The sequence below is a fragment of the Candidatus Arsenophonus nilaparvatae genome (assembly GCF_045346035.1).
Taxonomy (GTDB): Bacteria; Pseudomonadota; Gammaproteobacteria; order Enterobacterales; family Enterobacteriaceae; genus Arsenophonus; species Arsenophonus nilaparvatae.
This window is the reverse complement of sequence record NZ_CP158507.1, coordinates 57672-115342: the sequence shown is the minus strand read 5'-3', so window position 1 is coordinate 115342 and position 57671 is coordinate 57672. Positions and strand designations below refer to the sequence as shown.

Annotated in this window: 41 protein-coding genes and 7 pseudogenes (2 of these 48 cut by a window edge); 17 read left to right on the top strand and 31 right to left on the bottom strand. The window is 37.0% G+C overall.

The annotated features are described in order from the left end of the window. Together pgi and WH390_RS00530 are read right to left on the bottom strand one after the other, a co-directional pair. Positions 1–659 carry the 5' portion of a glucose-6-phosphate isomerase gene (gene pgi, locus WH390_RS00535; protein WP_032116450.1) on the bottom strand. 988 nt of this gene lie to the left of the window's left edge, so only the first 659 of its 1647 coding nucleotides appear in the window; the start codon lies at positions 657–659; its stop codon lies beyond the left edge, outside the window. A gap of 173 nt (positions 660–832) precedes the next feature. Next, positions 833–1870 carry an IS5 family transposase gene (locus WH390_RS00530; RefSeq protein WP_032114985.1) on the bottom strand — a complete coding sequence of 346 codons (1038 nt, stop codon included), beginning with the start codon at positions 1868–1870 and terminating at the stop codon, positions 833–835. 71 nt (positions 1871–1941) lie between these two features. Between WH390_RS00530 and WH390_RS00525 the strand changes: the two genes are divergently transcribed. The 5 genes from WH390_RS00525 to WH390_RS00505 all read left to right on the top strand — a co-directional run bounded on the left by WH390_RS00525 (position 1942) and on the right by WH390_RS00505 (position 17557). Next, a complete protein-coding gene (locus WH390_RS00525; protein ID WP_032116451.1) occupies positions 1942–2265 on the top strand; it encodes a hypothetical protein in 324 nt (107 codons plus the stop codon). A 116-nt stretch (positions 2266–2381) separates the two neighbouring features. Then, entirely contained in the window at positions 2382–4730 is a 2349-nt protein-coding gene (locus WH390_RS00520) for a hypothetical protein (RefSeq protein ID WP_032116452.1), read from the top strand. 56 nt (positions 4731–4786) lie between these two features. Further along, positions 4787–7894 carry a calcium-binding protein gene (locus WH390_RS00515; protein WP_148305603.1) on the top strand — a complete coding sequence of 1036 codons (3108 nt, stop codon included), beginning with the start codon at positions 4787–4789 and terminating at the stop codon, positions 7892–7894. A gap of 37 nt (positions 7895–7931) precedes the next feature. Further along, positions 7932–15995 (top strand): C80 family cysteine peptidase, encoded by an 8064-nt coding sequence (locus WH390_RS00510; RefSeq protein WP_032116454.1) that lies wholly within the window; start codon positions 7932–7934, stop codon positions 15993–15995. A 257-nt stretch (positions 15996–16252) separates the two neighbouring features. Further along, on the top strand, positions 16253–17557 hold the full coding sequence (locus WH390_RS00505) for an NAD(P)/FAD-dependent oxidoreductase (RefSeq protein WP_032116455.1): 1305 nt from the start codon (positions 16253–16255) through the stop codon (positions 17555–17557). 85 nt (positions 17558–17642) lie between these two features. On the opposite strand, the gene mfd is transcribed toward WH390_RS00505, so the two are convergent. After that, positions 17643–21083 carry a transcription-repair coupling factor gene (gene mfd, locus WH390_RS00500; RefSeq protein ID WP_032116456.1) on the bottom strand — a complete coding sequence of 1147 codons (3441 nt, stop codon included), beginning with the start codon at positions 21081–21083 and terminating at the stop codon, positions 17643–17645. Positions 21084–21278: 195 nt separating this feature from the next. Here mfd and lolC point away from each other — a divergent pair, with 195 nt between their 5' ends. The 5 genes and pseudogenes from lolC to pepT all read left to right on the top strand — a co-directional run bounded on the left by lolC (position 21279) and on the right by pepT (position 26704). After that, complete coding sequence (lolC, locus tag WH390_RS00495) at positions 21279–22481, top strand: lipoprotein-releasing ABC transporter permease subunit LolC (protein WP_032116457.1); 1203 nt, start codon at positions 21279–21281, stop codon at positions 22479–22481. Continuing rightward, complete coding sequence (lolD, locus tag WH390_RS00490; RefSeq protein ID WP_032116458.1) at positions 22474–23178, top strand: lipoprotein-releasing ABC transporter ATP-binding protein LolD; 705 nt, start codon at positions 22474–22476, stop codon at positions 23176–23178. Before lolC ends, lolD begins: the two co-directional genes overlap by 8 nt. Positions 23179–23180: 2 nt before the next feature. Beyond that, positions 23181–24428 (top strand): lipoprotein-releasing ABC transporter permease subunit LolE, encoded by a 1248-nt coding sequence (gene lolE / locus WH390_RS00485; protein ID WP_032116479.1) that lies wholly within the window; start codon positions 23181–23183, stop codon positions 24426–24428. A gap of 89 nt (positions 24429–24517) precedes the next feature. Next, a pseudogene (cobB, locus tag WH390_RS00480) lies at positions 24518–25342 on the top strand (Sir2 family NAD+-dependent deacetylase). A 108-nt stretch (positions 25343–25450) separates the two neighbouring features. Further along, positions 25451–26704 carry a peptidase T gene (gene pepT / locus WH390_RS00475; protein ID WP_032116459.1) on the top strand — a complete coding sequence of 418 codons (1254 nt, stop codon included), beginning with the start codon at positions 25451–25453 and terminating at the stop codon, positions 26702–26704. A gap of 71 nt (positions 26705–26775) precedes the next feature. Here pepT and WH390_RS00470 read toward each other — a convergent pair whose 3' ends face one another. The 8 genes and pseudogenes from WH390_RS00470 to rluE all read right to left on the bottom strand — a co-directional run bounded on the left by WH390_RS00470 (position 26776) and on the right by rluE (position 34569). Next, positions 26776–27903, bottom strand: a complete 1128-nt coding sequence (locus tag WH390_RS00470; protein WP_032116480.1) for a cupin domain-containing protein — start codon at positions 27901–27903, stop codon at positions 26776–26778. A gap of 58 nt (positions 27904–27961) precedes the next feature. Beyond that, the gene (gene phoQ, locus WH390_RS00465) at positions 27962–29434 is read right to left on the bottom strand and encodes a two-component system sensor histidine kinase PhoQ (protein ID WP_032116460.1); all 1473 of its coding nucleotides are present in this window, start codon (positions 29432–29434) and stop codon (positions 27962–27964) included. Further along, a pseudogene (gene phoP, locus WH390_RS00460) lies at positions 29421–30109 on the bottom strand (two-component system response regulator PhoP). Before phoP ends, phoQ begins: the two are co-directional and overlap by 14 nt. Positions 30110–30283: 174 nt before the next feature. Then, on the bottom strand, positions 30284–31654 hold the full coding sequence (purB, locus tag WH390_RS00455; protein WP_032116461.1) for an adenylosuccinate lyase: 1371 nt from the start codon (positions 31652–31654) through the stop codon (positions 30284–30286). Positions 31655–31675: 21 nt separating this feature from the next. Further along, a complete protein-coding gene (gene hflD / locus WH390_RS00450) occupies positions 31676–32302 on the bottom strand; it encodes a high frequency lysogenization protein HflD (RefSeq protein WP_032116462.1) in 627 nt (208 codons plus the stop codon). After that, positions 32299–33408 (bottom strand): tRNA 2-thiouridine(34) synthase MnmA, encoded by a 1110-nt coding sequence (mnmA, locus tag WH390_RS00445; RefSeq protein WP_032116463.1) that lies wholly within the window; start codon positions 33406–33408, stop codon positions 32299–32301. Before mnmA ends, hflD begins: the two co-directional genes overlap by 4 nt. Positions 33409–33497: 89 nt before the next feature. Continuing rightward, positions 33498–33947 (bottom strand): NUDIX domain-containing protein, encoded by a 450-nt coding sequence (locus tag WH390_RS00440; RefSeq protein WP_032116464.1) that lies wholly within the window; start codon positions 33945–33947, stop codon positions 33498–33500. Next, positions 33940–34569: a 23S rRNA pseudouridine(2457) synthase RluE gene (gene rluE / locus WH390_RS00435; RefSeq protein WP_032116465.1), complete on the bottom strand. Its 630-nt coding sequence runs from the start codon at positions 34567–34569 to the stop codon at positions 33940–33942. The genes WH390_RS00440 and rluE overlap by 8 nt, the downstream gene beginning before the upstream one ends. 139 nt (positions 34570–34708) lie before the next feature. On the opposite strand from rluE, the gene icd reads away from it, so the two are divergent. After that, positions 34709–35959, top strand: a complete 1251-nt coding sequence (icd, locus tag WH390_RS00430; RefSeq protein ID WP_032116466.1) for an NADP-dependent isocitrate dehydrogenase — start codon at positions 34709–34711, stop codon at positions 35957–35959. Between the two features lie 110 nt (positions 35960–36069). Here the strand turns inward: icd and WH390_RS00425 are convergent, their stop codons facing one another. From WH390_RS00425 to WH390_RS00365, 13 genes and pseudogenes are all read right to left on the bottom strand, one after another. Then, positions 36070–37203: a phage integrase Arm DNA-binding domain-containing protein gene (locus tag WH390_RS00425; RefSeq protein ID WP_032116467.1), complete on the bottom strand. Its 1134-nt coding sequence runs from the start codon at positions 37201–37203 to the stop codon at positions 36070–36072. Beyond that, positions 37178–37429 carry an excisionase gene (locus WH390_RS00420; RefSeq protein WP_032116468.1) on the bottom strand — a complete coding sequence of 84 codons (252 nt, stop codon included), beginning with the start codon at positions 37427–37429 and terminating at the stop codon, positions 37178–37180. Before WH390_RS00420 ends, WH390_RS00425 begins: the two co-directional genes overlap by 26 nt. A 258-nt stretch (positions 37430–37687) precedes the next feature. Continuing rightward, positions 37688–37930 carry a hypothetical protein gene (locus WH390_RS00415; protein WP_032116469.1) on the bottom strand — a complete coding sequence of 81 codons (243 nt, stop codon included), beginning with the start codon at positions 37928–37930 and terminating at the stop codon, positions 37688–37690. Positions 37931–38114: 184 nt separating this feature from the next. Then, a complete protein-coding gene (locus tag WH390_RS00410) occupies positions 38115–38900 on the bottom strand; it encodes an ORF6N domain-containing protein (RefSeq protein WP_032116470.1) in 786 nt (261 codons plus the stop codon). A gap of 13 nt (positions 38901–38913) precedes the next feature. Continuing rightward, complete coding sequence (locus WH390_RS00405) at positions 38914–39129, bottom strand: KilA-N domain-containing protein (protein WP_032116471.1); 216 nt, start codon at positions 39127–39129, stop codon at positions 38914–38916. Positions 39130–39212: 83 nt separating this feature from the next. After that, positions 39213–39458: a hypothetical protein gene (locus WH390_RS00400; RefSeq protein ID WP_032116472.1), complete on the bottom strand. Its 246-nt coding sequence runs from the start codon at positions 39456–39458 to the stop codon at positions 39213–39215. A 26-nt stretch (positions 39459–39484) separates the two neighbouring features. Beyond that, complete coding sequence (locus tag WH390_RS00395) at positions 39485–39919, bottom strand: single-stranded DNA-binding protein (protein WP_032116473.1); 435 nt, start codon at positions 39917–39919, stop codon at positions 39485–39487. After that, positions 39871–40527: a lambda exonuclease family protein gene (locus tag WH390_RS00390; protein ID WP_052044958.1), complete on the bottom strand. Its 657-nt coding sequence runs from the start codon at positions 40525–40527 to the stop codon at positions 39871–39873. Before WH390_RS00390 ends, WH390_RS00395 begins: the two co-directional genes overlap by 49 nt. A gap of 145 nt (positions 40528–40672) precedes the next feature. Beyond that, positions 40673–41131, bottom strand: a pseudogene (locus WH390_RS00385) (DUF1071 domain-containing protein); the annotation flags it as partial. Further along, positions 41128–41376 (bottom strand): hypothetical protein, encoded by a 249-nt coding sequence (locus WH390_RS00380; RefSeq protein WP_032116474.1) that lies wholly within the window; start codon positions 41374–41376, stop codon positions 41128–41130. The gene WH390_RS00380 and the pseudogene WH390_RS00385, both read right to left, overlap by 4 nt. Next, positions 41373–41534, bottom strand: coding sequence for a hypothetical protein (locus WH390_RS00375; RefSeq protein WP_187290968.1), 162 nt, complete (start codon positions 41532–41534; stop codon positions 41373–41375). Before WH390_RS00375 ends, WH390_RS00380 begins: the two co-directional genes overlap by 4 nt. Next, positions 41524–41661: a hypothetical protein gene (locus WH390_RS00370; protein ID WP_155847019.1), complete on the bottom strand. Its 138-nt coding sequence runs from the start codon at positions 41659–41661 to the stop codon at positions 41524–41526. Before WH390_RS00370 ends, WH390_RS00375 begins: the two co-directional genes overlap by 11 nt. Before the next feature lie 9 nt (positions 41662–41670). Then, on the bottom strand, positions 41671–42486 hold the full coding sequence (locus WH390_RS00365) for an antA/AntB antirepressor family protein (RefSeq protein ID WP_081932924.1): 816 nt from the start codon (positions 42484–42486) through the stop codon (positions 41671–41673). A gap of 101 nt (positions 42487–42587) precedes the next feature. On the opposite strand from WH390_RS00365, the gene WH390_RS00360 reads away from it, so the two are divergent. Next, a complete protein-coding gene (locus WH390_RS00360) occupies positions 42588–42980 on the top strand; it encodes a hypothetical protein (RefSeq protein WP_032116475.1) in 393 nt (130 codons plus the stop codon). Here the strand turns inward: WH390_RS00360 and WH390_RS00355 are convergent. The 4 genes and pseudogenes from WH390_RS00355 to WH390_RS00340 form a co-directional block, all read right to left on the bottom strand. Beyond that, positions 42977–43249 carry a hypothetical protein gene (locus tag WH390_RS00355; protein ID WP_052044960.1) on the bottom strand — a complete coding sequence of 91 codons (273 nt, stop codon included), beginning with the start codon at positions 43247–43249 and terminating at the stop codon, positions 42977–42979. The two genes, WH390_RS00360 and WH390_RS00355, sit on opposite strands and share 4 nt — an antisense overlap. 41 nt (positions 43250–43290) lie before the next feature. After that, complete coding sequence (locus WH390_RS00350; RefSeq protein WP_032116476.1) at positions 43291–43560, bottom strand: hypothetical protein; 270 nt, start codon at positions 43558–43560, stop codon at positions 43291–43293. Between the two features lie 516 nt (positions 43561–44076). Continuing rightward, positions 44077–45293: pseudogene (locus WH390_RS00345) on the bottom strand (IS91 family transposase). Positions 45294–45587: 294 nt separating this feature from the next. Continuing rightward, positions 45588–48310: pseudogene (locus WH390_RS00340) on the bottom strand (Tn3 family transposase); the annotation flags it as partial. Between the two features lie 171 nt (positions 48311–48481). Between WH390_RS00340 and WH390_RS00335 the strand changes: the two are divergent. The 5 genes and pseudogenes from WH390_RS00335 to WH390_RS00315 all read left to right on the top strand — a co-directional run bounded on the left by WH390_RS00335 (position 48482) and on the right by WH390_RS00315 (position 53546). Further along, positions 48482–49502 (top strand): annotated as a pseudogene (locus tag WH390_RS00335) (tetratricopeptide repeat protein). Next, positions 49499–50056 (top strand): recombinase family protein, encoded by a 558-nt coding sequence (locus WH390_RS00330; protein ID WP_032116350.1) that lies wholly within the window; start codon positions 49499–49501, stop codon positions 50054–50056. The pseudogene WH390_RS00335 and the gene WH390_RS00330 overlap by 4 nt, the downstream one beginning before the upstream one ends. 152 nt (positions 50057–50208) lie before the next feature. Next, positions 50209–51731, top strand: a pseudogene (istA, locus tag WH390_RS00325) (IS21 family transposase). A gap of 14 nt (positions 51732–51745) precedes the next feature. Further along, complete coding sequence (gene istB, locus WH390_RS00320; RefSeq protein WP_032116571.1) at positions 51746–52492, top strand: IS21-like element helper ATPase IstB; 747 nt, start codon at positions 51746–51748, stop codon at positions 52490–52492. 421 nt (positions 52493–52913) lie between these two features. Beyond that, positions 52914–53546, top strand: coding sequence for an acyl-homoserine-lactone synthase (locus WH390_RS00315; RefSeq protein ID WP_032116572.1), 633 nt, complete (start codon positions 52914–52916; stop codon positions 53544–53546). On the opposite strand, the gene WH390_RS00310 is transcribed toward WH390_RS00315, so the two are convergent. The 3 genes in view from WH390_RS00310 to WH390_RS00300 are tightly spaced (at most 42 nt apart) and all read right to left on the bottom strand, a layout consistent with a single transcriptional unit that may run on beyond the window. After that, positions 53528–54250 carry a LuxR family transcriptional regulator gene (locus WH390_RS00310; protein ID WP_032116573.1) on the bottom strand — a complete coding sequence of 241 codons (723 nt, stop codon included), beginning with the start codon at positions 54248–54250 and terminating at the stop codon, positions 53528–53530. The two genes, WH390_RS00315 and WH390_RS00310, sit on opposite strands and share 19 nt — an antisense overlap. 42 nt (positions 54251–54292) lie before the next feature. Beyond that, positions 54293–55105, bottom strand: a complete 813-nt coding sequence (locus WH390_RS00305; RefSeq protein ID WP_081932930.1) for a conjugative transfer relaxase/helicase TraI domain-containing protein — start codon at positions 55103–55105, stop codon at positions 54293–54295. After that, positions 55065–57671 carry the 3' portion of an AAA family ATPase gene (locus WH390_RS00300; RefSeq protein WP_032116575.1) on the bottom strand. Its footprint extends 429 nt past the window's final position, so the window shows 2607 of its 3036 coding nt (coding positions 430–3036); its start codon lies off the right edge, out of view; it ends in the stop codon at positions 55065–55067. Before WH390_RS00300 ends, WH390_RS00305 begins: the two co-directional genes overlap by 41 nt.

Sequence of the window (57671 nt, the reverse complement as noted above, 5' to 3'; positions counted from 1 at the left end):
TGAGCATTAGTCATTGTCTCCTGGGTGGTAAAAGTTTTAGAGGCAATCAAAAATAATGTTGTTTCAGGTTTAATTTTTTGCAATGTTTCAGCAATATGGCTGCCATCTATATTGGAAACAAAATGCATATTTAAATGGTTTTTGTAAGGCCTGAGTGCTTCGGTTACCATATATGGCCCAAGATCAGAGCCTCCAATACCAATATTAACAACATCTGTTATTGCCTGGCCGGTATAACCTTTCCAATCACCATTAATGACTCGTTCACTGAAACAACGCATTTTGTCTAGCACAGCATTAACTTGTGGCATAATATCAACACCATCAAGCTTTATCGGACTATTGCTACGATTACGTAAAGCAATATGCAAAACAGCTCTATCTTCTGTTCTATTAATTTTCTCTCCAGAAAACATGCTGTTAATTGCGGCGCTTAGCTTTGTCTCTTTTGCTAAATCTAGTAATTTAAGCAAGGTATTTTCAGTTATTCGATTTTTAGAAAAATCAACCAAGATCTGTTCATTAAAAGTGAGTGAAAAATTAGCAAAACGATCAGCATCATTAGCAAAAAGATCACGCAGATGGATATCTTTTACTGATTGATAATGTTGTTCTAATTCGTGCCATGCTGCTGTTAAACTTGGATTAATGTTTTCCATTGAAATACTCTCTATCTTTCTTCAACTATGATTTACAACTGGGCACCTCGAAAAACTCGAAATCTTCAATGGCTCTCCGGCTTGTCTCTAAATAATTAGATGTTTTTTGATCCCCCCGCTACTAATCCTACCGTCCATTGCCATGGACAGTGTCATTTTGTCCATTCTGGGCGTTAAAAAGCTAAGATGCCGGTACGCTGGAAGTACGCCAACCGCTTTAGGTTGTAACATGCTGCCATCATCGTCATGGCAAAATTAGCGCGCACTTGCCCAATGGTACGGATCAGTTTTCTACCCATTTGTTCCATCGCCGCGAATGCATGTTCAACCCGTGCCCTAATCTTTGCAATCCGGTGGTTGCGCCCTTGCTGAGTCTTGGACAACGGTTTATTTCGATGGCCTTTACGCTGAATCTGGCTCCTATAGCCGTTTGCCTTGAGCCAAGCTTCCCGTTCCGCAGAGGGATAGCCTCGGTCGGCGTAGATATTACGGTTGGTGTTGGCCTTGTCGATGACCCTCTCGAAATGCTGACTGTCGTGAGTGCTGGCCGTATCGGTGACGATTTTTCTGATGAACTTGTACTTCTTGTCCATGTTCACAGAAAGCTTATAGCCATAATGGCTCTTACCGTGTTTTTTAGTCCACGTGGCGTCTAAATCTTTTTGCCGCCGCTTGGTTGGTTTCCAATGAGCAGGTATCGCTTCCTGCTTGAGTTGCTCCTTTTCGTCCTTCGTGAACGACTGCTTCGGAGCAGGTACCAAGGTGGCATCGATGATTTGGCCTCCCCGAGCTATAAAGCCTTTCTTCAAAAGCTGTGAGGTTACACCATCGAAAATGGCTTTAGCACCAGCTTCACCGATCCTGTTCTCGAACGTCCACACAGTGGTACGGTCAGGTATATTGATGGCATGGAGCAACCCACAGAAACGCTTGAAGCTCATTCTGTCCAAAAGCTGGTACTCCATCTGCTCGTCAGACAGGTTGTAGATACGCTTTAGAACTAAAATGCGAACCATGGTCTCGGTTGGAAATGGTGGACGTCCTCCTTTTTTGCTGACAGGGCGTGGTACCACATGGTCGATTTCCGCTGCCAGATGCGCAAAGTCTATACAGGTTTCGATCTTGACCAGAGGGTCGACCAACTGGTCAATCGTCTGTAGGTGATACTGGTCTGCAAGGAGGTCATACTTAATGGCGTTTCTTTTCTGCATGGTGGTCAGGGCAATAGGTCAGTTTTCGATAATTTTATCTGCGAAATCAAACTCTGGTTAGGTTTTTCGAGGTGCCCGATTATGTAAAGCAATATTTTTATCTTCCAAATGGTAAATTAGATATTAAATTATTAAAATTAGTTGCTTTAGATAGTCGAGCATATCATTTATTCGTTGATTATATTTATGGAACAAGAGCTATTTATGGTAATTTTAATGTAAATGGTTTTCTAGAGAAATTATATGAAGAAAAAATTTTTGACACTCCGTTATGGAAAACAGTCAATAATGAAGCAATACAAAATAACTCATATCTAGTAGATAAAAATAATATAAAAAAAATTATTTTTCGTTTACTGATGAGAAAAAACATCGTCAACAAGCTGAGTTATTAGCTAGTGAAAACCCAAAAAATACATTTATTTTTCAAGTAGATAAAAATTCAAGTACGATTATTTTAGAATATGGTAAATTAGATAATTTACATACTACTAAAATTGATAAATGGATATTGTTAGGAGATGTTCTACTGCAAGATAATGTTTTTTTATTTGAAGGAATGACGACAGAAAATTTAGTCGATGTAATGGATGATATTCATAAACAACATTTATTGGCTATACCTGGTGAAATTAGTTTCTTTAATAAAAAAGCATTAGGCCGATTGTCAAACGTGTATGATACTTCAGCAATTGCCTGTCAGTTGGCAATAAAGTTAGCGCAGAAAAATATAACAACCAATATAACTAGTTACCAGGCAAACCTAGATCCTTTTCCATTACCATCATTAGATGGAGTGGCTGAATATTTTGATTTGATTAAAAATAATAAATTCAGTAAATTTAGTTATGATCAAGCCACAGAACAACTATTCTATAATGATTTTAATATTTCTTATGCTTTATTTATGGATATTACTAAAGGTAATATTGATCCTGATTTAGACTTTGCAAGTTATCCTTATTATTTAAATCAATACCTACTTGGTCATGATGGTAATTTAATTACTAATAGAATAAAAACCATTATCTATGATCCAATTATTAGTCGTAAAGTGAATAATTATTTTTTACGTAATATAAATCAATTACCAAATGCGCTTGAACAATGGCAAAGAATATTTTCAATTGATAATAATGAAGCATTAAATATAAAAATAAGAAATATTGATCTATTATTAGAAAATATCAGTTATCGACCAGAAATTATTTATTATCTTAGTGATTATTCAAAAAATTTACTCACAGAATTATATTCACGCTCCGATGGAGCACTTGATGTGGCTAGTTTAATGATCTTAATTAATGAACCACAACAGTTAAATAAGTTACATATGTCTTTGACAGAGCTTGCTGGGATTGATGAAAGAAGTGGACTTAGCGAATTGCCGTTACAAGAGTCATTATTTAGAAGTCAGCAATGGCATCAATATTATCTTAATAATATCATCTCATTAACAAGAAAAGTTAATCAAGATCCTAACTTAACCATAAAACCATTGTCACATGCTTTTTATTTTGAAAAAAATGTAAATTTAGCTAAGTATATAGGCCTCTTTTATGCGTTAACTTCTAATAATACTAATGATATAAATAGAATATGGCAATATCACCGTGATTTAATCGAAGTTTCCTCCAGGAGAAAGTTATCGACTAATGAGCAAAAGTTTTTAAATAACTTTAATGAAGTTGTTGATTGGATTGTCTATTTTGCTGATAGAGAATCGTTACTCTATGAACAGCAAAATTTAATTTTATCTGAAAGCTTGGCTAATGATCCTATTATCAAATATCAATTAAGTATTAATCATATTGTTTTCACTATTGTTATTGAAGATAAAGGATATGGTTATTATCAATGTAAAATATTTGATCCAGGCATGGGAGAAATAAAAATAAATCGGATAGCAAAAGAAAATCTAGATATAAAAGTTCTTTCATATATTAAAAATTATCTTGATAGTGATATTATTATTAATAATAATAGTTATAAACGCTATCAATTGATGGGATTAGAAAAGGATCCTATTGTAAATTATCAATTTAAGCTACAAAAAATTTCAGATAATTTGATAATTAAAACCAGAGGAAAAGATTTAATTGATAAAATACCAATTAATAAAAATATATTCGAAGCTAATGTAAATGTTAAGATAGGAGAACATAATATTTCATTATTAGCCTTACAGCAAGCTGGTGCTCATATAGAGGATATTCCTATTTCATCATTTGCTATTAGAAATATTGCTTCTTGGCAAACAAAAATAAAATTTGATGCTGAAAAACTTAATGATTATTTAACTTTATTTTCGGGTACTAGAGAAAATATTAATATTATTAAATTAATTAAAGAAAGAATAAAACTTTTACCTGATCATAAAAGTTTTTTATTGGAAAATGGCAATTTAAATGAATATTCTGTAGCGATGGAGCGTTTAACAGATATTAATAACTATGTTGAACCACATTTAATAAACAGAAAATTATGGAGAAATTTACAACTGAATATGGCACAATTACCACGTTACGCACATATTCTGAATAAGATTTCTAATATTACTCAGTTAACAAGTCTTATACAATTGGTTTCATCAACCCAATCAAGCTTAAACTATTTAAATAATACTGATATTTCAGTAAATGAACGACAGCAGATTGAAAAAAGTCTGGTTATAGCCTGGAGTGCTGGCATCGTAAATTGGGGCAATGAAATTTTACAACCGTTACTAGTAAAAGCTGCGTATCACATAACAGGAGCCAGATATAGTGCTAATTTTTTGCTGCCAGATTATCTATTGGCATTAATATCGCCACTAGTGGATTTGATCTTTATTATGCCTATGAAAACTTTAATCAACTAAACTATGAGACTGATCCGGTAATACGCCAGGATTTAATTGTTAATGGTACGTTATCTTTGCTAGGGGCTGGCGTAAGTATTACCAGTGCATTAACTATGTTAGCGGGTAGTTCGTATGCGGGTCCAGTAGGTATTGCGATCGGTACCGGTTTAATGGTAGTAGGTATGTTTTATAACGCCTATAGTACTGTTGAAAGAATTAAAAAAAATGTGCAATTAACAGCCATGGAAGAATTTCAAACAGGTTTCAATGCTGCATTAGGGCTAACAGCTGGTTATTCAGTACGCAATAAGTTATTAAAACAACAGACAGAAAATGCGGTTAAAGCTTATAGAATACAAAGCGAAAAAGATTTATTTACCAATTTCTTAAAATCAGCTGGCTATAATCTTAATATATTTGTTGTAGAAGAAGAAAAAATTGTCGAATTACCCCGTTATCATTTGTTTGATAAACATACAAATCTTTACTTATTGAAGAATAAAAATCTAACTATTCAATATGATTATGAATATTTAAAAAATGATTTAAATATTCTTACTTTATCTCTCGATTTATGGAAACAACAACAAATTAGCGAAGCAATTGAAGTGGCTAAACGAGAATTTACTGCTGAAGAGGTCAGAAAAATTATTGCACAATACCCAAAACGTTATCTGGTAGAACCGGCAAAAATTAAAACCTATATTCCGATTAATACTCAAGGTGAAAATGAAGTTATTATGTTCAGCCGAGAGCAGGATAATATAATTAAAGTATTAACAAATCAACCTTACCTGGATAATTATCGATTTTCTGATGCATACGCTATTTATTCATTAGCTGGAAAAAATCAGCCAGAATTTATTTATGAAAGCTTACATAATTATTTGATGAAAGGAAGTTTAAAACGACAAATTACTGGTATTAATTTTAATTTAGGCCATGGTGATGATGTTGCAGTTGGCTTAATTGCAGTAAAAAATCGTTTCCTGTCTTATAATGGCCATAAAATATTTATTGGTGGCGAACAGGATGATGTTTTTATTTTATCAAGTGAAATATTGGGTGCTACAGAATATAAATATTTTAATGGTGATAAAGGAAATGATACTTTGATTATTGCTCAATTGCCTCGTTATTATAGTAATGTATCGTTAAGTAGTGATGGAATTCTATCTGATAATATAACTCTTTCATTAACAGGAACTTTTATTAATTTAGAGCAAGGTTCATTAAGATTTCTTCACCAATCTATCTATGCTGGTTTTGAAAATATTGAATTGTTGGTTAATAGTAGTAATAAAACCGATATTCATGCTGATTTAGTTAGTTTTGAAAATATTATTGGAATAAAAAATAATCAAGATGTTATTTTAGCTAATGAAAAAGACAATATTTTAAACGGTAATGGAGGTTTAGATATTATTTATGGTAAGGGAGGAAAAGATACTATTATACTGAATAATGGTTATGCTAATGGTGGCGAAGAGCAAGATACTTATATTATAGAGCGTTATAGTTGGAATGAGTATGTTGCAAGTTTAGCTTGGCGCAGTATAGATTATATTTGGGATGCTGAAAATCAAATATGGATAAATATTGCTATAAATAGAGCAACAGATAATATTGATGCGAAGATTATTATTGATGAATATGAATTTCAAACGAAAAGTATCGTAAATCTTGATTATTATTTAGATGAAATTAAAGAATTAGCAATAACTGGTAATGATATTAGCATTAATATTTCTGCCTTTGATAATCAAAGGAATATTAGTGCTCAACGTAATCTAAATATAAATAATATTAATTTGGTTTTAAAGAACGCGTATAGAAATTTTGATAATAATAATGTAATGGTTAACCATGAATATATTTTACAAACAACAGATGGTTTTTTATTATCGATGGATTTAACTGACAAAATAAAAATATCAACACCACCAGAAAAAATATTTGAAGCTATATACATTAGTGAATTAGATAAAAATAAGAGTTCTATAATTAATAATCAGATTGAGATTGATTTAAACCATAATAGTATAAAAAATTACCGAAAAAATTATCTATTACCCCCTATGATAAAACCATTATTGGCTACTCATAATGCAGAAAATTCCTTATTTTATGGTAATAATGCTAATAATAAATTTATATCAATTAAAAATAATTCATATATTAATTTTTCTCATGGAATAGATACTTATATTATTGATGATCTTGAGATTAAAGACTTTAGTAATAATAAAAATATTATTTTTGATTTTAAAGAAATCATTACAGGCTATACACATGAAGATGTTATTATTATTGCTATAAAAAATTATAGTGGCCATGATTTTTTCTTTTATGAGAATAAGTTATTTTATAGTAAAAATGACAATACAGCTGAAATTATATTTATTAATAATACCAATGATTTTTTTGGCAAAATTTACCTTATCGATGGAAATAATGAAAGTTTTAATATTGAATATAAAAATGATATATATAGTATTAAGCCTACAGTTACAATGATTATTGCTACTGAAAATGATGATAATATTAATTATATCAAAAGTAATATACTACAAAGAAAAATTAATGCATTAGCTGGTAATGATATTATTACTGATATGACTGAGTTAGGAAACATTCTTATTGGTGGTAGTGGTAATGATATTATTACCGCTAAAGGAGGTCATAATATTATTATTGATGGTGATGGTGATGGTGATGGTGATGGTGATGATATTATCTCGGCAGGTGATGGTAATGATATTATTATATCAACAAATGGCAATAATATTATTTCAGCAGGAAAAGGTAATAATATCATAGTAATAAATTATAACAATAATGAGACAAAAGTTTTTCTTGCTGAAGGTAAAGTTAAAATTTATATACAAGGAATAGGAAATATCTATAAAAATGAGAGTGTTGATAATAATTTAATTATTTCATCGTTAGATAGCAGAAAAGAAATAACTATTTATGATTATGAAAAATATAAAAATAATGTGGAGATTAGTACTTCATTAAATAACGCAGTACTATTAAATAATGAAAATATAGATTTACTAATAAGTGCTGCATCAGCTTTTCAGCACAACAATTATGAGACAATGATTGCTAATTTAGATAATGATGACAGAGATTTTGTTAACCAAATATATCAATATAAGGAAATAAGTAATTTATAAAATTATTGAAAGGAAATGAAAATTAGAGGGAATGTTTATGCCTGATAATTATAATGCAGATATTAATTTTTCTCAACTTACTTACTTATATTTAATGTCAAAAAACAAACTTATTCATATCGCTGAAAAATTTATATTATATGGTAATAAGAATTTATTAAATAATATCCAAGGGAATATTTGTCTTGGATTATCTAGCTATTATATGGCTAATATTCGTCAAGGAGGAAGCCGACAAGGAGAAACCTTCTTAATTGAGCTAAAACAATTAATTCATACGATTGAAATACCAATTTCAGAAAGCTCTACCAATTTAGTAAAAGCCAAACTAATGGCAGAGAAAGTTCACGCTAAAGAAAAATTGAATCGTATTCTTACTATAATTATTGATATACAAAAAAGACATTTTAATTATGTAGATATTAATAATTATGTACCAGATCCCTATATGTGGTTTGATATGTTACCTAATGAAACAGCACATCATTATATTGATAGATTGAGAAGTAACGTATTGGAATTGAATAGTAATTTAAATGATTCAAGCTGGTTTGACGAGCTTTATATTGATTTAAAAGCCAACTATCAGAGTAACGATGTTGATTTAATTGAAAATATAAAATATAATTTTAATAAAGTTTTATTAGAGAAAAAATATAAATATTATATTGATAGTATTAAATTCACATTAGACAATGGTATGCAAACTGTTTTATTTAAACAAACTCATGATCGCCATTATTATTTTTTAGGGATTGATTCTTTTTTTTCTAACTATCTTAATCAACCAGTAAAATATAATGCTAAATATTTTGAGTTATTTACTGGCAATCATATGATGATATTTTCGATAGAAAATAAGCATCAGGCAGTTAATTATACCTTTTTTGATAGTAATATTGGTGTATTTAATTTTGATAATAAAAAAAAATTTAGGTTATTTTTGCTGTCCTATTTAAAAGAACATGAACAAGATTATAATATAACTAAAAATGAAAATGGTAATTATAAATTAATGATAGCTGCTTATAAAGATAGCAATGATATCAAACAGCAATTAATTGATTTAGATATTAAGCAACAAGATATAGCGATAACCGCAACAAAAATAATTTTTGAAAATCAACAAAAAATAATAAGATTATTTATTGTTAATGAAAATTTACTCTATAATGTTAGTATAGAGTTTGTTAATGTTGATTTTTATAATCAATTAGTATTAGTTAAATTAAGTTACTTGAATAATAATGAAAAAGTTATAAAAAATGTTATTATTAATCAATTATCCGTTGATAAAATATTAAATATCATTCATGAAGAGTATCAAGAAATATTAAATTCAGATAAAGTATCGATATTAATCGAATCTGAACAAAATATTATTTCATATTATGATATTGATACCATTCCTGATCATTTATCTGAAATCAAAAATCAGAAAAAATCGCCTTATGTAATCAAAAAAATCGATGATTTTATTTTTGTCGAACATGGCAACGCGAATGACCAAAATAGCCATGTGGTTGGTGACAGTCAACTATTATCTGATTCAGCGTTAAGTCGACAATATACTATTATTATCCAGATTCAAAATGATAATATTGTCGCTGATGCGGTTGAAAAATTAAAAAATAAACATCCCACTCAAACAACGATTATTTATTATGATATGGAAAGTGATCAGTATCGAATTAAATATAATTCAGCTGAGTTGGGAAAACGAGGTAATGTACGTTGGCTGGTTGTTGCCCATGGTTCATATTTTAATAGTATGGAGCCAGCTGCTTTTGCCGAAGGCTTAAAAACATTAAAACAAATTGTATTTGATCACCATGAGCCCCCAAAAATCGTTTTTGTCGGCTGTAAGCTTGCAAGTGATAATATTATAGAAGATAACGCGCTTAAGCTAAGCCGCGCATTGTGGGATCAGCAATTTGATGCAGCAACTTCTGCTTATACAAAAAATGTTTATATTTCTGATTCAGGTCATAGAATAACAAAAATTGGATTTTTGGAAAGTAATACTAAAAATATGGCATTATATAAGAAAACATATCAATATCATCAGTTGTCAAACACTATTTATATCAATGGCCAAGATTATATTTTTTCAATTTTAAATGATTTAGGAAATTATAATGATTCAGTAAATTCTATATTATCAGAAAATGAAATTTATTTAAAAAAATATTTTTCAGATTATCAAGGTAATTTAAATATTGATTTAATAAAATTAGTCAGTTATGAAAATGAAGCTTATAGCATTTTTAAAACATATTATCATGAAATTATTAACAATAATCTTATTTTTGATAATCAAATCCTGCTAAATAGAATAATTGCAAAACAGATAACTGACGTTCCTGTTTGGCGTAAAGTTAATGCAAATTTTATTATTGAAAATAATAGTCATTTACCGGCAGTATCAAAAAAAAATATTATATTGCGGTTTTCTGGCGATGATAAGGCTCGTCAGCAAGCTGAATTGATCGCGATGCTAGATCCAAATAATACTTTAATTATTCAGATTGATACTAATCGAAAAAAATATTTTATTGAATATGGAAAATTAGCTGATTTTCAGCAAAAAGGTGAGCAAGCCTGGTTTTTATTAGGTTATGTTTCACCAGCAGGAGAAAAATTTAGCGGCTTGGATTCACAATTATTGACAAAAGCTTTATTAACCTTAAAAGAAAAATTTGTGTTGGATAACCCACAGGAAGTCTGCATTATTAGCACTACCACTATGGGGCAAAATGCTAGTCCTTATAATGCTGATTGGATTGCATCTGGGGTTGCAAAACGGCTTTCTGCTATCGGTATTGATACAATAATAACATTTTATACCCAGCGTAAAGGTTTTTTGGTGAATGAGAATTTATTAAATCATAATGCTAGTTTTATTAACTGTCGTTATGACTCTGTCACAAAACAAATTTTGTTAAATGATATTCCTATTACTCAATCCTTATTAATGAGTATTGCATTGAAAGAGGTGCCTGTTTGGCAGGCAGTGTCAGAATATTCTTTTTATTTACAAAACTACTTCGTTAATGAGCGAAACGGTATTGATATTAATAAACTACAACAAGTGGTTTATGATCCTATTATTAGTAAAAAAGTGAATAATTATTTTAAGCAAAATGAGCATATTTCTACTAATGCAATGGCTGATTGGCAGTTAATTTTTAGTAAAGATACACAATTACCCTTATGGCAGCAAGCGCATGAATTATCTTCATTACTGGATGCAATATATTGTGATCAAAGTGTGTTGCATAATTTAAGTGATCAGTCACGTTGGATATTAAAGCAGTATTTTTCTTTAGGCATAAATGAAGTGCATGAGGGAAAAATCTTATCTTTAGTTGCTAATTATCCAGAATATATACGTTTACAAACCTCATTAAGTGATTTGATAGGACTTTCTGCCGAAAGTTGGCTTGAAGGATTAGCTTTACGCTCTGCATTAGAGAAAAGTGATCACTGGTATCGTCGTTTATTTATCAATTTTAGCCAATTAAAACAAAATATTAGTCGTAGAGCTGATATTGATGGACAAATGAGATTATTTTCACACGCTTTTTTATTACATGACAGTAATATTTTTGCCGCTAATATTGAGGCGACTTTAGGCATAATGTATAGCAGCTTTCCGGTTGATGCTAATGATAATATTCATCAATTACTGGTATATCATCGTAAATTACATGAACAACGTTTGATAAATCCGCTTTCTACCGAAGAATGCTATTTTTTGCAGCAATTCGAGCAGGTTTTCCAATATATTAAACGACAAGATATGGTTGGAAATATAACTCAATTGCTAACTACACAATCCCTTGAACAGTGGTTATCGGTGGCGGAAATAGGCGGTTACCAATTAAAAGCGGGTAATTCGGTATTCACTGTAGTAATTACTCAGCAAACTGATGGTTATCAATATGCGTTATTTGATGCAAAAGGTGGAGAAATTGTATTTAGTGGGCAAAATAAGCTGGATCTTTCAGCTGCAATTTTTAGAGGATTAACTGATTATTTAACGGTAGATTTGCCGAAAAATTTTATTGTAAAAAATAAAACCACCAGAGCTGCTGAAATCGGCATAGAAAAAACTGCTGAAGGTCAATTTAAATTTGATATTTATCGTCTTGAGGTTACTCAGGAGATAAAAACTAAAATTAGTTCACTAATTACCCAATTGCCTGATAAATCCCCGGTTGTTGAGCGACCATCAATAGTAAAAACGGGTGCCACCCATATTCAATTAGCAACCTTACAACAAGCTGGCGCACAGATTGATAATCGGCCAGTGACAGAGCAATCAACCAGGCTATTAGCTAACAATACCAATAAATTGACATTCGATGTTCAGCAACTTAATGATTATTTAACTTTTGCGAATGGTTCGCAGGAGAATTTAAAGCTGGTGAGCGTAATTAACCAACAATTAAGTCGAGTCGTATCAAAGAGTCAATTGTTAGCTAATGAACAGGATCTGGCTACATCAGCACTATTATTAGAAAGATTATCCGCTATTGAACATAACCCAGATAAGACTCTTTGGCCACGTTTGCGGCAAAATAGTGTCAAATTGCCTCGTTATGCTCGCATGATGAATAAAATTGGTTATGGTACTCAGGCTATTGGTCTGTTTCAATTGATTAACTCTACCCACACCATGTTAACAGAGCAACAGTCTACAGAATTGAATGATCAGCAGCGGTCTGAAATAAGTAAAAATATCGCCATTGCTTGGAGTGCTGCGGCAGCTAATTTTAGTACTGATATTTTGCAACCGCTGTTATTAAAAAGCGCTTATAAAATAACTGGCTCTTATCGAGTGGCAGGTACGTTTACTGGCCGGGCGGTCATTTTTTTAAATGCGATGGCGGCGGGATTTGATATTTATTATGCTTATGATAGTTTTAGCCAACTAAAGACCGAACAAGATCCTGCTATACGTCAAGATCTGATTATTAATGGCATGTTATCTGTACTGGGAGCGGGTGTCGGACTTGGTACCGCATTGGCTATTTTTGCTGGTTCAGCAGCAGCAGGCCCGATTGGTATTGCGTTTGGTACCAGTTTAATGTTAGGGGGAATGACCTATAATGCGGTACGAACAGTAGCAAAAATTAAAGAAAAAATTGAATTAACTTCAGGGGAAGAATTTGAAACTGGTCTAAGAGCGGCTTTGGGACTGAATCTAACTTATGCGATACAAAATAAATTACAGCAATTTCAGGTAGCCGATAGTTTTAAACAAGCGTTATTTGAAAAACAACGCAATCAATTTCAATTTGAATTACAACCATTTGGTTATACTTTACATGTTTATATTGAAGAAATGCAGCAAGCAGAAGAGTTACCTTATTTTCATTTAATAGATAAACAGACACATAAATATCTGGTCTATCAAGATATTGAACATCATATGATAGCAAAATATCTCAATATATTTTCAAATTCAGCCATCACCTTATGGACCAATGAATCTATTAATCATGAGATAGAGCAGAATAAAAGACGTTTTTCCGAACAGGAAATCAGATTAATTTTGCAGCAATTTCCAGATCGTTATGATATTGAACCTGTCAAAATTAAAGAATATATTCCACATTCACAAATAGCGACTAATGATACGATTTTATTAGAGGAAAATTCAGATAATATATTATTAGACTATACAGATAATTATTCTAATAGGCATAAATTGTTTGCATCGGATAGTCAAAAATCAATGGTCATTTATACAACATCATTGTGGCCTAGATTAACACACTCCTATGATTATGCTGAAAGTTTTTTTAGAAATACCTATAACAAGGCTTATATTTCTGGCATAAGTTTTAATACAGGTAATGGCGATGATATTATTATTGGATTGAAGGAAGTAGCCAACCGATTTGAAATATATGATGGTAAAAAAATATTTATTGGGGGTAATAGCGATGATATTTTTATCTTTAATAATAAGCAATTTGAAATTAGTAAAATAAAATATCTTTACGGTAAAGATGGTAATGATAGTATTATTATTAATACATTACCTATTCAACAAAGTATTGGTCTTATAGAGCCAGATTTTTCTATTTATAATAAACATAACAATACCAGTTTTCGCGGTTGTTATATTGATTTAGAAAATAGTACCGTAAAATATTTAACGCGACCTTTTCGCACTTTTGACTATTCTCATCATAGAATGACAAGTTTTGTTAGTAGTAGTAACAATACTTCACAACTTGTTGCATCTATTAATAATTTAGAAAATGCCAGTGGGCCGAATACAGCACATAATATTATCATTGGTAATGCTAAAGATAATATTTTAGCAGGTGGCAATGGGCATGTAATTTTATATGGTAAGGACGGTAATGATACCCTTTTATTAACAAAGGGCTATGCTAACGGCGGTAATGGCGTTGATCGGTATGTTATTCAACGTTATAATTGGACCGATCATATAAAAATCTTACCTGACTATCGCTTTTTTAATCAGTGGCATCCAGAACAGCAAATTTTTATCAATCCCAGCTTACAAAAGCAGCGATTTAAATTTAATCGACTGTTTAATTATAATTCATATGCAGTAATAGATGAAATGAGCAACAGTGATGAATCTATTATCGGACTGGAGTATCAGTTAGATGAAATAAAATCATTTGAATTAATTAACAGTGATATTATTCTGAAAATTGAAATAGATGCTTCATCTGAGCTGAATAAGACAGCAAAAAGTGTTATTCAAATAAAACTAAAGAATGCCTATAATTATCATGGTGATGGCAAACGTTTTTTAACTCATCAATATAATATATTTACTCAGGATGGGTTTTTATTAACCCCTTATTTATCTCAATTGTTGGACTCCACCTCTTATCAAGATGTTTTATTTGAGATTATGTATGTTAGAAAGTTTGAACGTCATGTCAGCGCGGCCAGATCTTATTATGTTGGTATTGATTTGCGAGAAAATACCCTTGAGACATATAAAAAAACATATTACTTACCAAATAATATTAGACCAATGAAAACCGCATTAGAGGCAGTGGAAACAAAGTTTTCTGGCGATCAATTTGATAACCATTTTTATAATATAAAAAGTAATAGCTATTTCCATCTGACAAAAGGTATAGATCATTATTATATTAATGATATGTCAATTCCTAATTTAGTGGCTATTTATATTACTTTTGATTATGGCGCAGTAAGTGAGCTTTATACTGAAAATGATAGATTAATTATTTATTTAGCTGAATATAGTGGGTATGACTTTTTCTTTGAAAATAATGAGCTGGTACATAAAGATAAAAAAAATGATATAGCCAGAATAAAATTTGTAAATTGGCAGCAGTTAGCATCAATAAATATTCTAATTCAGGATAAAAATCAGCAAAAATTTAATATAATTTTGTCTGAACAGGGCAACTTTATTAAGCCATTGGATCCTATTCAAATGGCAACAGAACAAGATGATATTATTGTGTTGCCATTAGATTATCGTCTGAATGAAAAATTACTTGATGCCGGTGATGGTAATGATATTGTCACCGATATTAGTCAAAGGGGGCATATTATTAAGGGAGGAAAAGGTAATGATATTATTACGGTTACAGCGGGTAATAATATTCTGTTTGATGGTGAAGGCAATGATGCACTCTATGGTGGTGATGGCGATGATATTCTTATCACGACCGGTGGAAATGTCACCTTGACGGCAGGAAAAGGTAACAATATTATTTTCATTAATCATCTTAATGGCCATATTAAAATTATTAACAGTGGTGGCAAAGATACCATTATTTTGCAGGATAAAAAGATCGCTGATTATCAGATTGTTGATCATAACGGCAATCGCTCATACCTCTCTTCGGATAGTTTATCTGGCATATTGATTGAAGATTATGAGCAACAAAATATTACTGTTAAAGCTGGAATTGGACGTAATGAACCGCTTAATAATGAACAAATTAATGGTTTAATTGATTTCATGGCTGCGTTTGACAATAAAAGCGAAAATAGCAGTATCGATTTAATTACTTATCTATCTACCTTTAATGTTGAGGCAGATTTTAGTGTTGCGACAACCATATAAACACTATTATTGATAAATAGAAATTAGATAGTGAGTATTGGTTATTGTAAATAATCGCAGTACTTTGTTTCATTTATTATTAATAGTAATGATGTAAAAATAACCAGCTAAATTGATTTTAATTAATTTAGGTATGAGCAAATAATCAACTATGTTATTCTGTTGGCAAAATAAACTTTTTTTGAAAAATTATGCTATTTGAAGCTAATTGTTAAATTTATTTAAATAACAAAAAATTATTTTAGGATAGGGTAGTTATGATGACGCCAAAAACCAAGATTATCATTGTCGGTGGTGGGGCAGGAGGATTAGAACTCGCAACCAAGTTGGGGCATAAATTAGGACGCAAGAATAAAGCTGAGATTATATTAGTTGATCGCAATCAAAGCCATTTATGGAAACCTTTACTGCATGAAGTTGCGACCGGCTCTTTAGATGATGGAGTAGATGCTCTGAGTTATTTGGCGCATGCCCGTAATCACTATTTTCATTTTCAATTAGGTTGTTTGACAAATATTAATCGTGAAAATAAAACCATTACGCTTGCAGAGATACATGATAAGGAAGGCCAATTATTAGTTCCTGAGCGGCAATTAAATTTTGATATTTTAGTGATGGCGTTAGGCAGTGTGTCTAATGATTTTGGTACCGCCGGCGTAAAAGATCATTGTATTTTCTTGGATAATCCACAGCAAGCACATCGTTTTCATGACGAAATGTTAAATTTATTTCTCAGTTATTCGGTGCGACATAAACCGGATGATAAGATTAATATCGCCATTGTTGGTGGTGGCGCAACTGGGGTGGAACTTTCTGCTGAACTCTATAATGCTATCGAGCAATTAACCAGTTATGGTTTTGAAGGCTTGGATAAGGAAGCGCTTAATGTAACCCTGGTTGAGGCGGGAGAACGTATTTTACCGGCATTACCGGTACGGATCTCAACAGCTGCACATCATGAATTAACCAAATTGGGTGTTCGTGTTTTAACACAGACCATGGTAACTAGTGCGGATAGAGATGGCCTTAACACTAAATCGGGAGAAAAAATTAACGCCGATCTTATGGTTTGGGCTGCGGGTATTAAAGCACCTGATTTTATGCACCAAATTGGTGGCTTAGAAACTAATCGAATTAACCAATTAGTCGTTAAATCAACACTACAAACGACGCTAGATAATTCTATTTTTGCTATTGGTGATTGCGCATCTTGTCCTAAAAAAGAGGGTGGATTTGTACCTCCTCGCGCCCAGGCTGCACATCAAATGGCCACTTTGTGTTATAAAAATATCCTGGCATTACTCGATCATAAAGCGTTGCAAGAGTATGTTTATAAAGATCATGGTTCTTTAGTCTCATTGTCTCGTTTTAGTACGGTTGGCAGCCTAATGGGAAATTTAGTGCGCGGTGATATGATGGTTGAAGGGAAAATCGCTCGTATCGTCTATATTTCACTTTATCGTATGCATCAAATAGCGTTACATGGTTATATTAAAACCGGATTGATGATGTTAGTGGGTAGTATTAATCGTATTATTCGACCTAGATTAAAATTACATTAATTTATGCCGATCGCTATTAATAATAGCAAATTTGATATTAACCATCGCTTCTTACTGTAATCAAAATAAGAAGCGACAAGTTAATTTATACTTGGTGTGACTGAAAATCAGTTATTAATTGTCTGACGAAAGTGAGCCTTTCAGCATAATTGATTAGTGGTTTAACAAATTTCAATTTATTAGGCCCATCTAGCCGATAAATATCAGCTGAGTTTTGCAGTAACGCGATAAGAAAATTCGCGCTTACTTTATTTTGTTCACTAAATTCAATAAATCCGCCTTTTTCATGAGCTTCTATTCGTTTAATGCCTAATGCTTGTGCATGCATCCGAATGGCAGTAGATTGTAGTAACTGCTTGCCTGCATCAGGCAGGCTACCAAAACGATCAATAAGTTCAATTTTTAACTCTTCCAGCTCATTGTCATTTTTGGCGCTGGCAATCCTTTTATAAAACGATAATCGGAGATTTACGTCGGGAATATAGTCATCCGGCAGTAGTACCGGCATTCTTAACTCAATTTCAGTCTGTTGGCTGGTAAGTTGTTCTAAAGAAGGTTCCTTGCCTTGCTTTAAAGCCTCAACGGCGTTTTCTAGCAGTTCCATATAAAGTGTAAATCCGATGGTGGTCATCTGTCCGCTTTGTTCTTCACCGAGCAACTCGCCAGCACCGCGAATTTCTAGATCATGGGTAGCCAATGCAAAGCCAGCGCCAAGATCTTCTAGTGCTGCGATCGCTTCAAGCCGTTTTTGCGCGTCACCGGTCATAGCTTTCGGGTGTGGTGTTAAAAGATAAGCATAAGCTTGATGATAAGAGCGGCCAACTCTGCCACGTAGTTGATGTAATTGCGCTAAACCAAAATGATCTGCCCGTTCAATAATAATAGTATTAGCGGTAGGAATATCGATTCCGGTTTCAATGATGGTGGTGCAAATTAATACATTGAACCGTTGTCGATGGAAATCGGTCATTACCCGCTCCAGCTCTCTTTCGCGCATTTGACCATGGCCAATTACAAAACGCGCTTCAGGTACCAGCGACTCTAAACGCTCTTTGGCTTTCTCAATATATTTTACATCATTAAACAGATAGTAAACTTGTCCACCCCGTAATATTTCACGCAAAATTGCTTCCCGCACAATTAAATCATCATATTGACGAACAAAGGTTTTAACCGATAATCGACGAGAAGGCGGAGTGGCAATAATCGATAGATCACGCATGCCACTCATTGCCATATTAAGGGTTCGAGGAATAGGTGTTGCCGTTAATGTTAGAATATCAACATTAGCTCGCATCGATTTAATTAATTCTTTATGGCGAACACCGAAGCGATGCTCTTCATCAACAATTAATAACCCGAGTGTTTTCCAACGAATATCATTTTGCAGTAATTTATGGGTACCAATTAAGATATCCACTTTTCCTTCAGCCGCTGCGTTGATAATCTGTTGCTGCTCTTTGTTACTACGAAAGCGTGACAGCATTTCAATCCGTACTGGCCAGTTTGCAAAACGGTCGCGAAAATTATCGAAGTGTTGTTGCGCCAATAGCGTTGTAGGTACCAACACGGCAACTTGTTGATTATTGGTTATTGCCAGGAATGCTGCTCGCATCGCTACTTCGGTTTTACCAAAGCCGACATCACCACAAACTAAGCGATCCATGGCAATAGGTTGACACATATCGCTTAAAACGGCATTAATTGCCTGTTCTTGATCAACGGTTGTTTCGAAAGGAAAACCTTGGCAAAAGAGCTGATATTGCATTTTATCATGCTTGAAAGCGAAACCTGGCTTTATGCTACGCTGAGCATGAAAATCTAACAGTTCTGCCGCCACATCACGAATTTTTTCAGCTGCTTTTTGTTTCGCTTTAGTCCAAACATCAGCACCTAATTTATGTAGTGGTGCACTTTCATCACCGCCGCCACTATAACGGCTAATTAAATTTAGCGATGAAACCGGAACATAAAGTTTATCATTGCCTGCATAAGTCAGCATTAAGTACTCAGCTTGAATACCTCCTGCGGCTAAAGTGGTTAAACCTTGATAACGTCCAACCCCATGTTCAAGGTGAACAACCGGTTGTCCGGGGCGTAACTCTGCCAGATTACGGATCAATAAATCGGTATTAATTGGTTTACGTTGTTCAGTATGACGTTGAATAACCCGTTTACCTAAAATATCGCTTTCACAAATAAGAGCTATTTGTTGATCCTGATTAGTAAAACCCTGCTCAGCTGCCCCCATGGTGATATAAAAGCCTGCATTACTTGCTTCACGCAGCATTTTAATCTTAATAGGGTTGATTTTTATCCGTGCTAATAGCTCTAGTACAGTTTCACGCCGTCCGGCACTTTCTGCAGAAAAAATAATTCGGCCAGCAAAATTTTTGCTGAACTGCTCCAGTTTATCAAGTGGGGCTTTATTTTGCTGGCTGATACTTAAATCAGGTAAAGCTAAGTAGGGAAGGTTAGTGTTGCCTGCTTTTTGACCGACCGGCGCAACTGAAATTTTGATACGTGGCCAAGTTTTAAGGGCGTGATTAAGTTGTTCGCTATTTAGCCAAAGTGTATCAGGCGGTAGTAGCGGACGCATGGGATCAACATTTCGGCTCTCATAGCGCTGATAAGTGTCAGCCCAAAATCTATTAGCCGCCGCTGTTAAATCTTGCGTGATCAATAAAGTATTAGCAGGCAAGTAGTCAAATAAAGAAGATAGTGGTTGATTGAAAAAAAGAGGTTGCCAATATTCAATTCCCGCTGGCATTATTTTTTTACTAATTTGTTGATAGATATGCTCAGGATCACGCCGTACGTCGAAATGTTCACGCCATTGGCTACGGAATAACTCAATAGCTTTATCATCTGTTGGGAATTCGTGAGCGGGCAGTAGATTTATCTGCTCAACTTCGCTGATAGTCAGTTGACTATCAACATCAAAAGTTCTTAAGCTATCAATTTCATCATCAAAAAAGTCAATCCGATATGGATTATCGCTGCCCATTGGAAAGAGATCAAGTAACGCTCCACGAGTAGCATATTCACCATGTTCGAGTACTTGTTCAACATGTCGGTAACCGACTTTATCAAGATTGTTACGCAAATTTTCACGTGAGAGTTTGTCGCCTTTATGCATTACCAGTGCATTGCTGATTAGGAAATCAGCAGGGCAAACTTTTTGCATTAATGTATTAACCGGAACAATTAACAAACCTTTTGTTAAGGTTGGTAGTCGATAAAGATTGACTAAGCGCGCAGAAATAATTTCTTGATGTGGTGAAAAACTATCATAAGGTAGTGTTTCCCAATCCGAAAGCATTGTCACTGAATTTTGCGAAAATTGTTGTATTTCATCACATAATTTTAAGGCATTATGCGTATCTTGAGTGATTAAAACGACAAGACCTTGATGGCGTTCGACAATATCAGCACACTCAACAGCGGCTGCCGCGCCAATTAGACACCCCAAATGGCGTGTATCACCTTGCTTTTTGGGTAGTTGGTAATAATATTTTGCCGGCATAAGGATTAATTAATTCTCATTGATAGAAATTGTAATACTTGTTTTGTTGACACTAAAACAAACGAAAAATAGTCTAATCTGTTAAGTTAGATATAAAAAATCGTAAAACTTTGGCTTAGGGTGGTTCCATTCAGTGACGCTACCCTTTATTATCGCCAAACACTTTGCTTTGGCAACAGAGGTATATCGGATTTCATGTCTCAGTCTGTTATCTTTTATATTGGTCTACGTTACATGCGTGGACGAACAGGCGACCGATTTGGTCGGTTCGTATCGAGTTTATCTACGATTGGCATTGCATTAGGCGTTATGGCATTAATTACCGTCACTGCTGTTATGAATGGTTTTGAACGCTCATTGCAGCAGAGTATTTTAGCATATATGCCACAGGCTATTTTAACGACACCTAAAGGTAATCTCAATCCCAATCAATATCCAGCAAAAAATGTAACCTACCTAGAAGGAATCGAAAGCATTGCCCCAATTGTAGAAAGTGATGTTGTATTGCAAAGCAGCCAAAATGTGGGGGTTGCGGTCATGATTGGCGTTGATGAAAAGTCAACCGAGCCTTTGTTAAATCATTTGCAAGACGTTGATCCTTCAGTATTAACTGCCGGTAGTTACCACGTTATTTTAGGCGTAAAGTTGGCTGAACAGCTTGAGCTAAAGAGGGGGGATCAATTGAGATTAATTGTCCCAGGTGTTAGTCAACTTACGCCAATGGGCAGAATACCCAGTCAGCGTTTATTCACGGTAGCCGGTTTTTTTGCTACCGAAGGTGAAGCCGATAATAGCGAATTATTGGTTAATCAACAGGACGCGGCAAGATTAATGCGTTATCCGATCGGTAATATTACGGGTTGGCGACTTTATCTTAAGGCACCTTTAACCGTTGATAGCTTGAGTCAACAGACGTTACCAGCAGGTATGGTATGGCAGGATTGGCGCGAACGAAAGGGTGAGTTTTTTCAGGCAGTGAGAATGGAAAAAAATATGATGGGATTATTATTGAGTCTCATTATTGCCGTGGCGGCCTTTAATATTGTTACTTCACTTTCATTATTAGTTATGGAAAAACAGTCTGAAGTGGCTATTTTGCAAACATTAGGTTTAAAGCGGGGCCAGATTATGGCTATTTTTATGTTACAGGGAGCAGGAGCAGGCATCATTGGTACCATCATTGGAACATTATTAGGTCTATTTATCGCAAGCCAGCTTAATATAATTATGCCTATGTTAGGTTTGTTGGCTAAAGGAATCGAATTACCGATATCTATTGATCCTGCTCGTATTATATTAATCGCTTTATCTTCAATCGCTATCTCATTATTGGCCACCCTTTATCCATCTTGGCGTGCAGCCACCGTTCAACCTGCAGAGGCTTTACGTTATGAATAATTCTCCGCTATTAGTTTGCCAGGACCTCTGTAAGTGTTATCAAGATGGCAAAATTTCGACTAATGTACTTAAAAATATCTCCTTCTCAATCAAAAAAAGTGAAATGATGGCAATTTTGGGTAGTTCAGGCTCTGGCAAGAGTACGCTACTGCATTTATTGGGTGGATTAGATACGCCAACTAGCGGTGATGTCATTTTTGATGGTAAAAAAATTAGCTCACTTTCTACCAATGGGCGAGCTGAACTACGCAATCAGAAGTTGGGGTTTATTTATCAATTTCATCATCTATTACCGGATTTTACTGCGTTGGAAAATGTAATGATGCCGTTATTAATTGGTGGAATGACACGTGTGAAAGCGCAGCAAAAAGCGAGTGAGATGTTAGCAGCAGTAGGTTTATCGCATCGAGTTAATCATCGCTCCGCTGAATTATCTGGCGGTGAGCGGCAGCGAGTTGCAATTGCTCGGGCAATTGTTAATGAACCTGCTTTAGTACTGGCGGATGAACCGACCGGTAATTTGGATTTACACAATGCAGATGTCATTTTTGATTTATTAATGGATCTTAATCGACAAAAAGGGACGGCATTTTTAGTTGTAACTCATGATTTGCGACTTGCCGGTCGTTTAACTCGTCAGCTGGAAATGCGGGATGGCTATTTACAGGATGATCCGAGCTTAATAGGAGTGCAATGATCATGGTGGAATTACCCCGTGCGTTAAAAATTGCACTTCGTTTTAGTCGAGGTAAAAAAAGAGCTGGTTTGGTTTCACTGATCTCGATTATTTCTACACTGGGTATTGTGCTTGGCGTTGCAGTGTTGATTATTGGCTTAAGTGCAATGAATGGTTTTGAACGTGAATTAAAAAATCGCATACTTTCAGTTGTCCCTCATGGACAAATTGCGGCAGTCAATCAGCCTTATTTAAATTGGCAAGCTGATTTAGCTAAGGTTCGACAAACACCAGGGGTTGTTGGTGTATCACCTTATATTAATTTTACTGGGTTGCTCGAAAAGGGGAATGCATTGAAGGCGATCCAGGTAGCCGGTGTTGATTTATCGTCAGAGCGATCAGTTAGTTCGTTACCTGATTTTATCTTGAATGATGCCTGGCAAAAATTAAAACCAGGTAATAACGAAATTATTTTAGGTCAAGGTGTGGCAGAAACATTAAAAGTTTCGCCTGGGGATCATATTACCATCATGATCCCTAATCATGATGATAAATTACGTATTCAGCAACCGAATCGAATTAGTGTCACGGTTATTGGCGTATTCAAATTAAATGGTATGTTAGATCATCAGCTGGCAATTGTGCCATTGCAAGATGCGCAGCAATATTTAGCCTATGGTGATGGTATTACTGGTTTTCAGATCAGTGTGAATGATGTTTTTGCTGCCAATAAAGTGGTTTACGATGCCGGAATAAATACTGGCCATTATGTCACTATTAAAAGTTGGATAGCGGATTATGGTTATATGTATAGTGATATTCAAATGGTGCGTGGCATCATGTATTTGGCCATGATTTTGGTAATTGCTGTCGCCTGTTTTAATATTGTCTCTACGCTGGTAATGGCAGTGAAAGATAAAAGCACCGATATTGCGGTGTTGAGAACACTCGGTGCTAAAGATAGTTTTATTCGTGCTATTTTTTTATGGTATGGATTAATAACGGGAATGGTGGGTTGTTTTATTGGTATGTTAGTCGGGATTTTTATATCACTAAATTTAACGACTATCATTAAATGTATAGAAAGTATTGTTGGTCATCCTATTTTATCAGGTGATATTTATTTTATCGATTTTTTACCCTCTGAGCTCCATATTACCGATGTATTTTATGTCATGTTAACAACATTAATTTTAAGTTTACTCGCAAGTTGGTATCCAGCTAAACGGGCAACAAAAATAGATCCGGCGCGAATTTTAAGTGGGCAATAACCGTTGTTGTTTTTGCTGTCATTATCTAAAAGAGGCGATGGTTTGGTTGAAAGTAATGGGTCGTTTAGCATGAAAAAGGATACTGTCCAATGATGTGGTTTTATTGTCGACTTAGAAAGTTACGTAAAAAGAAAAACTTACATCGACAAAGATTTCGTTGTTGCCTTTTTTACCGAGACAAACAGTTGATTGATAAGATGAAAACAAAAAAAATTGTCGTATTAACCGGCGCCGGGATTTCAGCTGAGTCTGGAATTCGTACTTTTCGCGCAACGGATGGTTTATGGGAAGAACATCGGGTTGAAGATGTTGCAACACCTGAAGGTTTTGTTAGAGATCCAGAATTAGTACAACGTTTTTACAATCAGCGGCGTTATCAATTACAGCAAGCAGATATAAAACCCAATGCAGCCCATCATGCTTTAGCAAAATTAGAACATTTCCTGGGTAATAATTTTTTATTAGTTACGTAAAATATCGATAACTTACATGAAAAAGCGGGTAGTAGACGCATTGTTCATATGCATGGTGAATTATTAAAAGCTCGCTGCTGTCAATCAGGTCAGGTTATTGAATGGAAAGGAGATCTAACAACTGATGATCGTTGTCACTGTTGCCAATTTCCTCAACCTTTGCGTCCCCATATTGTCTGGTTTGGTGAAATGCCACTAGGTATGGAGGTGATTTATCAGGCTTTATCATCAGCCGATATTTTTGTTGCAATTGGTACATCGGGACATGTTTATCCTGCCGCTGGGTTTGTACATGAAGCTAAACTTGCTGGTGCACATACCGTTGAATTGAATCTTGAACCCAGTCAGGTTGAAAGCCAGTTTGATGAAAAACATTATGGTGCTGCCACAAAAATTGTTGAAAAATATATTAGCGGGCTACTTGCAGAGCTCAAAGTATGATTAAGTAATAATGCATTTTATTAATATATCTGCTAAAACTGATTTGACGCAATAATTGTCATTAATTCCTTTCGCATAATGCGGTAATAGCTCATTGGGGGAAGAGAAATGGATAGGCTTTTAGAGCGTTTTTGGGAATATAGTGCGATTAATACTCAATCAAAGAGCTACACTAAATCTAAGCCCAGCAGTATAGGCCAGGCAAAATTAGCAAAGTTATTACTGACCGAACTGACAGAGCTAGGAGTTTCTACTAGCGAGTTGCTAGAAAACGGCTGTTTAATGGCGAAGCTGCCTGCCAATATTGAACATCCGGTTCCTGCGATTGGCTTTATTTGCCATCTTGACACTTCACCCGATTTTGTTGGTAAAAATGTTAAGCCACAACTGATTGAAAATTATCGTGGCGGTGATATCGCATTGGGTATTGGCAATGTGGTGTTATCGCCAGTAATGTTTCCCATTTTGCATGAAATGATAGGTAAAACAATAATTACTAGTGATGGTAAAACGTTATTAGGGGCAGAAAATAAGGCAGGTATTGCTGAAATTATGACGGCGATAACTCATCTAATACAGCAAAATATTCCTCATGGTGACATCTATATTGTGTTTACACCCGATGCCAAAATAGGTCGCGGAGCAAATAACATCGATTTAAAAAAATTTAATGCTGAGTGGGCTTATAATTTAGTTGGTAGGGGGATTGGTGGGCTTGAATATGAAAATTTTAATATCGCGAATGTGAGGATAAAAATTATCGGTAAAGGGATGCTAAAGGAGAGTTCCAAGGAGGGTATGGTAAATGCTTTAACATTGGCTACCCGCATTCATAATCAGATCCCAAGCCAAGAAATAGCAACGTATTCAATAATGGATCAAGGTTTTTATCATCTGAGTTGTATTAAAGGCACAGTAGATAAGACTGAAATGAATTATATTATTTGTGATTTTGATGAACAAAACTTTGCCAAACGTAAGCGAGCTATGTTCCAAATTGCGGAAGAACAGGGAAAAGATCTGCATCCTGATTGTTACATTGAATTGACGGTTGATGACATTTGTTACAACATGAATAAAGTGGTTTACAAGTATCCACATGTTATTGATATTGCCAAGCAAGCAATGATTGACTGCAATATAAAACCTAATGTGCAACTGAATCGAGATATTACCCATGGGGAATTGTTAGCTGCTTATGGCATACCTTGTCCTAATATTTTTACTGGCGGATATAATTTTCATAGTAAATATGAATTTATCTGTTTAGAAGGTATGCAGCAGGCAGTTGATGTGATTATTCGCATTGTGGCATTAACGGTGCAATATGTTAAATTTGATCGAGTTGCTGCGAACCAATGATGATTAACCTGCAAAATAAAATTATCAACTAGTTAAGCCAACATGTTTTATTATATACAGGTTAAACAATTCTAATCGTTAAAATACCAATATCCATCATTAATTAGTTTAGTGACTAATTGCATGAAATCCTTGTCATTCAATGCGTTGCCTAGCATATCAGCGTGAATTTCCTGTTTTTCACAAAGTATATTAATAGCTGTTATGTTTAATTTAGGCGATATTAATTGTTCACCATTAACAAAGTATTGATCCGCAACATTCAAGGTACGTAAGCCATTAAGTTTGTAAAGGGTATTTCCTTGACAAAGAAGCTGGATAACTTGCTCAACAGTATAGGATGGCTCGGGCGGCGCGATATCTAACTCATGACGAGACTGAGAGATAAATGTGCCAAACCAATGGTTAAAAATATGTGGTTGAGCAAGCAATTGTTGCATTATATGTTGTATTTCAGTTAATTCTGTTGGCAAGATCATAGCCGGATTGTCACGTGTCGCTATATCTGGATCGCTATAATGATAATTACCTAAGTCATTAGCGATAAGATAATCAGCAAAACTACTAAATAATTCACGGCTAGTCGGTGATCTAAAACCGACTGAGTAATTAAGTGAAGTTTCAATGGAGTAGCCTTCATGGGGGAAGCCTGGCGGGATATAAAGGATATCGCCAGGTTCAAGTTGTTTATCAATAATGGCAGCAAAAGGCTCTACCTGGAGTAGATCTGGATGTGGACAATGCTGTTTTAGTGCAATTTTTTCACCTACTCGCCAATGACGGCGGCCAAGACCTTGAATAATAAAAACATCATATTGATCAATATGGGGGCCAACGCCACCTGCTGGAACAGAATAAGAAACCATTAAATCATCAATTCGCCAATCAGATAAAACACGAAAGGGCGCGATTAAAGCAGTCGATGGATAATGCCAATGGTTAACGGCTTGTACTAGCAGTGACCATCCTGTTTTAGCCAATTGATCATAGCTATCAAAAGGGCCATGAGTGACATTCCAACTTCCATTCTGGAAGCTAACTAATCGACTATCCACTTCATCTTCCATTGCTAATCCAGCTAAATCATTAGCTGAAATAGGATCAATAAAATTAGTAAATCCTTGTTTAATTAATAGCGGCCTTTTTTGCCAATAATTTTTGATGAAATCTGGCCAATTGATGTTAAGTTGATAGTTAATTATTTTATTTTGCATATTTATTTTGTCAGATTAAAATAAGAAAATGGTGTTAGTGCTATTAGCTATCTGTCATGGGCGATTGTTGTCTAAAAGTTACAACCACGCGTGCTCCACCTAATGGATTATGAGTAATAGCAATATCTCCGTCATATTGTTCAATAATTTCAGCTGCAATAGAGAGCCCTAAACCTTGTCCTGGCCGTAGAGTATCAACACGTTGACCGCGTAAAAAAATCAAATCTCGTTTATCTTCAGCAACACCAGGACCATCATCATCGACGATAATGGTTAATGAATTTTCAGTGCTACTAGCGCTAACTTCGACAAATTCAAGGCAATATTTACAAGCATTTTCAATAATATTACCCATAATCTCCATAAAATCTATCGGTTGACCCATCCAAGTGATTTCAGGTGAGACATCGAGAGTCAAATTGACGCCTTTTTGTTGATATACTTTGGCTAAGGCACTGCATAGATTATCTAATAAGGCAGAAACTGAAGAAATTTCTCGGATTGCGAAATGATCTTCACTATGTATGCTAGCACGATGCAAATAATAGCCTATTTGTTGTGAAATTCGGCCAATTTGTTCCAGCATGATAGGCTCGGCTTGTTCAATGATCATTTGTTTGCTTGAGCGCAGAGAACGGAGGGTTGATTGTAATACCGCTAATGGGGTTTTTAGGCTGTGGCTTAAATCAGCAAGTGTAGTTCGATATTTGGTATAGCGTTTTTGTTCATTTACTAGTAAATTATTCAAGTTACGCACTAATCCGTTGAGCTCTAATGGCGGATTTTGATCCAGCGCTTCTCGCTCACCTTTTTCGATGCCACTTATTTGTGAACTTAATGATTCTATTGGGTATAAACTCCAGGAAGTTACTAGCCAAAGCATTGGAATAACCAGAATAAAATTGGCTAATATAACATAACCAAACCATTCCCAAACTAATCCAGTTTTCTGTAGATCTAAAGGTAAAGTATCTATTACAACAATAGTAAGTTGCGGCAGATTTTTAGTTGCCTGATAGTGGTTGACAGAAACTGAGTGAGTTAAAGAGGAATATTTATCTTTAATATCAGTCACTTTTTGCGCCGGTTTACTGCCGTTAGGTGAGACTTTAATTAATTCACGAGTGGTATTTAAATCGGTATCTAATTCGTACAATCCATCCTTTTTTAACCACTCTTTTTCGATGGCGTTTTCAATCGCAGGTATATGGCGTTGTCGCCACAAAATTTCACCTTGTTGATTATAAATTAAAATAAAGGCTGGGGCATTTAAGGTAAAATCAGTTGGGACATGGATATCTAACTTATTATTACGCCATTGCGCCAAGCTATAAAATAGATTACTTTGACTACGTAGTAAGGTATAGGTTGTTTTATCAAAACTAACTAAATAGCCAACGATTGCAACGGCACCATATGAAAGTGTCAATGCTAATATTATCCCCGAAGTTGCGAGTAAAAAACGTGTTCGCAACGAAAAGGGTTTTTTGCGTTTTAAAAAATTAAATTGTATCATCTGAATGTTCTGCGTCAAAGCGATAACCTTGCCCACGAACGGTCACAATGACATAATTAGGCCACGCTTGCATAATTTTTTTTCTTAATCGTCCCATTAAAACATCAATAGTATGGCTTTCGCGTAATTCTGCATCCGGATAAAGCTGGCGCATTAATGACTCTTTACTCACTACTTTACTATTATTACGCATTAAGGTTTCTAAAATAGTATATTCAAATGCGGTGAGTTTGATATTTTTATCTTTAATAGTGAATTCTTTACGTGACATATCAATAATAAAATCACCTAGTTGAAGTATTTGCGAAGCAAGTCCGCTGTTACGGCGCATTAATGCTTGAACCCGTGCTAAAATCTCCTCCAGATGAAAAGGTTTTGTCACATAATCATCGGCACCACTATTTAAGGCAACCACTTTTTCTTGCAGCGTTCACGAGCGGTTAATATTAGAATAGGCAATTTAATGTTGTCCTGCCGCCAACGCCTGATCATACTTAATCCATCTTCACCCGGTAATCCTAAGTCAACAATTGCAATATCGGGATTACCCTCTTGTAAAAAATAATCGGCTTCTTTAGCATCTGCTGCTGCATCAACTTGATGACCGGTCTCTTTTAACTGGACAGTTAGATGGTGACGTAAAAGCGCATTATCTTCTACAATTAATATCCGCATAACAACCTCAATTTCTGAATAAATCTACTAGAAAAAGTAGTAATAAATCCTATGTTAGAAGGATAGCTGGATGACGGCAAGATATTACTGAATGAAAAGAAAATAATTATGTGATTTGATTGGCTAATTAAACGAAAAGTAGGGTGAGCAATCAATATTACTCACCTATTAATGTTATTTTAAATGGTCCACCAGATTGACTGAATAACCAATATAGTTGGTTGGCGTCATTGTTTTTAAACGATTTTTTTCTGATTGTGGTAAATCTAAGCTATCAATAAATGCTTTGATGTCGCCTGCTGTAGCCCGTTTGCCGCGGGTTAAAGCTTTTAGTTTTTCATAAGGCTTTTCAATTCCATAACGGCGCATAACAGTTTGAATAGCTTCAGCCAGCACTTCCCAATTAGCATCTAATTCAGTTTGTAAATTCTGCTCATTAACTTCTAATTTACTCAAGCCTTTCAATGTCGCTTGATAGGCTACCAATGCATAACCAATACCGACCCCTAAATTACGTAATACCGTTGAATCAGTGAGATCACGTTGCCAACGTGAAATCGGTAACTTATTCGCCAGGTGATTTAATAAGGCATTGGCTAGTCCAAGATTACCTTCAGAATTTTCAAAATCAATCGGGTTAACTTTATGTGGCATGGTTGATGAACCAATTTCACCAGCGACAGTTTTTTGTCTGAAATGATTAAGGGCAATATAACCCCAGATATCTCGATCAAAATCGATTAAAATAGTATTAAAACGAGCAATACAATTAAAGAGTTCAGCAATATAGTCGTGGGGTTCAATTTGGGTTGTGAACGGATTCCATTTGATACCTAACGAAGTAACAAACTGTTCGCTAAACAGATGCCAGTTTATATCAGGATAAGCGGATAAATGGGCATTATAATTACCCACCGCACCATTAATTTTGCCTAAAATTTCGATTTGCTCAAGTTGCTGATATTGCCGCTCCATACGATAAGCGACATTAGCAAACTCTTTACCTATCGTCGTCGGCGTCGCGGGTTGACCATGGGTTCTTGATAGTAGCGGCAATGCGCGATAAAGACGCGCCATCTCTTTTAGTCTATTAATGATTTTTCGCCATTGAGGGAGAACCACTTGGTCACGGGCGATTTTTAGCATTAAGGCATGGGAAAGATTATTAATATCTTCAGAGGTACAGGCAAAATGAATAAATTCAGCCACTTTTTCAAGTTCAGGCATGGCTGCCATTTTTTCTTTTAGAAAATATTCAACCGCTTTTACATCATGGTTAGTTGTTTGTTCAATTTGTTTGATCTGAATGGCGTCATTTTCATTGAAGTTAGCGACAATTTGCTCAAGATAAGCCGTTGCTTCGGCACTAAATGCGGGTACTTCTTTAATGTCAGCACATGCTGCTAATTTTTGTAGCCAGCGTACCTCTACTTGTATACGATATTTCAGTAAACCAAATTCACTGAAAATTGGACGTAATAGACTGACTTTATCACTGTAGCGGCCATCAATTGGCGATACAGCAGTCAGTGAAGATAATTCCATTGGTAGTGACTCCCAGATTTATTAACAATGAGCAAGAATTTCTTTTGCTTGAGTGATCAAACGTTGTCGCGAAAACATTAATTGTAGGCGGCTTCCACCGACTTGTTGCCAGAGAACGGCGCTACGAATACCAGTAAAAAGTAATGCGCGTACTTTAGCTTGTATCGAGCTATTTTGCAGCATGTCGGGAGAACCTGTTACCTGAATACGTGGGCCAATAGGGCTAATAACATCTACATAAATTCCTGCCAGCGCATTAAAAATACCGCTGGACATAGGTTCAAAATAATTTTTTTGCTGTTGAAGTAATTCAATACGCCGTTTAAGTTCATCACTAGCCGATAGATTTTTTCTTAGTCGTCGTTCTAAGCCAATGAGACTTAATAAGTAGCGGGTTAAATCGGAGGAAAGCGTATTATTTGAAGCGGTAAGTATAGCAAGTAAAGTATTTAAACCAACACGAAGATTTGCCTCGCTATTGCCATAAACCGCTAATGTGGATGTTGGATTAATATTTAGGGTGCTATTAATCATTACTTCTGCCGTATTATCGTCAATTTTACCTTCATGAGCCAATTGTTGAACTAGACGACATGCTTGGCAAATACCGGCAAATGCAAGAGTAATATCATAAAAATTTTTGCTCACATTGACTCCTGAATACGTGTTTCAATGACGCCACCGCCTAAACAAATTTCACCTTGATAAAAAACTGCTGATTGGCCAGGTGTAACGGCTGCAATAGGGTAGTCAAATTGCACGGAGATTTTATTGTCACTAAGTGGCTTAATTGTGCAGGGGATATCTGGTTGTCGATAACGGGTTTTAACTGTATATTGATTGGCTTCGTTTAACGCTGGTGGATTAATCCAATGGATTTGTTGGACGATGAGTCCTGTGGACATCAAACGTGGGTGGTTATGGCCTTGGGCAACAATTAGCTGATTATTTTTAATATCTTTATCGACAACATACCACGGATCGTCGTTTGCTTCTTTTACACCACCAATACCTAATCCTTTACGTTGACCTAACGTATGATACATTAACCCTGTATGTTCACCTAAAATTTTGCCATCAACTGTTATAATTGTACCTGGTTTAGCTGGCAGATAGCGAGCGAGGAAGTCACGAAACTTTCGTTCACCAATAAAACAAATTCCTGTTGAGTCTTTCTTTTTGGCGGTAATTAAACCAACGTCCTCAGCGATACGGCGAACGGCTGATTTTTCCAGTTCACCGATTGGAAAAAGACTTTGTGCTAGTTGAGCTTGATCCAACGCATAAAGAAAATAGCTCTGATCTTTGTTGTTATCCAAACCACGCAATAATTGATGGCGACCATCAACAATTTTGCGTCGAGCGTAGTGGCCGGTGGCAATATAGTCTGCTGCCAGATCTTGTGCTGCGAATTCTAGAAATGCTTTAAATTTAATTTCTTTATTACATAGAATATCGGGATTCGGTGTGCGGCCAGCTTTATACTCAGCAAGAAAATGGGCAAAAACATTGTCCCAATATTCGGCGGAAAAATTAACGGTATGCAGTTCTATATCGAGTTTATCGCATACCGATTGCGCGTCGGCAAGATCGGTAGCTGCTGAGCAATACTCATCATTATCGTCTTCTTCCCAGTTTTTCATGAATAAACCGGCAACCTGATAACCTTGTTGTTTCAATAGGTAAGCGGATACGGATGAGTCAACGCCACCGGACATACCAACGATGACTTTTTTTAACTGGCTATCTGACATGAATAAATCTCATTGCGGGTAAACATAAACTCAAATATTTTAACATGCAGTGGCAAGTTGCACCATAGTAGCATAAGGATTAATCTCTATTAGCCGGTATGAAATTGATAAGGGTCGATTAATGTTAACGGGAGAAATTCTTGACTGATAAAGCAGCGGATGCTTTCTGCTACTAAAGGCGAGCGCAGGCATGGACTGGATAATATTTCATCAGCAGTAAGCCATAAACATTGGTGGATATCATTATCTTGTGGGGAGGTTTTAGGCATCTCATCCAGTTCAATCAGAAAAAGAAACCGCAGGAAAGCACAGCCATCAGGGGCTATCCATTGATGGATTTTTATTAATTGCTGGGGAACTGCATTAATACCGGTTTCCTCATATAGCTCGCGGCTCGCGGCAGCAAAAATAGTTTCGTTAGCTTCTAAATGTCCAGCTGGTTGATTCCAGACTGATTTATTATTAATAATTTCTTCTACAATTAAAAACTTACCTTTAACGTGAACGACGTTAGCAACCGTAACGTGTGGTTTAAACAAAATCGACCTCCTTCCACTCACCTGGCTGTAAGTTACCTAATTGAAAATTAGCCATACTATAGCGAATCAATCGTAAGGTTGGAAACCCTATGTTGGCGGTCATACGACGTATTTGTCGATTGCGGCCTTCTGATAAGGTAATTTTTAGCCAACAGGTTGGAATATTTTTTCTTGTGCGTATAGGAGGATGACGTGGCCAAAGCCAGTCGGGTTCAGCCACAAGTTCAGCTTTTGCTGGCTTGGTCATACCATCTTTTAATAGTAAACCGTGACAAAATTTTTGTAATGCGGTTGATTCCGGTATACCTTCAACTTGCACATAGTAAATTTTTTCCATTTTATTGTTTGGTTGGGTCAATTTGGCTTGTAATTTGCCATCATTAGTGAGTATTAACAGACCCTCGCTATCGCGATCTAAACGCCCGGCAGCATAGACATTGGTGATAGGAATATAATTTTTTAATGTCTGCCGACCAATTTGGTCAGTAAATTGTGACAATACATCGAACGGTTTATTAAAGAGTAATATTTTACGTGAACTAATCATATGTTTGACAAAATTTGCGCTATTTTTGTCATGATATTGTTTTGATTTGCTCTTTTTATGCTGCAGATTTGTCATAGCAATGATTAATAAAAAATGAGATCCCTATTATACCTTAAATTAGCAAACATTGGCGTAGAAAAATTATTCAAGTACCATGCAATATTCTTACCATAAGTTAACAGGTATTGCGCTAAGATAATAAAAGGAGAGATTGATGGAAAGCAAAGTAGTTGTTCCTCAACAAGGTGAAAAGATTACACTTGCAGCAGGTAAGCTTAATGTCCCTAATAATCCAATAATTCCTTATATTGAAGGGGATGGTATTGGTGCTGATATTACTCCGGTGATGTTAAAAGTGGTTGATGCAGCTGTAAAAAAAGCCTACCACGGTGATAAAAAGATTTCTTGGATGGAGATTTATACTGGTGAAAAATCAACTCAAATTTATGGTAAGGATGTATGGTTACCCGCTGAAACACTCGATTTGATCCAACAATATCATGTGTCTATTAAAGGGCCATTAACGACACCTGTTGGTGGCGGGATCCGTTCCTTAAATGTTGCTTTACGACAGCAACTCGATCTCTATATTTGTTTACGACCAGTGCGCTATTATCAAGGTACTCCTAGCCCAGTAAAACAGCCAGAATTGACTGATATGGTGATTTTTCGCGAAAATTCTAAAGATATTTATGCAGGTATTGAATGGAAAGCAGGCAGCTCTGAGGCAGATAAAGTAATTAAATTTCTGCAAGATGAGATGGGAGTAAATAAAATTCGTTTTCCAACCAATTGTGGTATTGGTATCAAGCCCTGTTCAGAAGAAGGAACTAAGCGGCTAGTACGAGCAGCAATTGAGTATGCTATCCAAAATAATCGTAAATCGGTCACTTTAGTGCATAAAGGCAATATAATGAAATTCACTGAAGGTGCCTTTAAAGATTGGGGATACCAGTTAGCACAACAAGAATTTGGTGGTGAATTACTTGATGGTGGTCCATGGATGAAAATTAAGCATCCAGAGACGGGTAAAGATATAATTATCAAAGACGTGATTGCTGATGCGTTTTTACAGCAAATTTTGTTGCGGCCAGCTGAATATGACGTTATTGCTTGTATGAACCTCAATGGCGATTATATTTCTGACGCATTAGCGGCCCAAGTTGGGGGCATCGGTATCGCCCCAGGCGCCAATATAGGCGATAGTTGTGCACTATTTGAAGCAACCCATGGAACAGCACCGAAATACGCAGGTCAAGATAAAGTCAATCCAGGCTCGATTATCCTGTCCGCTGAAATGATGTTACGCCATATGGGTTGGACAGAAGCCGCTGACTTAATTATTAAAGGCATGCAAGGGGCGATTGCTGCCAAAACCGTCACCTATGATTTTGAGCGTTTAATGCCAGGTGCTAAACTATTGAAATGCAGTGAGTTTGGTGATGCAGTGATCAATCATATGTAATTTTATGCTTTGCTGAATTAATCACGGGAACTTAACGGTTCCCATTTAATTTGCGAGCTATTGGTTTGTTCCCCAAAATATCACCAAAATTTTTCCCCAAAACTGAGCAATTAAACAGCAATAATTTGCCATTCTTTACCTCTATCATCATTATATTTATCAGTCATTTTATAAGATTTATGGCCAAGCAATTTTTTAGTGTTAATCCCTTGCTCTCTATACAAACGCTCTGATAAAGATCTCTGTTCATGAAAAGTTGGAGCCGATCCTTTTTCCCAAATTATCCCACATTTTTCTCTAGCTTTTTTAAACGTTGTAGTTAGAGTATTTGGCGTAACTTTTTCTCCTCTCTTGGCTTGTGATGTGGTATTCCTATAATGAATCAAATACGGACTTACTACTGAATCACGGCATTTAGAAACAACTTCTCGTAACGAAAAATTGATTGCATCACAACGTAGTGACAATGGGATAGCAACCTTGCTACCTGTTTTTTCTTGCTTTATGTGTAACATATCGTCCCAAATATCAGAAAATTTCATATTCGTTATATCACCAATACGTTGACCTGTAACAATGGCAAGGAGCATTCCGCATTGTAAATATGGAGGATGATTTTCAGCTTGTTTGTATATGGTTTGCCATTCATCAATGGATAGTCGTTCTCTTTTAATTCTATTACGAGGTTGTTTTGTTGCTTTTGCTGGATTATACCCTGGTGGCACGTGGCCGGCGTGTTGAGCTTCCTTAAAAATGTCAATAATAACCATTCTGACGATTTGTGCCATTCTACTGTGGCCTTCTGCTTTAACAGAATCAATAATTTCTGCAATATCAAGAGCGGTGATGTTTTCTAATTCTTTCATTCCACAGTGTTGGCGGAATAAATTAATTGGCTTTATTTTTTGCTTATATGAATTTATTTTTAGTTCATTTGCATCCAACCGTTCTTTTTGTATGTCTATGTATTTATCTATCCAAGTTGTTACAGTAATACTAGGTGTAGTTTTTTTGATTCTTGATAGTTTACTATTGATACAAAGTAATTGACGTGTCTGTTGTTCAGCGATAATCGTATTTGCTTCAATGGCAATTTGTTTAGCTTCAGTTTCCATAGTGCCTAAACTATGGAACTTTCCAGTTAGTGGATGCTTGTATTGCCAATAGATTTTTCCATTTCTTTTATCTAATTTACGATATAAGTTAGGAATTGTTATTTTATGAGAACGACGTCTGGCTGCCATCTAAAATTATCCTCTGGAGTTTTTCGTTATAGTTTTTTGCTAATTGTGGTTTGGCAACAATTCCAATATATCGTGCTTCATGATCTACCATCCATTTGCGTCCTACTTTTATTGCAGGCGGTGAAATCATCTTAGCTTTTGCATATTTTTTTAAGATTCTTTCACTAGGGGCATTTTCACCAAACTCAAGTTTTGCCCATTCTTCCAAATTAATCATTCTTGACATAATCATCACCTTACTTTGTAATTTACATGAGTCTTTGTTCTTAAAAATTTATTCAAAAACTCACACTATTCTCAGGCGCTTCATTGCCTCACAAAAACAGATAGCCTAAGCACGAATGGTTATCTTCGTTCTTTGTTAGGTTAGGGATATAATTTAGTGAGGTAGATTATTAGGGTTTATTTGCTGCGCCGTTTGATGCTTTATTTTGGTATTGCCAGGGTGGGTCTGCGAGTATCAGGTCATACTTCACTTCATCTCCTAAACATACCAGCTTTTATTTTTATGCAAGTCGTCTATTTTTTCTAACACAGTGATTTTATTACCGCCATTTCCGGTTAATGTTCCGCTTTCTCCATCAGTATCAAATTGATATATCAATCCTTTGTTTCTTAATTTTTTCTCCTTCAATCTAATTATTTTCATCATCTCACCATGATAAATAACCTGCATCCCTGCTTTGACATGATGTAACGTTGTTCTGTATTCATGGGTGTTATTCATAAGATTTCTCCGGTTATTGATTAAATAAATGTAAGATTTGATCAAAAAGTGATCATTTATGAATTATTTGTGGTAATATCATTGCCGTTGTGTGTTGGTTAACAGCAACATTTTCCCTGGTGTTGGCCAGCCTTGCGCTGGTCTTTTTTTGAGAGATGCGGAAATACCAAATAGTTGTCAATTTCTAGTGAATACGTCGGCTATTAGCAAATAACGATTTCAGATTGATACCGTATACCTGTAACCATGATTCAGCTGGCCATGACTTAACCTGACCATAACGAATATCCGGTACTTCGGTTGCCTCCTCATGGTTCTCACGACACCATCTGCGAAGTGGGGCAAATTTATATTTTTTACCTGTGGCATTCTTTACTGCTGTGATAGTGGCATGTTTAACACTTTCTCCTAGTCGTTCTGTCAGTTCCCGATTTTTACGGGTAGCAAAGCTGAGTTTACCCATTGCAGAAGCTTCACGAGTGCGGCTGATTTGTGATTTTGTTCTAATAGCTTCATCACGTTCATCTAAAATAACCAGTTTTTCTTTTTCTGACTCAACGAGTGCTTCCAATGCTTGAATATAATTTCCTGGTAGTGTTTTTTGGTATTGGATAGGATGAAAATAAGCGTTTTCCATTTTTTCAAAGAAAGACCATGCTTCGTCGGTATCAACAATTTTTGACATACGAGCTGCGCCTTTCTCCGTCCATAAAATCTGCTGGCTTGTATATTTACTAACCAACCCGATATTATCGGGTACCCTCTTAAACTGTTGTAATTCATTACCTTCCAGCTTGAAATAATGGATACCTTCGATAAAACGAGCTTTATGGTTTGCTAGATTATCTTGAATGTTTTTCATGCTGGCACCATACCCCTTAGCAAGGGTTTCAGTAGTTACCACTCGAACATTTTGCCACTCGATAACGGGTAATTGACTTGAATCGATAGTAATTAATTCAGCTTTCATCGTGATTCTCCTTTTAAGCTTTGATTACTTCTTGACCTAAGGCGGAATTCTGCCTTAGCTCTTCAATTAACTCTTTGGCTTGTTTTGTCTCAAGCCATGTTTTAGGGCGTTTAGCATCTTTGCCACCACTGGCTTTATGTAACGCATTAAGGTTGAAACGGCCTTCTGAGTCTGTCGTTATTTCTACGCCAGCAATGATAGGGTAATGTTCATTTGTTAAATTTTGCATATCGTAATTCCTCAAAATTAATTGATGAATGAGCATTGATTAAGTGGAATAGGTTAGGTGGGTAATGACTTCTTGTTTTGTAACTATTTCTTCAATGTGTCGAGGAATACACCCAAATAGACCAGGAGTGCAGGGACTATCATAATACCGATAACTAGTAGCTCTTGCCCACCTAAATGGATATTGCCTAATTCGCCACGTTTAAACCTGATTTGCGGGTCAATAACGGCATCGGCGTGCGCAATGTGACCAACTATCAATTCGAAAGCAAATGCCGCGCTGATAAACAATAATGTCGTGATTAATAATTTAATGATGTTAAGTTTCATAACTTAACCTCCGGTATAATTAGCGTCTAGAAAGGTATATCTTGGTCTTCAAAATCAGCTTGATGAATAGGGTTAGTGGTTGGTATACCCGTTCTACCTTGGCTTTCCTGCGGTTTCGTCTCTTTCCGGTTGCCCAATATTTCAACGTTGTTGACCAGAAATTCCGGTGATATCCTTTGCTGACCGGATTTGTCTGTCCATTTATTCTCTTGATAGGCAGCAGTAACACGAACAAAAGTGCCTTTTTGTGCATGCTTCTCAATATATTCGGCTATTTGTTTAAATGCCTTACAATTAATCCATGTCGTTTCGTCTATCCATTGACCGTTACTATCTTTCCTTGATTTACTAATAGCTAGAGAAAATGTGGTAAATGGAATAAAAATATCGTTACTGGGAATATAGCGGATTTCTAATTTGCCGATTCGTCCGGTAAAATTACATTGGTTCTGGTTTGCCATGGGGTCTCCACATATTGATTAATTTTGTTGATTTCTGATTTCAGTTTTTCGATAAATACTTGAACGGCTTGTTCAATTTCGTTAACTAAATCATCATCCTTGAACATTCGGATTTTATAGTAGGCAAGGTTAGGGGGGAGTCTGTCATCATAGCTGACAAAATCGCACCAGTTTCTCCCTGTGCACATCATTTGGCCGTGCATTTGTAACAGGTATTCGTATTTGGGTTTTCCTGTAACAATGGTTTCAATGTGGGTAGTGGTGTTGGGGCATTTGATTTCGATAAGTCCATCATCATTAACCAGGCCGTCAGGACTGGCACCAAATAGTGCAATAGACGGGTGGGGAATAAAGCCCACTTCGGTGACCGTGACATCAAACTCATTGAGGCAATATCGCGTTCTGGCTTGAGGTTCAAGTGCAATTCCCCGTTCAATGGCCTGATTGGTTTTAATTTCTTCTCGTCGTCCGGTAAGGGTTTCACAGACTAACTGCATGAGGTAGTTTCGTTGTGTTGTTCCCTTGCCTTTGGATAACACCTTGTGTAAATTGCTGGCGGTGACTTTCCCAAGTCTTGCGTGAAACCACTCGTCCGTTTTCTGCTTCATGATTAGCCTCGTTTTTAATTAAATTTTTATTTTCTTCGCCAATAATTCCTTTCTCTTCCGGTGTTAACTGTTCCCAATGCGATCTCATGGATTCAACGCCACCTTTTGCTGCGGTTTTTAATTCCTTGATTAATTGATTGTAACGAGCCTTTTGTTGCGCTTCTTCTTTCTGCATCACAACTTTTTCCTGCTCAGGTAAATCTTCACCCGCATAGATATAAAATCCTAATCCAAACATCGAAATGGCTTTAGTGAGGCAGCGCATCAGCGCTTTGTTGATATCAACGGCGTTAGGATTGGAAATAGCCTGATTCCGGTAATCCATAACGGGTAACCACATTTTGCGCGGACATTCGTTATTACCCTGTTTAACAGTGAGGGTTAATGACACCATGGCACTGCCATCATTGTTATAGCTAACGGCATCAATGACATAGTAGGATTCTGGGTAATGTGCCATTAATACGCCCCATGCCCAAGCCCATGAGAGATAAGAAAGGCCGCTTTTCTTTTCAACTTTATCGTTAACATTAATCGCCGACAGTGTTTCCCAAACCTGTTGTTGAAAACTTATCTCTTTTTCGGTATGTTGTATTTCGCTCATAGATATTTCCTCTTGGGCGCTCGAAGTGCTTTGTACTGATGGATATTCTCATTTTTGAAATGGTCAAACAGTGCCTTCCAGATATCGTCAAAATCCTCAATACTGAGTTTTCGCATCACTGAGGAAGGCAGGCAGTCATAAACAGGCTGGACAAGTTCGCTGATTTCGTCGTCCAGCCTGTCCTCCCAATAAGCAATTTCTTGCTGTTGTTCGTACCAGTCATCTTGCATGGCGTAAGGGTTCATTTGACCTCCTCGAACTGAAATAGCATCCTGTTTTTTCTGGTTTTAATCTCGGCGACTAATAACTCGATTTCATTTTGTGAAAAGTGTGCGTTCAGTAGCAGGGTGATAATTTTTTCTTTAATATGACGTTTTTTCGACATTTCTGATTTAAGTGGCATGATGATTTTTTCCATAAGCTTTTAGTTGCAGTGATAAAGCGATGAGCCATATATCTTGTCGTTGGGTATTAATCGCTAACTTTGCTGCCTGTCTTGCCAGCGCTAGCAGGATGTTGTCTTTGTTCATAGTTAGCCCTTATGCCACCTGACTATATTTGTCGTGGGTGAATTCACCATTCCACTCTTTCTTCATCGGTAGCTTACTTTTGAGGTATTGGTTATATAGCCATGAAGCCCCCTTTTTTAGCAGAACGATTTTGTAACACTGACGTTGCCCATAATCGTTTGTCATGATGAAGGGGGATTCGGTTAAATATTTATCTCTTGCATAAGAATGAACACGCCAGACATGAGCCTTGCTGATATCCTTTTCTGCATCGTAGAGAAAATGACGCGATTCTAGAAAAAGGTTAACCTGGTTAATATTTACGCCATTAAGTTGTTTGCAAAACTGAACGGGTGACATACCAACCTGAAACAGGTTTTTTAGGCTATCGATTTCTGTTGTGAGGTTCTTGTTTTCTAGTAATAGCTTTTCTTTATCTTCCTCAGCACGAACAACCATGAGTGCCAGTTCTTTGGTTGTTGGTAGTAATGTTTGAGGTTGTAAAATCCGTCTTTCGCATTCAATAAAATACTGTCTGGCCTGTTTCCCCTTTTCGTTACGCTCAACCATTGATAACTCTTTCGCCATATCGATGCTGATATAGTAGTCTTTCATTAGACGTTGGCGAGATTTTGCACTCCCCGATTTTGGGGAGCTCAAATTTTCTACAATTATGTAGTCCTGATTTTCAACAAATCCATACTGGTTAATTCGGTCTTTAATCCATGTGGTAAAATCCTTGCCAACTTCTAGAAATGCATGTAAATCACGGGCATTTACCGTTGGGATTAAGCCACCGTTAATGTTTTTTGTTTCGATTGTAATTAGTTGATGTAATTTAGACATAAAAATATTTCTCCGTAATTAAACGAATTAAGGTGTTAACGTGAAAGATTTTGCAGATTGAACCCTAAACCCGTTATACTTACCCAAAAGGAGGATTTCCTATGGGTCAAGTTGCATTTGATACACTACAAGCATCAGAAGAGCTTCAAACGGCTGGACTTACTAGTCAGCAAGCTAAGGCTATTTCACTTGTTGTACGTAGATCGCATGAGGTTGCTGATGTAGCGACTAAATCTGATATTGTTGAAGTAAATCGCAATATTGCTGATGTTCGTAAAGACTTATCTGCTGAGATGAATTTACGTTTCGAAAAAGTAGATGCACAAATCTCTGATGTTCGTAAAGATATGACGGTACGTTTCGAGAAAACAGATGGTCAAATAGCGTTGATTCGTAAAGATGTTGAAACTATTGCTACTGGACTACTTTTAAAACTTGGTGGTGTAATCGTTGTGACTATTAGTGCTGCAACGGCAATACTGAAATTCTTTTAATTTCTTGGTTGCAGGTTCAAACTCTGCATAGACCGCCAAATGCCATTCAACGTTTTTGTTAATTTATGGTTTTCTTTATTCAGGTATTTATTTTGCTCAGTTAAATAATGAATAAAGGTCTTAAGTGCTTTCGTGTATTCGTCTTCTGCATCTAATGGCTCAAGATTAATGATGTAATGCGCATGATTATCACCGTCATAAGCCATATCTATGAAGTTAACTAAATTTGGATGGTTTGACGTTACAATGCGTGAATTGTCCAGTCTCATGATGTGTACTCCTTTGTTTATTCTAATTATTTATTGCTGCATCAGTACCCAATCCCAATGGCACCCCTAAAATCTGGTGGGTTACTGGTTAAAGAGCAATTTTGTTTTTCACTAATACTCATATTTGCATATTGATTGACAGCTAAATTATGATTCTCTAAGGCTACAAATGCGTTTCTAATTTTGTGGCCTAGAGTATTAATATCGACTTCGTTTAACGATAAATCGCGTTTGTAATTAATTTCTAACAGATTAGCTAAAACTTCACGTGCTTTGTCTTGTGATTTTTCACTCAACTCTTTAAATTTCATGTTTTCTCCTAAATATTAATAAGCTTAAGGATGTGTGCCAAGTGCCACTTGGTGTCCGATTACAGTCATCACGGACGGGTAAACGCAATCAAACTATATTTAGCTATTTGAAAGATAATTTATAGTGTTGACTGTCCCACGAGCGCTGAGCCGCATTCACACATCCTGAAATTGATTTGATTGCCTGATTATTTAGCCACCTCAGGCGGCAGTGGTTTGCGTATTTACCACAACACACAAAAGTTTAATGGAATGGAATTCATGCTTGATGGAATGGAATTCATGCTTGAACAAAATGTATAAGAATTTCAAAAATAATTTAAACAAAATGTATAAGAATTTCAAAAATAATTTAACGAAAAATTAACATTAATTATTAAGCAGCATAACGGGTATCAAACGTGATTTTTTTCTTTTTGAGGCGAGAGAAAGATTTGTCAATAAGCGGTAATGATGTTTTTATGAACAATATGAGTTAACTTTGTACAATTGAGTGGATTTTAAGTAGATCTCCCCTTACCCCAAAAAGGGGACGTAACGCATTCGAGCAATCTCTAAAGCATGATCGACTAATTGAGCTATCCTCAATCCTTCGATAAAACGAGAAAATTTCATCCTGCCACCACAAAGAATGCAACTAAACGGATCGACTCCTAAAAACCGCTGGCTTAGCAGGGTAAAAGTCATCGAACGTTTTCTTTTGAATGCCGATTGTCCCACTGCTTTTCTAACAATATCGAGTAATTTTCCCACCACTCGATTTGCCAAAAACCAAAATAACGGATCATCCGAAAATGTTTCTCGGGGATCTGTTTGATAAGCCGTAAAATTAATTCTTTCTGGGTTAAATCTAAATTTTTATAATGACCGGTATTATGGTCGAAAAACCGCAACGTAATGCGACTTCCTCCATCATAATGCGCTAGCCTTGCGCCAGAGACTGGCGGTTTCTTCAGGTAACGCCCAATATACTTTGCTGTTTTTTGGGCATTGGATGTCGGGTCGGCAAAATAAACATGCCAATAATCTTTACCTTCAGCATTTTTCCCTGCATTCAGAATAAACCGCTTCCACTCATCATAATCTCTTATGTGCTGTAAACTTTCAGGTAGGTAAATTTTCCCCCAGACAGAAAGAAGATATTGTCGAATATTCCACATCCAACGTTTTCTGACTTTAGCGAGGTCAAATTGCATCGACTTCCATTTTTCATTTTGATTGATGCCGCCCATTGTCCATGAGAGATGAATATGCGTGTTCCAGTTTAGTTTTCTCCCATAGGTATGTAGCGCACCAAAAATACCCATTGTTAATCCCCGTTTTTTTGCTGCATAAAGTAAATTGTCCGCAGCAAACGGGAACAGTTTCCCTAGTAACCATCGATTCAATTCAAAGAGAAGCCAAAGACTATCCGGCATCGTAAACGTACCATGTTGCCATTCGACATCCGGTAAACGCATTATATTTGTGTCTATCCAAGTATCCGTGGCTTTTGTTCCACAGGATGGACAACCTCGTCCCTTGCAGGTAAAACAAACTAACTTCTGATGAGCACAATCTTCATTTTCACAACAGTATTGACGGAACCCCATCATCGTTGTGCCACAGGCTAACATTTTTGTTACCACCTCGATTTCAATATCTCTCAGTTGGGTAGTTTCCATGATCGCCGCCCATGCATTATTCCGCTCAAAAAGCAATTTTAACGGTTTGGGTTGAAAATCAGCTCTCATCGGGAAGTTAACTCACGGAAAAAAGAAACGAAATTAGCCATTTAACGATTAATAACTGTCATGTTTTAGGGTGAAAAAATAATCAATTTTAACGTTGCAGGATTATTTAACCAAATCTTATTTAACTAACCGACAAAACACGCTATAAAACGTCCTGTATCACTTTTTATGAAGAGATATACGATGGGTAATAGGGAATGATAGGTTTTTTTATTTGATAGCCTTAAAATCAATTACAGGCGGTTTTTTTCATGTCTGTACTTACTGGTTATCGATTTGCAGCCGTAGGCTGATTCGTTCAAAGCCCCGATCACGAATTTCACCTAATCGATTAAAAAACACTGCGCGAGATAATGCGTTACGAGCTTCTCCCTTATTCAATCCTGCCTGAACCCGACGGCGTAATTCAACACTTTGCAACCAATCCAGAATGAAAAGAGTTCGTTCAATACGACCCAACTCTCGCAAAGCGAAAGCCAACCCATTCTGACGCGGATAATTTCCTAATTTTCGTAACATCAGTGAAGCCGTAACTGTTCCTTGTTTGATTGACGTAGCCAATCGGAGAATTTCATCCCAGTGGACGCGTATCTGTTTTATATTCAATTTATCATTACTTATTAATGCATTAAGTGCACTATAGGCGTTATTACCCTTTGGAATAAATAATTTAGTGTCACCCAAATCACGAATACGGGGTGCAAAACGAAATCCCAGTAGATGCATCAGACCAAATACATGATCAGTGAAACCGGCTGTATCGGTGTAATGCTCATCAATTCGCAAATCTGATTCGTGGTACAATAGGCCATCCAGCACGTAAGTTGAATCGCGGATACCCACGTTGACAACCTTTGCACTAAAAGGCGCGTATTGGTCGGAGATATGGGTGTAAAAGTACGCCCTGGACTGCTTCCATACTTCGGATTGATATGTCCTGTGCTTTCTGCTTTGCTGCCTGTTCTGAAGTTTTGTCCATCCGAAGATGATGTCTTTCCATCACCCCAGTTACCAGCAAAGGGTTGACGAAATTGCGCGTTTACCAGTTCTGCCAACGCTGCACTGTAAGTGTCATCCCTGATATGCCAGGCTTGCAGCCAGGACAGTTTTGCGTAGGTTGTACCTGGGCAGGATTCGGCCATTTTTGTCAGACCCAGGTTAATTGCATCAGCTAGGATCGTCGTCATCAACAAATTTTTGTCCTTACTCATATCACCCGTCTTCAAGTGTGTAAAATGACGTGTGAAGCCAGTCCATTCATCGACCTCCATCAACAATTCGGTGATCTTGATATGTGGCAACAGTATGGCTGACTGGTCAATCAGAGTTTGTGCTGCATCCGGCACTGCAGCCTCCAGAGGTGTAATTTTCAAGCCAGAATCTGTAATGATGGCGTCTGGTAGGCTATGGGTGGCTGCCAGATGGTTGACTCTTGCCAACTGTGTTTCCAGCAATTCCAGCCGGTCACGTAGATACTGGTCGCAATCATGGGTCACTGCCAACGGTAATTCACTGGAAATTTTTAGGGTGGCGAATTTCTGGACCGATACTAAGTATTCGTCGAAATCCTTGAATTGACGAGACCCTTGTACCCACATGTCGCCTGAGCGAAGCGCGTTTTTTAACTCCGATAGAGCACATAATTCATAGTAACGTCGGTCAATACCTCCATCGCTCAAGACTAGCTTGGCCCACCGCGGCTTGATAAATTCGATAGGTGTATCCAGTGGCATTTTGCGAATGTTATTAGTGTTCATGCAACGTAGCACATTAATGGCATTGAGTAGACTTTTGGCTACCGGAGCTGCCCTTAGTTTGAGCACAGTAATAAATTCTGGTGCATAACGGCGTAGCATGGAATAACACTCGCCTATGTGATTCAGGAAGTCGAAATCAGCGGGTCCCGCCAATGTTTGTGCCTCTGTAACGCTGGCGGCGAAGGTGTCCCATGACATGATGGTCTCAATGGCGGCAAACGGATCACCACCGCTTTGCTTAGCTTCAATCAGCACTTGACCAATACGCCCATACATTCGCACCTTATCATTGATCGCTTTACCAGAGGCTTGGAACTGTTGCTGATGCTTGTTCTTGGCTGCATTGAACAGCTTACCAATAATGCGATCATGCAGGTCGATGATTTCATCAGTGACTGTGGCTATCCCCTCAATAGCCAGGGCCACCAATGTGGCATAACGCCGCTGCGACTGAAATTTTGCCAAATCAGAAGGTGTCATCTGACCCCCTTCTCGGGCTATCTTGAGTAAACGATTTTGGTGGATCTGCCGCTCAATACCGTCTGGGAGATCAATCGCCTGCCAGAACTTTAGGCGTTCAATATGCTCAAGCATATGACGTGAGTTTGGTTTGATAGGTGATTGACGTAACCAAGTCAACCACGTTATTTTACTCCCTTCCTTAAGCTCTAGAAGGTTGTCAAGGCGCTGGCGATGACTGTTTTTGAGAGAGCCAGTCAATGCTTCGTAAATGTGCCGATTGGCGCGGGTGATAGCTTCAGCACATAGGCGATCGATAACGTCGACGGTTGGAATAATAATATGCCTGTGACGTAACGTATCAAGCATACTATTAGCCAGCACAATGCCCTTATCTGTCTGTAAGGCCAGCTCAGTCGTAGCCTGTAAAACCTGTCGGTAGTGTGTCAACCCGAAGGCCTCCATACCCAGATAAGCGCGCAACTCCAACATGTGCTCTCGGCGTGTAGTTCCCCGCTCAGCATACTGAGACCAGCAGGCCGTATTGATACCTAACTGGCTTCCGACCCATGCTAACAGCGATGTAGAAATAACAGTATCGGTCAATAGACCTTGACCAGGAAACCGCAGCAAACATAACTGGATAGCCATACCCAGTCGGTTGGTATCACCGCGTCGTTGTAGAATAAATGACAGATCAGCTTCAGTGAGTGTGTAATACCGGATCAATTCATCATCGGTATTAGGTTACACCATCAGGTTTTTCCGCTCGGTAGCGGACAACGTTGAACGGCGTGGCATATGCCTCCTTGTTCTTAAAAATGGTCGTTTTTGAGAATTGAATTTATCATTTTTTGCATGACGGATTATCTGGGCTTAGCGATTCTCGAAATCAATTATTGAAACTCTATTCTTAATTCCCTATGCTCTCAATGAGTTTTGATAAAAAATCAGCAGGCAGGTGAGAAAAAAATGGAAAACAAATTGCGGTTTGAAGTACAGGGAGATTTAGGCTGTTTCGTTTACCCTGATGAAAGGTTTGCTCCTTTGCTGGATGAGTTCGAGCATCTGCTTGGTACGCATCAGTCTGGCGAGTTGAATGATAAGCGTTATATTGCCGAACTGAATCGTTTTATCAGGCTGGAGCCAGATCTTATTGATCTTCATGCGCACCTGTCATTTATCTTCCTGGAGCAGGATAAGCCCAAAAAGCACTGGATGCCGCTCTGGTCGGACTGGCAGCAGGTAACCGCCTTATCCCTGAGAGTTTTTCAGGTGCTATTGAATGGGGATATGTAGATAATCGCCCATACCTTCGCGCTCTGCAGGGGGCGATGCTGGCGTATGTACGCTTACGACGTCATAAAGATGCTGCCACGCTTATTGATAAAATGCTGGCTTATAACCCTAATGACAATCAGGGAGTCGCTATCTGCTGGGCTCGGAAGTACTGCGCGCCGGCGACAAAGAACGGGCGGCCAATATTTTTGATGAGCACGCAGATAATTATCCTCCTTACTGCTATGAGCAGGCCCTTCTTTATATCCTCAATAAAGACTGGGTCAAAGCAGCAACAGCACTTCGACACGGATTCAGCGCGAACAGTTACATCGCTGAAATACTTTCCGGTAACTTCCACCCGCAGCCATTAGCAATATGGCATGGGAGTAATTTAGCGAAACCAGAGATGGCGGCTGACTATATCGAAATGTATGGTGAGCTGTGGTTCCGTCATCCTGAAGCGCTGGCATTTGTCCGCTGGTTATTTAACCATTCCAGTATTATGACCGAACGGGCCTCCCTGATGAAATGTTCTGAAGACCTTTTCAGTGAAGGAGATTTTGATGCCCGTGGGCGTATTATTGACCGTCAGCGGCAGTTGCTGAGTGGAATTGATCATCGGCTTTCAGCGGAGGTCGTTAAGAAGATGAAAAACAGACGAGGGCAGGAAATCTGGCCATGGATGTACACTTTGGGATGTTCTGCCGTATGATGATTGGCTATGCGCGAGTTTCCAGACAAGATCAGAATCTTGATTTACAAATTGAAGCCCTGACCAGAGCAGGGTGCGAAAAAATTTATGAAGATAAAATCAATGGTGTACGAACTGAACGCCCAGGGTTAACCAGAACACTGGAAATGCTTCGAGAGGGCGATACGCTGGTTGTATGGAAACTCGATCGTCTGGGTCGTAGCGTAAAACAGCTTGTTGATATCGCTGGAGAGCTGCACAAACAGGGCATTCAGTTCAAAAGTCTCACGGATGCTATTGATACCGGAACACCGTCGGGGCGTTTTTTCTTCCATGTTATGGCTAGCCTTGCAGAAATGGAGCGAGAGTTGATAATCGAACGTACGCGGGCAGGTCTTGATTCAGCAAAGGAATTCGGGCGTAAAGGTGGGAGAAAACCAAAAATGACCAGCAGTAAAATTGAATCGGCTAAAAAATTATTAGCCAGCGGTATTCCTCCCAGAGACGTAGCTAAAGATCTCGGTGTTTCTGTTCCAACGTTGTACCGTTGGTTGCCGGCATCAAGACATTCTTAGACCATATTCAGGAAATTACGGTTTAAATGCGCCACAAAGAGTAAAACTGGAAGTCTCAGTTCAAATGCACGCACTAGTCGATGAGGCACTGTTGCAGTACGTTTCGCATACCTCTGGCGTAGCAGCGCTAACATCGGCCTGGGAAAATACAGATCGCTACGTCCACTTCAAACAGCTTAACGTACAATTTTTTCCGTTTTCTGAGGGGACCCCAAATAGCTCGCAGCTTATCGATATCGCCATCTGCTGTATCACGATATGCCAATCGGGCTGCTCAACTGGGGATAAAACAATGGCCTTTACCCACAGAATGGGACCCATCTTCCTTACGAAAGGCATTTAGCCAGACTAAAGTGAAGATGAAAAAACATTCTTTACCTGATTGGGCAGAAGTACATAAAGAATTACGTAACAAAATAGTCACATTACAACTGCTCTGGGAGGAATATGCAGAACAATACCCAGGGAGTTTTTATAGTTACAACCATTATTGTCGTCTTTATCGTGAATGGTTAAAAACCACAACCCCATCAATGAGGCAAGTTCATAAAGCCGGTGAAAAACTCTTTGTTGATTACTGTGGTCCCACTATCAATATAATTAATCCCAATACAGGCGAAACTAAAACAGCACAGATCTTTGTTGCTGTTCTTGGCGCATCAAACTATACATGGGCAGAAGCAACGTGGTCTCAGCAGCTTGAGGACTGGGTAATGAGCCATGTTCGCTGTTTCCAATCGCTTGGCGGTGTACCTGAGATTGTGGTGCCTGATAACCTGAAAAGTGCAACTTCACGAGCCTGTAAATATGATCCTGACATCAACCCGACTTACCAACAAATGCTTGAGCATTACAATGTTGCGGTCATGCCAGCCCGTCCTCGTAAGCCAAAAGACAAACCTAAGGTTGAAGTCGGCGTGCAGCTTGTCGAACGTTGGGTTATGGCACGACTTCGTCACGAACACTTCTATAGTCTTGCTTCACTCAATCAGCATATCCAGGTTTATTGAAAAGGCTAAATACCAAAAAGATGCAAAAGATGAGTTACTCTCGAGCAGAGCTCTTTGTTCAGTTAGACGCCCCTGTACTACAACCACTACCGAAAGCGCATTACAGCTTCACGCTATTAAAGAAAGTTAGAGTCCATAAAGATTATCATGTTCAGATTGATAACCATTATTACTCGGTTCCATATACTTTTCTCGGAGTGCAATTGGAAGCTCGAATTTCCGGCGAGTTAGTCAGGTTATTTAACAAAGAGCAGGAAGTTGCAGCTCATCCCCGCTGCAGGACTTATGGCTACAGCACTCGAACAGAACATATGCCTGAAGCCCATAGACAGCATGCAACCTGGACACCTGAACGTCTTCTTGAGTGGGCCACACGGTTGGGCAGTGATGTCCATGACTATGTTCTTCACATACTGAACTCTCGACCTCATCCAGAACAAAGTTATCGGTTTTGCCTTGGGCTTCTAAACCTTCACAGAAAATACAGCAATGCAAGGATTAATGCCGCTTGTGCCAGGGCGTTAAAAACCCAAGTTTGGCGTTTAGCTGGAATAAAATCAATCTTAGAAAAAGGACTAGATAAACAAACAATTCCAGATACAAAACCCGACCTGTTGTCAACACTGGAGCATGAGAACGTTCGCGGAAGCAAATACTATCACTAATCAGGGAAATTATAATGAATCACCTTTATGAACAACTCACCGTTCTGAAATTGAACGCATTGCGTGATGCCCTGAGAAATCAGAGCGCTCAACCCAATACTTATCAAGAACTCGGATTCGAAGAACGCCTATCATTGTTAGTCGCAGAAGAGTTGACTAATCGTGAGAATAGAAAAGCAGAACGGTTAATTAAACAAGCAAAATTCAGACTCAATGCAGAACTCTCAGAATTAGATTACCGTAGTAGCCGAGGGATAGAAAAAACGTTAATCCGTTCACTTAGTCAGGGAAGCTGGTTAAATTTGAAACAGAATCTATTACTTACAGGCGCGACAGGGAGTGGTAAAACCTATCTGGCGTGTGCACTGGGCCATAATGCCTGTAGACAGGGATATAAAGTGTATTACTTCCGATTAAAATCCCTAATGGAGCTTTGTTATCAAGGTCATGCAGACGGTAGATATAGCAAGTTGCTAACAAAGCTAAATCACACGGATCTGCTTCTACTGGATGACTGGGGGCTTGAGCCTCTTTCATCAGAGCAACGAAGCGATCTACTGGAAATTATTGACCTGATGTACCAAAAGGGTTCAGTTATTGTGGTAAGCCAATTACCCATAGAAAATTGGTACAAAATGATAGGTGATTCAACCCATGCAGATGCAATCTTAGATCGGCTGGTTCATGGCAGCATCAAACTAGAGCTAAAAGGAGAATCAATGCGAAAAATACAAACGCTATTGACTGATGGAGATCAGTGAAGTTAATTTAAAAACGGTTCTGTGATAATGACGCAAAGCGATCTCCATCGATGTTAATAAGTGATCTTCTTCATGGTAATACGCAATAATTCCCCTGATTGAGATGTAACCAAGAAAAAACTAAAAATCGATTTATTGTTGGGGTTCTAAATTAGAACCCCTTATTATTTATTTTTTGGAGAGTTTTCCCTGATGTGAACACTATTTATAATAATTAACAATTCTAATTAATCACCTTGCTATAGAGGTATTTTTTACTACCTATTGGTTTGTTTATGTATTATCATGAGGAAAATCACTGGATTTAAATATGAAATTTAAAAAAAATTTAAATTATTATTACGACAAATTGCCAGCGAAAATTGATCCATACATTGATTATTTTTTTAACTGAAATAATGTATTTATGTGAAATCCGATAATGTTAAATTTTATTGATGTTAAATACTCAGAAATATCTAACTGTCAATTAAATGATTTATTTTTCCTCAGGAAGAAATCATTCAAAGACAGGCTGAACTGGTTAGTTAAATGTAAAAATAATAAAGAATTTGATGAGTATGATAACAAAGGCGCTAATTATATCTTAGGGTTCTATAAAGATAGAATTATCTGTGGGGTTAGACTTATTGATATGATGAATCCTAATATGATTGAAGGAGAATTTAATAAATATTTTAAAAAAATAGATTTACCTAATGGAAATTATATTGATGCCAGTAGATTATTTGTAGATAAAGACAGAACAAGGCAATATAAAATAAATAAATACGCTATAAGCTCAATGCTTTTTTTGTCAATGATTTATTATACAAGAAGCTATGGTTATGATGGTTTGTGTGCAATCATTAGTCATCAGATGCTAATTATTTTTAAGCGCTCTGGATGGAATGTTTTTGTTATTAATAAGGGCATTTCGGAAAAAAAAGCGATTATTTATTTAATTATTATGCCAATTGATTTAGGTAATACTATTTTTTTAAAGAAAAAAATTTTATCTGAATATAAATTTGATGATCGCTGGCCTTTAACATTTTATCCAGATGGCATGTGAATAATTTTTAATTCTGTGGCTAGCTTTATAGCATGTTTGGCATTATAAACTCCTAGTTTTTTAACTATATTGCTCATGTGAAATTTTATGGTGCCAGATTTAATACCAAGTATTTTGGAAATATCTTGGTATGATCTCCCCATGCTAACCCAATATAAAATTTCATTTTCCCTACGAGAAAGCGCTGAGGATTTGAATTGACTACGATTTCTTTCTATCTCTTCATAAAGAGATAAAAATTTTTGATGTGTTTTAATAAGTAATTGTTGTAATCTTTCTTTATTCTCATGTATGAGTTGTGTAATATTATTGTCTGATTTTGTATGAAATATAGATAATACTGCTAAATTATCATTGTAATCATGAAGTATGAATGTGTGCCCTTTTTTGATATTATATTTTTCTGATTTTTTGAAAATTTTTGGTAGTTTCATTTCTGAATATATCATGATTTTATCATCCCACTCGAAATCATCAACTCTTTCCATCGCATTTATAATTACAGGGTCGATAAGTTGGTAATTACCTTTTATATAAAATTCAAACCAATCAGTGTGGTTGTTAATTATGATTACATTCATTGGATTGAATTTATTCATAATTAAATAAGCATATTTAATATCGCCATATTTTCTTATTTCTTCTTCTAAAGAATTCTTTATTTTTTGATTTATTAGTTTATTTCCGAAAAATTTAATTTCCATTTTTATCTCTTAATTAATATTTTATGATTAGAGGAGATTATTTTAATCTCCATATTCCCTTTCTTTAATTTTTTGGTTTATCTCTTCTTCATGATGATATGAGATATTAATCTCATCGTTTTCTTTTTCCAGTTTCTGAGGTTCTTCTTCGAGTTGAAGATCGGGGATTTTCTCATCATCATGCAGTAGTGCGTATTCTAATGTTATGTCCTGATTATCATTAACTTTTTCTGTCTCTATATCTTGCGATAAACTCTCAGGGATTTCATTTTTAGGGATATTATCCAGTTCAATCACAATCGAATGATCTTTTTTATCATTTTTTAAGGCTTCATCAAATTGTGCTAGCGAATAAAGATTAATGCTGTTCTCATCATTGCCCTTATTTAGTACGATATAGATACCATCTGATGCACCTTTGTAAGTAGCTTCTTCGATGTCTGTTTTCCCTGTATAAACGCCAACCGGAATATGGAGATTTCCTCGCTGGATGCCGTGTTCATTGGTGACAGGTAATAACAGTTCAGGTCGGTCATGATGGGAAAATCTGGCAACTTCAACCATTGATGGGTCTATCTTTTGTGCCAACTTCGTGTTGCTAATTTCCTTACTGTTATCCCAAATTCTGATTTCATTTCTAGCCAGTTGGTCTTCCTGTTTGTTCAGGATGTCATGCGCGGTTACTCTGTCGCCAGAATTTTTTGTGAGGGTTTTCATCCAGGCATCGCCATCTGATAAATAAAGCTGAACGTGTTCTTTTGCACGGGATAATTCCACATAGGTATTATCCATTGCCGCCACGGTACGTGCCCCTTCATAGACGATGACATAGGGATAAAGCGCCTTGTGAAGCATAGCTGGTTATAGCGTAGGTGTAATCCAGATGTCTGTCGGCATATTCTTTTTGTGGTTGATAGGTGACGAGCTTGCCGTTTAACTCAATATAGAGCTTATCGTCCTCAATCCGCTTTATCATGCCCCTGTCGTTATTGGCAATATTGCGGTCTTTATCGGTTGTGGTGAGGCGGATTTTTTCACCTTCTGAAACTTCAATGGTTTTGTCTTCAAAAAGTGCGACGACGGCAGGATCCACTTCAAGTGGTGACAGGTATTTCTCCTGATTATTTTCCCGATTTATCAGACTAACAATGCCTTCTTTTGAAATCCCTGTTATCTGAAAATAGTGTTGATTGATTTTTGCGATGTGACCCAACTGGTTTCGCCAAAATTGGCTATCTTTTAAATCCGCTTCCTGATGGTTAATGCGTTGTAAAACAGGAATGCGGGCTAATTTACCCAGCATCTGTTGACTTTGCATCACCGTATGAATGTTTTCATTTAACTGATTTCGATCGGCATTTAACGGGGTGATAATCACCGTGTTATCACGTGCTTCTTTCGTTCTCCCCACATAGTCATCAATCACCATTTTTATCATTTGATTGTCGTTTTCCTGTGGTTTACCTGATGAAGCACCCTTCATGATTGCGCTTTCGGGAATAAAAGCACCATTACTCCTTGCTACCCGGTCAGGGGAAACCTGACGAATAATGTCCAGTGATTTTTGTGTGTTTCCGGCAATTATTGCCTCAATAGCCGGTTTTAATTCGGGGGTTTGTCTGACGATTTCGTCCATCACGACTTTATCGGCGGCACTTCGTTGCCAGGCGAGGGCAAAAGGCGCGCCTCGCTCGAAGGCTTTTAGCTGTTTTGCATCCCCTGAGAGGACAACTCTTCCTGCATTATCCGTGATGTTAAGTAGTAATTCTGCCAGGGTTTTATTGCCAATCATCGAGCTTTCATCAATTACAAACAGGGTATTTTTATACGATGTTTTGAGGTTGTTCTGGTGCTTTTCCATCAGAAAGCTGGCGATGGTTTGGGATTTTATGCCCGCTGCCTGTAATTCATTGACCGCTTTGTGGGTGGGTGCGAGGCCTATGATATTCACATCGGGTCGATTATCGTTAAGGGCTTGTGCTACCGTTTTAAACTGGGTGGTTTTCCCGACACCGGCATAGCCTTGTATCATGATTGTCTGGTCTTTTGAGGTTAAGACGAGTTCGGCGGCTTTTTGTTGGCCTTGGGTTAATCCGGTAAAATGTAGTTTTTCTTTATTTTGGATTAACGGCAGTTGACTGTTTTTCCCTTGTAAAATCTGCGATAGGATTTTTACTTCGTTATCAAAATCTTCTTTGCGAATAAAGCGCCCATAAAGCTCGTGTGTTGTTTCATCCACGCATTTCACTTCGCCTTTTTTTAGGCGTTGTTTAAAGGCATTTATACAATCATTAAACGAAAAATCACTTGATTTTGCTGCATCGGTTATCACATCGAGGCTATTAAAAACCATACTTGATTTTGTCCGCCGGTCAATGGCGATGTTTATCTGTTTCTGGATATCAGGGGTGGCATTATTTTTAGCAACATTGGCGGCTTTTATGAATGATTCATTACCTTGCTGGATATCAGCGAGCACGGTGGTGCTAATTTCACTTTGTTGTAACCGTTTTTGGATACTATCGCTATCCAAACCGGTTATGCCGATAATGTTCTTCCCACTGCGTCTTATTTGGTTGATGGTCGAATTATTCACTTCTTTTTCGTTAAACACCGCAATCACGGTTTGCGTTTTATTAAGACTATTTCCAAACGCTTCACAGTAGTGATATTCCAGTTTGCTATCGGCTTTTGGGGTGAATGACGCTTTTTTACCGTGCTCATCTTCCATGATGATTTTATCGGCAAATAAAAAATTGCTTTTTTTTAGTTCTGTGACCGTAAATATCTTTCCTGTCTGGATATTTTGGCCAAACACACCGGTTGATTTGACTCTATCACCTTCTCGAAGTTCTATCTCTTGCACTTTAAAGAGACGATAGTGACTATCGATTTTATTAATCGAGAGGGCAGAAGTGTTGCCGAATTGGTCTTGTAATAAAAGTTTATTACTTTGTTTACTAATGCTTTTTATCTGATACTGCTGCCGTTCATTTTCTGTTGTGCGCTCAAGTATCATGCCGATGTTATAGGTGTTACGCTGATTGCGGTTAGCCATATCTAAAAATATCGATTTTTTGGTGGTCACTACCCTCTTGTTTTCAGACAGTAATCCTTTTTCGATTAAAATATTACGGGTTTGTGTGGTTATCGCTTCTTTTGTTGGGTTATTGCCTGCCTGAATGATGACCTCTTTATTTAAGGCATAAAGGTTAGCAAAATGATTCGCAGCGGCCTGTATTCTGCTTGCTTTGTCCTGTTCAGGAATAAAATAGAGGTGTTTATCGGCATTCGATTCAAAAGCGTTAATCGGTTCGGTACCGAGTGCTCGGGCTATTTCACTGGTCAGTCCTTTGTTTTTACGGCTGTCGCGATGCAATGCAATAATCGTGTCGCCCTCGGCATAGGAACGACTGAGTAA

What these genes read in the sequence shown, in the direction of transcription:
- WH390_RS00530 (WP_032114985.1), bottom strand. Translation starts at nt 1,870, where the DNA reads ATGCAGAAAAGAAACGCCATTAAGTATGACCTCCTTGCAGACCAGTAT.
- WH390_RS00510 (WP_032116454.1), top strand. Translation starts at nt 7,932, where the DNA reads ATGCCTGATAATTATAATGCAGATATTAATTTTTCTCAACTTACTTAC.
- WH390_RS00505 (WP_032116455.1), top strand. Translation starts at nt 16,253, where the DNA reads ATGATGACGCCAAAAACCAAGATTATCATTGTCGGTGGTGGGGCAGGA.
- mfd (WP_032116456.1), bottom strand. Translation starts at nt 21,083, where the DNA reads ATGCCGGCAAAATATTATTACCAACTACCCAAAAAGCAAGGTGATACA.
- lolC (WP_032116457.1), top strand. Translation starts at nt 21,279, where the DNA reads ATGTCTCAGTCTGTTATCTTTTATATTGGTCTACGTTACATGCGTGGA.
- lolD (WP_032116458.1), top strand. Translation starts at nt 22,474, where the DNA reads ATGAATAATTCTCCGCTATTAGTTTGCCAGGACCTCTGTAAGTGTTAT.
- lolE (WP_032116479.1), top strand. Translation starts at nt 23,181, where the DNA reads ATGGTGGAATTACCCCGTGCGTTAAAAATTGCACTTCGTTTTAGTCGA.
- pepT (WP_032116459.1), top strand. Translation starts at nt 25,451, where the DNA reads ATGGATAGGCTTTTAGAGCGTTTTTGGGAATATAGTGCGATTAATACT.
- phoQ (WP_032116460.1), bottom strand. Translation starts at nt 29,434, where the DNA reads ATGATACAATTTAATTTTTTAAAACGCAAAAAACCCTTTTCGTTGCGA.
- purB (WP_032116461.1), bottom strand. Translation starts at nt 31,654, where the DNA reads ATGGAATTATCTTCACTGACTGCTGTATCGCCAATTGATGGCCGCTAC.
- mnmA (WP_032116463.1), bottom strand. Translation starts at nt 33,408, where the DNA reads ATGTCAGATAGCCAGTTAAAAAAAGTCATCGTTGGTATGTCCGGTGGC.
- rluE (WP_032116465.1), bottom strand. Translation starts at nt 34,569, where the DNA reads ATGACAAATCTGCAGCATAAAAAGAGCAAATCAAAACAATATCATGAC.
- icd (WP_032116466.1), top strand. Translation starts at nt 34,709, where the DNA reads ATGGAAAGCAAAGTAGTTGTTCCTCAACAAGGTGAAAAGATTACACTT.
- WH390_RS00425 (WP_032116467.1), bottom strand. Translation starts at nt 37,203, where the DNA reads ATGGCAGCCAGACGTCGTTCTCATAAAATAACAATTCCTAACTTATAT.
- WH390_RS00420 (WP_032116468.1), bottom strand. Translation starts at nt 37,429, where the DNA reads ATGTCAAGAATGATTAATTTGGAAGAATGGGCAAAACTTGAGTTTGGT.
- WH390_RS00415 (WP_032116469.1), bottom strand. Translation starts at nt 37,930, where the DNA reads ATGAATAACACCCATGAATACAGAACAACGTTACATCATGTCAAAGCA.
- WH390_RS00410 (WP_032116470.1), bottom strand. Translation starts at nt 38,900, where the DNA reads ATGAAAGCTGAATTAATTACTATCGATTCAAGTCAATTACCCGTTATC.
- WH390_RS00405 (WP_032116471.1), bottom strand. Translation starts at nt 39,129, where the DNA reads ATGCAAAATTTAACAAATGAACATTACCCTATCATTGCTGGCGTAGAA.
- WH390_RS00400 (WP_032116472.1), bottom strand. Translation starts at nt 39,458, where the DNA reads ATGAAACTTAACATCATTAAATTATTAATCACGACATTATTGTTTATC.
- WH390_RS00395 (WP_032116473.1), bottom strand. Translation starts at nt 39,919, where the DNA reads ATGGCAAACCAGAACCAATGTAATTTTACCGGACGAATCGGCAAATTA.
- WH390_RS00390 (WP_052044958.1), bottom strand. Translation starts at nt 40,527, where the DNA reads ATGAAGCAGAAAACGGACGAGTGGTTTCACGCAAGACTTGGGAAAGTC.
- WH390_RS00380 (WP_032116474.1), bottom strand. Translation starts at nt 41,376, where the DNA reads ATGAACCCTTACGCCATGCAAGATGACTGGTACGAACAACAGCAAGAA.
- WH390_RS00375 (WP_187290968.1), bottom strand. Translation starts at nt 41,534, where the DNA reads ATGCCACTTAAATCAGAAATGTCGAAAAAACGTCATATTAAAGAAAAA.
- WH390_RS00370 (WP_155847019.1), bottom strand. Translation starts at nt 41,661, where the DNA reads ATGAACAAAGACAACATCCTGCTAGCGCTGGCAAGACAGGCAGCAAAG.
- WH390_RS00365 (WP_081932924.1), bottom strand. Translation starts at nt 42,486, where the DNA reads ATGTCTAAATTACATCAACTAATTACAATCGAAACAAAAAACATTAAC.
- WH390_RS00360 (WP_032116475.1), top strand. Translation starts at nt 42,588, where the DNA reads ATGGGTCAAGTTGCATTTGATACACTACAAGCATCAGAAGAGCTTCAA.
- WH390_RS00355 (WP_052044960.1), bottom strand. Translation starts at nt 43,249, where the DNA reads ATGAGACTGGACAATTCACGCATTGTAACGTCAAACCATCCAAATTTA.
- WH390_RS00350 (WP_032116476.1), bottom strand. Translation starts at nt 43,560, where the DNA reads ATGAAATTTAAAGAGTTGAGTGAAAAATCACAAGACAAAGCACGTGAA.
- WH390_RS00330 (WP_032116350.1), top strand. Translation starts at nt 49,499, where the DNA reads ATGATGATTGGCTATGCGCGAGTTTCCAGACAAGATCAGAATCTTGAT.
- istB (WP_032116571.1), top strand. Translation starts at nt 51,746, where the DNA reads ATGAATCACCTTTATGAACAACTCACCGTTCTGAAATTGAACGCATTG.
- WH390_RS00315 (WP_032116572.1), top strand. Translation starts at nt 52,914, where the DNA reads ATGTTAAATTTTATTGATGTTAAATACTCAGAAATATCTAACTGTCAA.
- WH390_RS00310 (WP_032116573.1), bottom strand. Translation starts at nt 54,250, where the DNA reads ATGGAAATTAAATTTTTCGGAAATAAACTAATAAATCAAAAAATAAAG.
- WH390_RS00305 (WP_081932930.1), bottom strand. Translation starts at nt 55,105, where the DNA reads ATGCTTCACAAGGCGCTTTATCCCTATGTCATCGTCTATGAAGGGGCA.